Source organism: Methylosinus sp. PW1, assembly GCF_000745215.1.
GTDB lineage: Bacteria > Pseudomonadota > Alphaproteobacteria > Rhizobiales > Beijerinckiaceae > Methylosinus.
The window spans coordinates 2,823,120-2,879,276 of record NZ_JQNK01000009.1 but is presented as its reverse complement, the minus strand read 5'-3'; the positions used below and the strand labels follow the sequence as shown (position 1 = coordinate 2,879,276).

Genomic DNA, 56,157 nt, shown 5'->3' with positions numbered 1-56,157 from the left:
GGGAATGGGCCGGCGGCGCGTGCGCGTCATCAGCCGATCGATATCGGCGTCGTACCACATGTTGAGAGCGCCCGACGCGCCCGCGCCGACGGCGATGGCCAGCAGCGAGGCGAAGGCGATGAAAGGATGCGGAGCAGTCGGCGCCAGCAGAACGCCGGCGAGCGCCGTGAACACGACGAGCGACATCACGCGCGGCTTCAGCAGAGCGAAATAATCGCCCGGGGCGGCGACAGGCGCGCGCGGGGCCGAAGCTTCGTCGAGGATGAAGGAGGCGTCGCTCATGCTCTCACTCTTTTCTTGGCGATCGTTCTCGTTCTCGATTTTCGACGGTCACGCGAAGATCATTGTCTCGCGGAGATCGTCGTCGTGTCGGCGATCGTTCCGAAGGTCTCGCGGGGCGCTCGTCCCGGGAGAAGAGCCGGATCGCTCCGGCCGCGACGGGCTTGCGCCGCGGCCGGAGGGAATTGCCTCAGTGGTGGCCCGAGCCGGTGATCCGCGGGAGGGTCTCGAACTGATGGAAGGGCGGCGGCGAGGACAGCGTCCACTCGAGCGTCGTCGCGCCCACGCCCCAGGGATTATTGCCCGCCTCACGCTTGCGCAGGAAAGCCTCCGCGACCGTGTAGAAGAAGAGCAGGACGCTGACCGCGGCGATGGCGGCGCCGACCGACGACCAGTAGTTCCACAGCGCGAACGCGTCCGGGTAGTCGATGTAGCGGCGCGGCATTCCGGCGAGGCCGAGGAAGTGCTGCGGGAAGAAGACGAGGTTGATGCCGGCGAAGAGCAGCAGGAAATGCGCCTTCGACAGTGTCTCGTTGTACATGTAGCCCGTCATCTTCGGGAACCAGTAGTAGAAGCCCGCGAAGACGCCGAACACCGCGCCGAGCGACATGGTGTAGTGGAAGTGGGCGACGACGTAATAGGTCTCGTGCAGCTGGCGGTCGGCGGAGGCGTTGGCCAGCACGACGCCGGTGACGCCGCCGAGCGTGAACACGAAGATGAAGCCGATCGCCCACCACATGGGCGCGCGGAAGGAGATCGAGCCGCCCCACATGGTCGCGATCCAGGAGAAGATCTTGATGCCGGTCGGCACCGCGATGACCATTGTGGCGAAGACGAAATAGCGCTGCGCGTTGAGCGACAGGCCGACCGTATACATGTGGTGCGCCCACACGATGCAGCCGAGGAAGCCGATCGACACCATGGCGTAGGCCATGCCGAGATAACCGAACACGGGCTTGCGCGAGAAGGTGGAGACGATGTGGCTGATGATGCCGAAGGCCGGCAGGATCAGAACATAGACTTCCGGGTGGCCGAAGAACCAGAACAGATGCTGGAACAGGATCGGATCGCCGCCGCCCGACGGATCATAGAAGGTGGTGCCGAAGTTGCGGTCCGTCAGCAGCATGGTGATGGCGCCGGCGAGCACGGGCAGCGTCAGCACCAGCAGGAAGGCCGTCACCAGCATGCCCCAGGCGAACAGCGGCATCTTGTGCAGCGTCATGCCCGGCGCGCGCATGTTGAAGATGGTGGTGATGAAGTTGATCGAGCCGAGGATCGACGAGGCGCCGGCCAGATGCAGCGAAAGGATCACATAATCCATCGCCGGCCCGGGATGGCCCGTGTTGGACGACAGAGGCGGGTAGAACACCCAGCCGCCGCCGAAGCCGAGCGAGCCCGGAGCGCCCTCCGCGAAGGTCGACAGCACCACCAGCACCAGCGCCACGGCGAGCAGCCAGAAGGAGATGTTGTTGAGGCGCGGGAAGGCCATGTCCGGCGCGCCGATCATGATCGGCACGAACCAATTGGCGAAGCCGCCCATCAGCGCCGGCATGACGAAGAAGAAGATCATCAGCACGCCATGAGCGGTGATGAACACATTGTAGAGATTCTTGGCCGCGTCGATATTGGTCGGATCGGTCCCGTGCAGCAGCGCGGAAATGCCCGGAAACACCGAGATGCCCGGATGCGCGAGCTCGGCGCGAATGGCCATGGACATCAGGAAGCCGATGAGGCCGCCGACGACGGCGAGGATCAAATAGAGCGTGCCGATGTCTTTATGGTTGGTCGAGAAGAGAAAGCGGCGCAGGCCGGTAGGGTGGTCGTGGTGGGCCCCCGCCTCGGTCGAGATGGCGTCCATGGTCGTGATCCTCGAGAATGCTTGGCTTTGTTCGGTTGGCGATGCGAGAAGGTCAGCGCGCGGCGCTCTCGTCGGCGACGCGCATGCGCCCGTCGGCCTGGGCGAACTTCTTCTTCGCCTCGACCAGCCATTCTGCGTATTTCTCCTTGGAGACGACGCGGATGGCGGCCGGCATGAACGCGTGATCCTTGCCGCAGATCTTCGAGCACTGGCCGTAGTAGACGCCTTCCTTCTCGGCCTTGAACCAGGTCTCGTTCAGGCGGCCCGGCACGGCGTCGATGCGGACGGTGAAGGCCGGAATCGTGTAGGAGTGGATCACGTCGGAGGCGATCACTTGCAGCTTGACGACCTCGCCGACCGGCACGACCGCCTCATTGTCCACCGAGAGCAGACGAACGTCGCCATTCTCGGGCTTCAGCTCGGCCTCCGGCTTCAGGAACTGATCGAAGGAGAAGCCGCCGCCCTGATCCTCGGGATAGGCGTAGGACCAGTACCATTGATTGCCCGTGACCTTGATCGTCACCTTCGGCTCGGGAATCTCGACCTGATGCGCGAGCAGGCGGAAGGAGGGGATGGCGATGAACACCAGGATCAGCACCGGAACCAGCGTCCAGACGACCTCGAGGCCGGTGTGATGGGTGAGCTTGGAGGGAACCGGATTGGCGTTCTCGTTGAAGCGCCAGCAGACGTAGATGAGAAGGCCGAGAACGAAGAGACCGATAAAGCTGATAATGGGAAGCAGAATGACATTGTAGAAAAACTGCGTCTCGGCGCCGACTTCCGTCACTGTCGCCGGAAGACCGAGGCCTCCCGGAGTGGGCTGCCCGATCACCTCGGCGGATGCGACGCCGGCGAGCAGGAGCAAGGAGGATACGGCGCCGGCCATCAAGGCCGCGCGGCGGAGTGTGAGTCGTCTGCCGATGAGCATGAAGATCGCCTCTCGGACCTCAGGAACAAGGTCGTTATGATTTTGTTATCCGGTAGCTATAGATCGGCCCGAACCCGCCACAAATCCGGCCCGTCAGGTATTCCCACGCGGGTTCAACCACAAACAGCGGCGCCGCGCAATCGCTGCGGCGCCACAGTCTGCCTGACAAAAAGTCGCGCCACCTGGCTCTGCGCAAAATTGCGGCGTCGGCGCCCGGCGGCTTGACAGCGGGCGGCCATTTGCTACGCAGGACTGGACCTTCGAGATTTTTCGTAACGCCCCGATTTGGCCCGGTTTCGATCCTAAGGGCCATAGGAATCCGCATCGAAGAAAAGATGGAGCGAAAATGAGGCCGCACGCCGCCGTTCTCCGGCTCGCGAGGTTGCGACATGTGGTCGCGGGGCTGTTTTTCGCAGTCGCAGCATGGTCTATGGCCTCGCCCGCCGCGGCGCAGGGCGCCGTCAAATCGAAATATGGCGATTGGGAGATTCGCTGCGAGACGCCGGCCGGCGCGGCCGCCGAGCAATGCGCGCTGATTCAGAGCGTCGCCGCGGAGGACAAGGCCAATGTCAATCTCGTCGTCGTGGTGCTGAAGACCAGCGACGGCAAGAGCCGGCTGCTGCGCGTCATCGCGCCGCTGAATGTCTTGCTCATCAAAGGCCTCGGCCTCACCATCGACAAGACGCGCATCGGCGACACCGGCTTCGTGCGCTGCCTGCCGTCGGGCTGCGTCGCCGATGTGGTGATGGACGATGCGCTCGTCGACCAGCTCAAGAACGGCAAGACCGCGACTTTCGTCATCTATCTGACGCCGGACGAGGGCGTCGGCCTGCCCTTGTCGCTCGCCGGCTTCAAGGAGGGATTCGCCAAATTGCCGTGATGGCGGTAATGGCGTTTCGAGAAGTGGATGGGCGAGAGGGGTGAGAGGGCCGATGGACAAGAGACGGATGAAGGGACGCTTTTTCGCGATTCTCTCGATTTCCGCCGTGGCGGCCGCGCTGGCGGCGAGCGGCGCGAGCGCCTTCGACTTTCCCAATCCGCTCTCTGTCTTCGGCGGCGGCGAAAAGGAGCCGCAAAAATCCGATCGGCCCGTGCAGGCCGCGCCCGGCGCGGCGGTCGACTGCCCGGAGATTCTCGTCGACACTGGCGCGGCGACGCTGCGCGTTCCGCCGGGGGCGGATAATTCCTCCGTGCGCTATCAGCTCTCGCTGTCGCATCTGGCGCGCGAATGCACCGTGTCGGGCGATCAGATTCTCATAAAGGTGGGCGTGGAAGGCGCGGCCGTGCTCGGCCCCAATGGCCAGCCCGGCTCCTTCTCCGGCGCGCTGAAGATCTCCGCGCGCAGGCAAAAGGATGAATCGATCCTCGCCTCCAAGAGCTACCACGTCTCGGCCAACGTCCCCGCCGGCGCCGCGCGCGGCGAGTTCCGCGTGATCTCGGAGCCTTTGTCGGTCCCCTATCTCGGCGCGCAGGCGGCCGATGATTACGAGATTCTCGTCGGCTTCGAAGGCGGCGCGGCCGACAAATCCGCCCCGGCGCAAAAGCGCCGCAAGCGCCACGCGCGCACGACTACAGAAGCTTCCCCGGATTGAGGATTCCCTTCGGGTCGAGCGCGGATTTGATCGCGCGCATCAGCTCGAGCGCCACCGGGTCCTTCACTCTGCGCAGCAGATCGCGCTTCAGCACGCCGATTCCATGCTCGGCGGAGACCGAGCCCGCATATTTCGTCACCAGCCCATGGACGATCTCGTTGATCTCCGCGCGGCGGGCGAGGAAGGCGCCGCGATCGGCGCCCTCGGGCTGCGAGACATTATAGTGGATGTTGCCGTCGCCCATATGGCCGAAGGGCGTCGGCCGCGCGCCCGGCGCATGGGCGATGACGCGCGCGCTCGCCTCCTCGAGAAAGGCCGGAATCGATTCCAGCGGCACGGAGACGTCATGCTTGATCGAGCCGCCCTCGGGCTTTTGCGCTTCCGGCAGGGTCTCGCGCAGCTTCCATAGGCCGGCGCGCTGCTCCAGCGTCGCGGCGAGGGCGGCGTCCTCTGCTATGCCCTGCTCCATCGCCTCGCCGAGCAATTCGGTCAGCAGCTCCTCGACGCCGCTCTCGGCGGGCGAGGCCAGCTCCATCAGCACATACCAGCCATGCGCGCCGGCGAGCGGATCGCGCACGCCGGCGATATGGCGCGTCGTGAATTCGACGCCGATGCGCGGAATCAGCTCGAAGGCGACCAGCGCCGAGCCGGCTCGCGCCTTGGCGAGCGTCAGCAGCTCCAGCGCCGCGCGCGGATCGGGAAGGCCGACGAAAGCGGTGGCGCGCGAGCGCGGCAGGGGAAAAAGCTTCAGCGTCGCGGCGGTGATGATTCCGAGCGTCCCCTCCGAGCCGATGAACAAATGGGCGAGATCATAGCCCGTATTGTCCTTGCGCAGCTTGGAGAGGCCGTTGAGCAGCCGCCCATCGGCGAGCGCCACCTCGAGCCCGAGCGCGAGATCGCGCGTCGTTCCATAGGCGATCACATGCACGCCGCCGGCGTTGGTGGCGAGATTGCCGCCGATGGTGCAGCTGCCTTCGGCGGCGAGTGAAAGGGGGAAATAGCGGCCGGCGGCCTCCGCTGCGGCCTGGACATTGGCGAGAATGACGCCGGCTTCGACCGTCATCGTGTCGGAAGCGGGATCGACCTCGCGAATCCTGTCGAGCTTTTGCAGCGACAGCACGATCTGCGCGCCGCTGTCGTCGGGCGTCTGGCCGCCGACGAGGCCTGTATTGCCGCCCTGCGGAACGACGCCGACGCTCGCCTCGTTGCAGAGGGCGAGAACGGAAGCGACCTCGCGGGCGCTTCGCGGCCTGACGATGCAAGGAGCCCGTCCAAAAAAGGCGTCGCGCGGCTCGCGGAGATAGGCGGCCATATCGCCAGGATCGACGATGACGCCGCCACTTCCCACGATCGCGCTCAGGCGATCGAGCAGCCCCGTGTCATCGCGTCCTTTTTCGACGGCGGTCAGCGAAGATTGCCTCGATTGCGGCGGACCTTTGCGAGAAGGTCACCAGTGGCGACGGCGACGATGCGCTTCATCGGTGCGGCGGACCCGCACATAAGCGGCGGCGGCGACAGGAAGTCCGCCGAGGACGATACTGCACAATGTTGCGGCGAGAAGCGCATTCATGTGACCATCTCCTTCCAGATTTGAGCCTGGCCCCCCGAGGAGCCGGCTCCCCACGCTGGACATGGACGCAAATCCTATGCCCAACTCGGCCGGGCTGGCAAGACAAATTCCCCGCCCGGCCCGGAAACGCTTTCTGAAAACCGTCCATTGTCACATGAAATGCATCGATGACATGTAGGATTTGCGGGCCATTCCGCCATAGGCGGGCGCACGAAAAACTGCGCGCCGCCGGCGCTCGCGTCAGCGCGACAATAGCCGCCGGCGCGGCGCCGCCTCGGACGCCCGCTCGAAGAGAGCGACCAGCTCGAGATGCGGCGAATGCCGAAATTGGTCGATCGGCGTGATGAATTTTGCGGCATATCCGCCCTTGCTCAAAACAGCGGCGTCGCGCGCGAAGCTCTGGGGATCGCAGGAGACGGCGACAATTCTGCGCACGGTGGAGGCGGCCAGCGCCTCGGCCTGCGCCAGCGCGCCGGCGCGCGGCGGATCGAAGACGACCGCGTCGAAGCGGCTCAGCTCCAGAGGGTCGAGCGGGCGGCGGAAGAGGTCGCGCGCCTGGGCGATGATCGGCCGCAGCCCCCGCGCCGTGCGGGCGGCGCGGTCCAGCGCCTCCACCGCGGCCACATCCGAATCGATCGCCGTCACTTGCGCCTGCGCCGCGAGCCGCAGCGCGAAAGCGCCGACGCCGCAGAAGAGATCGGCCACGCGCTTGGCCTTCTCGCCGACGCCCTGCGCGACGAGGCGCGCGATGGCGGCCTCGCCCTCCGCCGTCGCCTGCAGAAAGGCGCCGGGCGGCGGGAGGACTTGCGTCTTGTCGATCATCACGCCGGGCGGGAGACGCAGCGTCACCAGTCGCCCGTGATTGGCGAGACGGGCGAGATCGAGGGTTTCGGCGAGCTCCAGCAGCGCCAGAGTCTCGCGCTCCTCCAGCTCGCCGGCGCCGCGAATGTCGATATCGAGGCCGCCGGTCGCCGCGGTCACGGCGAGATCGAGCGGCTTGCCGCGCCCGGCGAGCGCCTGCGCCAGAGCCCGCGCCGCGGCTGGCGCGCCGGCGAGGCGCGGCTCGAGCAATGGGCAGGCGTCGATCTCGACGAGATCATGCGAGCGGGCGCGCATGAAGCCGACGCGCGCCACGCCCTTTTCGTAGCGGGCATGAAAGGTCACGCGCCGGCGCCCTGCGCCATGGGCGTCGATCAGCGGCTCGACGGGCCAGTCGAGCCCGGCGTTGCGCAGCGCCGTCTCGGCGAGGCTGCGCTTCCATTGCGCATAGGCGGGCGCGGCCAAGCTCTGCACGGCGCAGCCGCCGCAAACGCCGTAATGCGGGCAGAAGGCCTCGATGCGATCCGGCGAGGGCTCGAGAATATCCACGACGCGGGCGCGCTCGCCCTCCACCTCGGCGAGAACCGTCTCGCCCGGCAGAGAGAAAGCCGCGAAGACCAGCCCCTCCCCGGTGCGGGCGACGCCCTCGCCCTTATGGCCGAGACGTTCGATGACCAATCTTTGCAACATCAGGCCCGCCGCGCATGGAGGAGAAATTCGCGATTGCCGTCGCCGCCCTCGATCGGCGAGGCGATGACGCCGAGCACAGGCCAGGCCAAAGCCTCGACCTCCGTGGAAATGCGCGCGCAGACCTCGGCGTGGATGGCCTCGTCGCGCACGACGCCTTTTTTGCCCGCCCTACGGCCGGCCTCGAATTGCGGCTTGACCAGAGCCAGCAGGCTCGCGCCCTCGGCCGCGAGCGGCAGCACCGGCGGCAGCACCAGCGCCAGCGAGATGAAGCTGGCGTCGATCACGATCAGCGACGGCGCCTCCGCCAGATGCTCTCGCGTCAAAGCGCGCGCATCCTGTCCCTCCAGCGAGGTGACGCGCGCATCGCGCCGCAGCCGCTCGTGCAATTGATCGTGGCCGACATCCACCGCCACGACATGGCGCGCGCCGGCGCGCAGCAGCGCGTCGGTGAAGCCGCCGGTCGAGGCGCCGACATCGAGGCAATAGCGGTCCTGCGCATCGATGGCGAAAGCCTCCAGCGCATGGGCGAGCTTGACGCCGCCGCGCGAGACGTAAGGATGCGGCGCCCGGGCGACGATCTCCGCGCCGGGCGCGACGAGCTGCGAAGGCTTGGCGATCCTGCGGCCATCCGCCTCGACGAGGCCCGCGAGTATCGCCTCGCGCGCCTTGGCCCGACTCTCGAAAAAGCCCCGCTCGCACAAAGCCACATCGGCGCGGAGCGGCCCCTGCGCGCTCACCATCTCAGCAATCGGGCGCCGAGCGCCGCTCCAGCGAGCGTGACGATGCCGATGGCCAGCGAATACCAGACGGCGACAAAGAGCGGGCTGTCGTCGGTGCAATGCGTGGCGTAGAAGCTCGCCGCCAGCGCGCCGGCGACGAGGCCGGCGACCGCCCCGGCCAGCGCTGGCCGGCTGGGCGCGCCGCGCCGCAGCGCCAGCATGAGAATGGCGAGCGGCCCCGTCGCGATCAGCGGAATGAGCAGGACGCAGGCGCGGGCGTTGTGGCCGACGAGCCGCGCGCCCCAGCTGCTCGCCGGCGCGGCGATGAGCTCGAGGCCGACCGCGAGGAGCAGCGCCAGCAGCGCCAGCAAAGGCGCGAAACGCCAATAGCCGGGCTCGACGCCCGGCGTGGCGAGCCGGCGCAGCAGGCCGGCTCCGGCGGCGAGCAGGCCGAGCGTCACCGCGAATTTGGCGAGAAAGCGCAGCGTGCCCATCGCCTCGTCGAGATCGGCCCGCACGCCGATGAAGCCGAGGAGCGCCGCTCCGGCGACGATGGCGGCGGCGACGAGCGCGCCGGCAAAAATCTGCGCGAAGCGAAAGCGTGACAGTGAATGGTCCGCGACGAGCGCGCCGATCAGCTCTTCCGTTCTCATTTCTCGCCCCTCCGATAGAGCGCCGCCAGAGCCTTGATCGCGCGATGCAGAGCGACGCGCACCGCGCCCTCGCTCATTCGATAGCGCTCGGCCGCCTCCTTCACCGAATGTCCGTCGATCGAGAGGAAGCGCACCAGATCGCGCTGACGCTCGCCGAGCCCGCCGAGCAGACGATCGACATCCTGCCGATCGACGCCATCGTCCGCCGCCTCGGGCGCCGCGAGATCGAAGGCGTCGTCGATCGGCAGCGGCGATTTGGCGCCGCGGCGACGGCGCGTGTCGATCAGCTTGTTGCGCGCTATGGTCATGATCCATGGGCCGATCGGCCGGTCCATATCCCAAGTGTCGCGCTTCAAATGAATGGCGAGCAGCGTCTCCTGCACGATATCCTCGGCCTCGCCGACATCGAGGCCGAGCCGCGCGCAATCGCGCCGCGCGACGCCGCGCAGCGTCGGCGTCAGCGACAGCAGCAGCCTCTTATAGGCGCCCGAATCGCCTGCGACGGCGGCGCGCATCAGCACGGCCCATTCCTCCTCGGCGTCTCGCGCTCCCAAATGCCCACCTTGCCATTCGTGAAAAAGCGCTCTCTCGTTACGTCATGCGCGGGGGATGCGTCGAGAGGCGCGTTTTCGGTTCTCGCATTTTCGCGGCGCGTCACAAAAACGCCGGACTATTCGCGCCTTCTTAACGAAAGAATCGCAAATCTATCGACGCGCCGCGTGACAGCGGCCTCGCCCGCTGCGGGCGCAGTCGGATTGGAGCTTCCCCTTGCGTAGGTTTTCGAAGTCCGTCTTTTCGTTGAGCGTTCTCGCTCTCGCCGGCGCCGGGACGCAGGCGGCGATCGCCGCGGGCGACGCCTATGACGGCCAGGCCGAATGGGCGCAGCGCTATGACGCCGACCCGAGACTGACCGTCTCGCGCTCGACGACGCCCATCCTCTCCACGCAGACCGTGGCCGCGACCGAAGCGGCCATGGCGCAGCTGCAGGAAATCGTCGCGCGCGGCGGCTGGCCCATGGTGCCGGCCGGCCAGCAGCTGCGGCTCGGCTCCAACGGCCCCGCCGTCTCGGCGCTGCGCCGCCGGCTCATCGTCTCGGGCGACATCGGCGCCGAGGCCGGCGTGAGCCCCGTCTTCGACTCTTACGTGGAAGCCGCGGTGCGCCGCTTCCAGGCGCGCCACGGCGTCAACGCCACGGGCGTCGTCTCGACGCAGACCTTCGCCGCGCTCAATGTCTCCGCCGAGCTGCGCCTGCGCCAGCTCGAGACCAATCTCGTGCGCCTGCGCAGCTTCTCGCGCGATCTCGGCAATCGCTATGTCACGGCCAACATCCCCGCCGCCACTGTGGAGACGGTGGAGAACGGCGCCGTCGTCACCCATCACACGGCCGGCGTCGGCAAGATCGACCGCCAGTCTCCGGTGATGCAGACCAAGGCGATCCAGGTCAATTTCAACCCGTTCTGGACCGTGCCCGCCTCCGTCATCCGCAAGGATCTGATCCCCAAGATGCAGGCGGACTCCAACTATCTCTCGGACAATCACATCCGCGTCTACAATAAGGAGGGCGTCGAGCTCTCCCCGCAGCAGATCAACTGGAACTCGCTCGAGGCGCTGAACTACAAGTTCCGCCAGGACACGGGCGGCGATTTCAACTCGCTCGGCGTGGTGCGCATCGACATCGCCAATCCTTACGGCGTCTATATGCACGACACGCCGGCCAAGGGCATTTTCGGCGACGACTTCCGCTTCGTGTCCTCCGGCTGCATCCGCCTGCAGAATGTGCGCGACTATGTCGCCTGGCTGCTGAAGGAGACGCCCGGCTGGGACCGCGATCATATCGACGAGGCGATCCGCTCCGGCGAGCGCATCGATGTGAAGATTTCCCCCGCCGTGCCGGTCTATTGGGTCTATGTCACCGCCTGGGCGACGCCCGACGGGGTGATGCAGTTCCGCGAGGACATTTATCAGCGCGACGGCCTCGGCCTCACCGCCTCCATCCCGCAGCAATCGGCCCCCGCCCCGACGCCCGTGGCGTCCCGGCAGGCCTCCCGCTCGCCGCAGCTGCTGCCGGTGTTCGGCGAGGAAGAGAACTGAGCGGACAATTGCTCTCTCTCATCAGCCGCGGGCGCGACTGATGAGAGGAGTTGGTGTCAATAAAGATCGATCCGATCCCCGCTCTTTATCACGTAGCCACGTTGACGAGATCAAATACGTCGAATTCCGTTTTCGAAACCGCATTGAGTTGCGTGAGCGCATCATGCGCGTTCGCGGGCAAACGCTTCACCTCACCGGTCAGCGGCTCAACAATCCCGAGGGGGCCGAGCAATTCAAACGCCCGCTGCAGAAATAGCTCGGGCTTTGACCGATTGTTATTGACAATCGCAAAGTGGTTGTACTCCAGGAAGAAGATCGGCCGATGTTTGAAAATGGTCTCGACTGCGCCCTCTAGGACGTCGATCTCGAAACCTTCGACGTCGACTTTAATGAAGTCCACCGAAGGAAGGTGTACAGCGAAATCATCAACCGTCGTCACCGCGACCTCGGTACCTTCGCCATTGAGTGTCAGGTGGTTGGCTGCTGAGGCAGTCTGATCGTCGGCGAACCGCGCGGTCCCCGTTTTACGCCCGACCGCGCTACAGTGAGTCAGGACCTCAGGGCTGTGCAGTTCTTAACGAGCCCCTGCCATTTCGAGGGCAGCTCGGATATTGAGAGCGGCGCGCCATCTGGCGTTCTTGATGTTGTCGCAACCATCGGCGCGCAGGAGATTATAGGCGAAGGAGCGGAGCCGCGCGACGATGTCCGGGTTCTTGCGAATGCGCGAAGCGTCCTCCGCGAACGCCACGTCGCGCACATAGTGGCTGCCGTTCTCGATGCGCCAATGGCCTCTGATCCATTCGTTCCAACGCTCGGGCGTCGGGCCGGTCGCCGAGGACACCCAATAGACGGTCTCGATCGTCTGCTTCAAAAGACCGGTCGCCGGATCGCGGCGGTAGATTGTGCGCTCCAGCCGCAGCACGGTCTTTATGAGCGGCTCCCACGCCGTATGGCGGAACCACGCCTTCGCTGGAAAGACAGAAAGCTTTCGCGTCTCCCAGCGGTTGCGGCCTTTCGACTGGCTCGTCGCAGAGCCGCTCGGCTTGCGGCCCGCCGCGCCGAGTTCGAGCCGGCGACGCAGGCCCGGTTGATTGTCCTTCACCTGCGTCAGCAGGTGATTGCCGGACGCGATCACGCGTTCGAACAGTTTTTTTGGCAGTGTTCTGCGTCGAGCGTGAACAGGCAGCGCTTCAATCCCAGCGCTTCGATCAGCTCCGGAGCGGTGGGAATCTCATTGCTCTTTTCGGCGACCATCACATGCGCGAGCACGATCCGATCGGCGTGTCGCAGCGCCGACATCATGTGCGCGGCCTTCCGGTCGCTGAACGCATCGAAGCTGCCGCGCAGAGTCTTCCCGTCGACGGCGATCGCCGTCAGCCCCTGCACGGCGGGCGGCGCCGGCATGCTCGCGGCATGACGTCGAAACGCCGCCTCCAACGCTGCCGGATCGACGCCTTGCAGGATCAGCCGCAGACCGGTGTAGGATGGCGTGTAGGGCAGCTTCAGGCCGAAGGCGTCGTTCAATCGCAGACGATGCGCGCGAATGAACTCATGCATCTGCCGATAAGAATTGGCGCCGCCGACCATGGCGATGATCGCGTAGAGCAGCACCGTCGAAAGATCGAACCGCTTGCCTTCTCGGCGACGATGATCCGGAATGTCCCGCAAAATCTCCAGAAGCGACACCTGCATGCGACAACCTCCGATTCGGGTTGTCGCCTATAGATTCACACATCCGTCGCGACGGGAATCGCCCGTCCGCTATAAAGTATAGAGAACTGAACGGCCCTGGTCAGGACCTGCCGATCTGCATTCGCTCGCCGGACGTTCTCTACAAGAAAATTAAAGGTCGTGGCCGAAGGCTCAAACGAGTAGATAGTTGCCGTGGGTGCGAGCTCGGACATCAAAAGATCGGACAGGCCGATGTTTGAACCGATATCAAAACAAACGCGAATCTGTCGCTTTGATGCGATCCGAAAAAAGAAGTTGCTCAGCCCACCAAGGTCATGTTCGGGCAGGTTCTTGAAATATCCATCACCATCGTTTCCGCTGATGGCGTAGGTATTTTTAAAGCCTTTGAACGTTTTCATTTACGTTTCCTGCCTAGGGTTATGTCGCGAATTCTCGTCGTAGACGCGATAAAGCGTGGATGGCTATGCAGGTCAAGCCGCAAGGATGCCAAACACAACGTAGTCCCGGATTGCAGATGCGCCCTATCGAATCATCTGCGGGAACTCGATTGCCGCTTGCTTGGTAGCAGCCGATCGTTAGATCCCAATCCATCATCGCTCTCAATCACTCGCCTCACCCTTCATGATCCTGTCCGTTCGATTTATTCGACGCGGCAGGTTTCGACAAGGACATCTCACTATCTCATGTGGATGCGAGCACTGTCCAGCAGAAGGCGAAGCGCAGCATATAGCGGCGCTAAATTCGAGTGTCGCTTACAATATAAATGATGCGCGCCAGCGTCATCGCAATCGTAACGTGCGCAGTGCCTTGTCGATCGTGACCTGCCCCCGAAGTTTCATCCCGCGGCGAAGACTCGGCGGTTGATCGGCCCGCAGCCATGGGACGAGCACAGGCGATCGGCGGAGCTGGTCCGCGCTGCGCAGCCGATCGCTTGTGACGTGGCGTCTGCTTGGATTCTGGATTATAAGCGTTGGCCAAACGCTAGGTAGGAGAAAAATTGCATGCCGCGCAGTTCGAAAGAGTTCGAGGCCGTCGTCAGTCTTGGCGGCCTCTGCCAAGTTGCTTATCAGATCGAGCAAAGATATGGGTTTAGAGTAAGCAGCCCGTTCGATTGGCTTGTTACACCTCTTGAATCCATCGCAAAAATACTTTCCGATGACGGCGCTTTATTTGGCAAGAGTGTCAGAGTCGAAGACAGCGGCCGTTTGACGATATGCAACGGCTACAATATCGCGTACCATCACGACTACCCGAAAGGGGACAAAAATTTCGTCCACCTTACCCCAGAGGCTATGAAAGCCTCTCGTGATAAGATGCTTCACAAGTACGCTAAATTTGCCCGGCTTCTCGAGCAAGGCAAGAGGACTCTATTTGTCCGCCTCGCCGGTCATCACGAAAGCGCCTTCCCCCTCCCCTATGTCATCGATCCTAGGCCGACCACGACAAATGATCTCAATGCGCTTTGCGCCGCATTAAGCGCTCGTTTCCCTGACCTGCCGTTCGCTATCGCATTCGTCACTTTCAAAGGAATTACAAAGGTCGATGTTGATCACTCTGACCTAGACGCTCGTGTCCAACTGTTTCAAATCAGCGATTTCGACTCCAATGATTGGGCTGGGGATACCTCCGCTTGGGCTCCAATATTCGACTCGTTCGAGGTCAACGTGTCGGAGGATGTGGAGCAGTCCAGACAATTCGTTGGCGATAAGCGCGACGAAGAAGCGCTTTTATAGTTCACAAAGAGAACATAACCTGTGCGAGCGGTGAGGCTTGCGCTTAGGTCACGACGATGGTCCGGTGAGAAGCTAAACCATCCCACCGGCCCCGTCGCGCTAAACATAAAACGACAGATGCTCTAGTCGGACAACTTGCGGGCAAGATATCCGCCTCACGTCATTGCGGGGGTCACGATAGCAACGGCCGCGAAAGATCAATTCCCCGCGCGCTGGGCTCCGCCACGATGGGCGCGCCATGTGCCGCCACATTTGTCGGTGGAGGAGGACCAGGCGCCCTGCCCCGCACTGCCGCGCAGATTGCCATGCGCGCGCACGATATGTCCGCCCTGCGAGGTGAAGCGCGTCATGATGGCGCCGTCGCCCTCCACATAGCCCCAATGCGCCATGCGGCCGGCGGCGAGCGCCGCAGCGCCGGCCTGCGTGCCGACGAGGAGATCGCCGCGAATCTCGATCGAGTCGGGCAGAAGCCCCGGACAGGAGCCGACCGTCGTGCGCGCCTCGAGCACCCAGCCGCCGTCATAGCGGCCGGCCTCCGGCGCAGCGCTCGCCGATTCGCGTGGAGCCGCCTGCGCGGCGCCGATCGCCATCATCGAACCAAAAACGAAAATCCCCAGCCCCCGCATCACCCGGCCTCCTCGAACGCACGCTGCAGCGTGTCGAACATATCGCCGCCAGCGTAAATAAACTCTGCAACGCCAGCCGCTCTGAGCGCCGCCTCGAGCTCTCCCGGCCGGCCGGCGAGATAGACCCGCGCCCCGGCGGCGGTGAGATCGCGCGCCGCCTCGACCGCTTTTTCCGCATAAATCGCGTCGGACGAGCAAATGCATGCGAGCTTCGCGCCGCTCGCGCGGAAGGCCGCCGCGACATCCGCGCCCTCCTCGCCGAACACCGCCTCTATGCCGCCCGCCTCGAAAAAATTCTTGGCGAAATTGGCGCGCGCCGTGAACACGGCCACCGCGCCGAGATTGGCGAGGAAGATGCGCGGCCGCGCGCCCTTCGCCGCTGCGACGTCGGAACGATCGCGCAGCGTCTCGAAAGGCTCGGCGAGACGACGCGGCCGCAGAGGCGGCGATTTCAGCGCGCCGGCCGGCGCGGGCGCCTCGGCGAGCGAGCCGTCGAAAGGCGCCAGCGTCGCCACCGGCGCTTCGCCGATATCGGGAAAAGCGTTGGAGCCGGTGATCTTGTCGCGCGAGCGCGCGACATTCTGCGCGCGCTTGCCGGCGACCTCGGCGATGCGGCCCTGGAAGGAGCCTTTCTCCAGAGCCGCGGCGAGACCGCCCTCGGCCTCGAGGCTCTGGAACTCGGCCCAGCCGCGCTCGCACAGCGCCTCGGTCAGCGCCTCCATGCCGCCGGAGCCGCTCGCCGGATCGTCCACCGCATAGATGTGCGATTCGTCCTGCAGCACCAGCTGCGTGTCACGCGCGAGGCGACGGGCGAAATCATCCGGGGCGCCGAGCGCCTGGGTGAAGGGCAGAACGGTCACGGCATCGGCGCCGCCGACCGCCGCGCCGAAAGAGGCGAGCGTGGCGCGCAAGAGATTGGTCCAGGGATCGCGCCGCGTCATCATGCGCCACGCGGTCTCGGCATGGACGAAGATCGGCGCCGGCGCGAGGCCGCAAGCCTCCTCCATGCGGGCGAACAGGCGCCGCAGCGCGCGGAACTTGGCGATGGTGACGAATTCATCGGCGTCCGCCGCGAGACGGAAGGCGAGCAGCGCGCGCGCTTCGTCGAGCGCGACGCCGCCCGCCTCGAGGGCGCGCAAATAGGCGAGCGCGGCGGCGAGCGCGAAGCCGAGCTCCTGCGCCTCCGTGCCGCCGGCGGCATGGATCACGCGGGCGTCGGCGGCGACGGTCCCGAAACGATAGCCGGCGGCCGCGAGGCTCTTGGCGCGCGCCGCGAAGGATTTGCTCTCCTCGCCCCAAGGCGCGGGGGAAAAGCCGTGCAGCGCCTTGGCGCCGAGCGGATCGAGCCCGAAGGAGAGGCGCGTGATGCTCGGCTCTATATGGGCGCGGTCGAGGATGCGCAGCAGCGTGTCCGCCGCTTTCGGCGCGGCTGGGGAAAACTCCACCAGCGCGGGAATTCCGTAGTCGAAGCGGATCTTGTCGAAGACATGGGCGAGCGCCTCCTCGCCGTCGTCGGCGAGGCCCGTCCCATAGGCGCCCTGGGCGCCGGCGAAGACGATGTGCAAGCCGTCGGCGCCGCCCTCGAGATCGCCGAGCGCGAGGGCGTTGGCGGCGTCGGGGCCGGAAACGTCGACCCGCGCCAAAATGGACCAGCGGCCGGCCGCAGCGCGCAGCGCGCGCGGGCCTGGCGCGGTCGCGCGCGGATAGAGCGGGGATATCTCCACCCCGTCATAGGTCTTGGATATCAGCCGGTCGAAGGACGCGCCCTTGAGCGCCCGGTCGACGATTTTGCGCCAGCCCTCCTCGTTTCCCGGTGGAAAAACGCCGGCCAGCGGCGCGTCTTGCAAACTCATGAGCGAGCCTCGAACAATGACGGGGTTGCGGGCGTCTTCTTGCATGAAGCGCCGCGCGCCGCCACCCATATCCGCAGCCTTCTCCCGCGCCGGGCTTTATTTTCGCTTCCGGGCGCCTTAACGAGAACGCGACGCCGCCCGCCGCGACGAGGCGGCCCGACTGGCTGAGAAACCCTGAACGGAGGTGGACGTGGCTGAAGATCCGCAGGATAAGGCCAAGCTCGTCGAAGAGATCATCGAGGTCATCGCCAAGGAAGGCATGATCGACCGCACGAAGGTCACGCCCGATGCGACGATCGAGAGCCTCGGCCTCAAATCGGTCGATATCGTCATGATTCTCACGGCGCTCGAGGAAAAGTTCAACGTCTATATCCCGATGGATGGCGCGCTTCAGGACGCCAAGAATGTCGAGGGATTGATCGACGCCATCGCCGAATATGTGTCGAAAGAGAGAGAGAAACAATAATATGGCCGCTTCGTCCGGGGGCGTCGGCGAGCGTCGGGTGGTGATTTCGGGCATGGGCGCCGTCTCGGCGGCGGGCGTCGGCGCCGCGGCGCTGTGGACGGCGGCCCGAGACGGCGTCTCGCAAATCCGGCCGCTCGTGACCGAATATCCCTATGACGGCCGCATCAGGATCGCGGCGCAGGTTCCCGGCTTCGATCCGTCGCAATATCTCGAGAAGGCGCTTCTCACCTTCTGCGATCCTTTCACGCAATTCACGCTGGTCGCCGCCGATGAGGCGGTCGCTCAGGCCGGCTTTGCGCGCGAGGAGCTCTCCGGCCCGCGCGTCGGCGTCATCGTCGGCTCCGGCATCGGCGGGATGACGACGATCGACAATGGCCTGCGCCATTACTATCAGGAGCGCATCAGGCCCGATCCGTTCAGCGTCCCGCGCCTCATTCCGAGCGCTGCGCCGACGACGCTCGGCATGCGCTATTCCGCCAATGGACCGACTTTCGCGCTCGGCAGCGCCTGCTCCTCGGCGAGCCAGGCGGTGGGGCTCGGCGCGCAGATGATCCGCTTCGGCCTCATGGACCGCGCCATTGTCGGCGGCGCCGAGGCCTGCGTCATCAACGGCACCATCCGCGCCTGGGAAGGGCTGCGCGTGATGACGCCGGATTTCTGCCGGCCCTTCTCCATGGGCCGCAATGGCATGAGCCTCGGCGAAGGCGCCGCGGTCTTCGTGCTGGAGACGCTGGAATCGGCGCAAAAGCGCGGCCATGCGCCGCTCTGCGAGCTCGCCGGCTATGGCACGACGAGCGACGCCAAGGATTTCGTGCGTCCCGATCTCGACGGAATGATCGGCGCGATGCAGGCGGCCCTCGCCGACGCCGGGCTCGGCCCGGAGGCGATCGACTATCTCAACGCCCATGGCACGGCGACCCACGCCAATGACGTCACCGAGGCGGCCGCCATCGGCCGCGTGTTCGGCGAGCGCGCGGCGCATCTGCCGGTCTCCTCCACCAAGCCGATCCACGGCCACGCTCTGGGCGCTAGCGCCGGGCTCGAGCTGGCGCTGACGATCCGCGCGCTGCAGGAGCAGATCGCGCCGCCGACCATCAATTTCCTCGGCTTCGATCCGCGCTGCCCGATCGACGCCGTGCCCAATGAGGCGCGCCGCGTCGAGATTCGCACCGCAATGTCCAACTCCTTCGCCTTCGGCGGGATCAACGCGGCGCTGATCGTGCGCGCGCTCGCGGGAGAGGCCTAGATGGTCGAAGCGCCGGAACGCGGCGAGACGCGGATCGGCCCGTTGCGCGTCGTGGCGGATGAACAGCGCATCGCGCGCTATCGCCGCGAGACCGGCTTTCCCGACACGCTGGAGAAGATCGTGCCGGTCGCCTTTCCCGCCGTGTGGATGACGGCCGAGGAGATCGAGACCGCGATCCGCGATTTTTTGGCGGGCGACGATGTGGTTGCGGTGCACGAGTCGCAGAGCTTCCATTATTTCGCTCCGCTGCGCGTCGGCGAGAGCTATGATCTGACCGTCTCCATGCGCCGCGAGGCGGAGCCGCCGCGCCTTTCCGTCAACGCCAACCTCACGACGATCGCCGGCGAGCCGCGCCTGCACGCCGAGACGCTTCTGCGCATCGTGCCGCGCCCGGCGGGCGTCGGGGGCGCCCCGTGAGCGGCGCCTATCTGCCCGCGGTCGGCGAACGCCTGCCGGACTGGCGGATCGGCCCCTTCGACGCCGCCGCGCTCGCCGCCTATGCGGAGGCCTCCGGCGACGCGAATCCGCTGCATCTCGACGATGATCTCGCGCGCGCCATCGGCTTTCCCGCGCCGCCGGTCCATGGCATGAAGCTTCTCGCCGCCTTCGAGCCGCTGCTCAGCGCTTGGCGGCGCGATTTGTTTCTGGCCCGGCTCTCCGGCAAATTCGTGCAGCCGGTGCTGCGCGGCGAGGCGGTGACGCTCACCGCCCGCGTGCTGCGCTCATCCCCCGAGGAGGGAGTGTTCTTGCGACTTCTGGCCTATGGCGAAACACGGGCGCCGGCGATCGTCGGCGAGGCGCTGATGACCCTGCCGCGAAAGCTCCGCCGGTGAAGCGCGGGGCGCGGCGCATTCTCGTCACCGGCGCGTCCAGCGGCATCGGCCGCGCGCTGGCGCTGCGCTATGCGCAGGAGGGGCGCAGCCTCGCGCTGTTCGGCCGCGACGCCGCGCGGCTGGAGGCAGTCGCCGCCGACTGCCGAGCCAAGGGGGCCGAGGCGGACGTCTCCATAGCGGACGTGCGCGACCGCGCCGCAATGGCGGAGCGCATCGCCGCGGCGGACGCGCATGAGCCGCTCGATCTCGTCATCGCTAACGCCGGCGTCTCCACCGGCCTCTCCCGCGGCCAGATCGCCGAGGATCCCGAGGCGGTTCGCGGCACGCTGTCGATCAATGTGCTCGGCGTGTTCAACACGGTGGAGCCGGCCATTGAGGCGATGACGGCCCGCAGGCGCGGGCAGATCGCCGTCGTCGGCTCCATGGCCGGGCTGCGCGGCCTGCCCTATTCGCCGGCCTATTGCGCCAGCAAGGCGGCGGTTCACCTCTATGCGGATTCTCTGCGCGGCGCGCTCGCCCCGCATGGCGTGCATGTGAGCCTCATCGTCCCCGGCTTCGTGGCGACGCCGATGACCGACAAGCTGCAAGCGTGGCAGGCCGGCAAGGTCAGCGATGAGAAAGCGGCGGAGATCATCATGCGCGGTCTGGACAGACGTGCGGCGGTGATCGCCTTTCCGCTCTTCGTCTATTATGCGATGAAGCTGTTTGCGATGCTGCCGCCCCGCACTGTCGATTCGGTCATGCGGCTCTTCGAAGTGTCCGTGCCTCAGACCCATGAACGGGAGAAGCCGTGATCGACAGCATCTTGTCTTCGCTCGTCGTTCTGTCGGCTGTGTTCTGGGCCTGCTCCGCCTTGCTGCTGCTTCTCTCGGTGACGGCGGCGCTCATCCATCCCTGGCTCGTCGCCATGCGCGGAACCAGCCGGGAGCAGCCGCCCGTCTCGCTCGTCCTGCCGGTGAAAATGCTGGACCAGGGCTTCGAGCGCGCTCAAGAATCGGCTCTCGCGCAGACTTATCCACAATTGGAGGCGCTGGCCTCGGCGACGGAGGCGGACTCCCCCGCCATTGCGGCGATGCGCGACATTTTCGCGCGTCATCCGCAGATCGAGTCGCGCATTCTCCATTCCACGGCGCGTTTCGCCGCGAGTCCCAAGGTCGACAATCTCTTCGCGCCCGTCAACGCGGCGCGCAATGATGTGATCTTCATGAAGGACTCCAACATCGTGCTGGAGCCGGACGACCTTTCCGAGACGATGCGCCATTTGAAGCCCGGCGTCGGCATGGTCTGCGCCATTCCCTATGCGGCGCGGCCGGAGAATTTCGCCGCGCTGGTCGAGGCCGGCATAATGAACGGCCCGCATCAGCGCATGCTGTTCGCGGCCTCCGCGCTCGGCGGCGGCTTCGGCGTCGGCAAGATCATGCTGTTTCGCCGCAGCGACTTTCTGCGCGCCGGCGGCTTTGCGGCCATCGCTCATACGGTGGGCGAGGACAACGCCACCGCCAAGGCGCTGGGCCGCATCAAGCTTCGCACCGTCTTCTCGCATCGGCTGGTGCGCCAGGAATTGGGTGAGCGCGATCTCCGCGACGTCTATAATCGGCAATTGCGCTGGAGCGTGGTGCGCCGCGACGACGAGATTCTCTCCTTCCTGGCGGAGCCCTTCTGCCAGGCGCTGCCGGCCTTCGCGGCGGCGGCGATCGGCTCGCCGCTCGCCGGCGTGACGCCGATGACGGCCTTGACCGTCACTTTTGGTCTGTGGCTAAGCTCGGAGACGCTGCTTTCCATCGCCAAGGGGTGGAAGGTATCTTGGTCCGCGCCGATGATTTTTCTGACGCGCGAGGCGTTGATGTTCGCAGTGTGGCTGCACGCTTGGACAGCCACCAAGGTCGTCTGGGCCAGGACGACGATCGACACGCGCTCCAGCGGCGAGGCGGCCGCCGTGACGGAGCCGCAAGTCGCGAAGGAAGAAGGATAAAACCGCTTGATCCTCGCTCTTCTGCAGTTTCTCGTCGATAGCGTCTGGCTCGTCGCGGCGCTGATCATGATCCTGATCGGCGCCGGCTTCGTCGCGATCATCGCCCGCTTCCTCTTCGATCAATTGCGCGGCGCGCGCGATCCCGAGGCGATCGTCCTGCCCGAGGAGGAGCTGCCGCATGTGCTGCTGCAGATTCCCGTCTTCAACGAGGCCGAGGTGACGGAGCAGGCGCTGCGCTGCGTCGCCGAGCTCGATTGGCCCAAGGACCGGCTGCACATTCAGCTGCTCGACGATTCGACCGACGAGACGCCCGTGCGCGCCGAGGCGGTGGCGATCGAGCTGCGCGCCAGAGGCGTCGACATTCATCATGTGCGCCGCGCCGATCGCTCCGGCTTCAAGGCCGGCGCCTGCGCCGAGGGGCTGAAGCTCTTCGACGCACCCTATATCGCCATGCTGGACGCCGATTTCCGCCCGCCGACCGACTGGCTGCGCCGCACCGTGCCGCTGCTGGTGAAGGACGATCGCGCCGGCTTCGTGCAGTCGCGCTGCGAATTCTCCAATTATCGCAAGAATTGGCTGACGCGGGCGCAAGGTCTCGTGCAGGACGGCCATTTCCTCGTCGAGCAGCGCACGCGCGCGCTCGCCGGCTGGCTGTTCCAATTCAACGGCACCGGCGGCATCTGGCGCCGCCAGACGATCGAAGCCGCCGGCGGCTGGTCCGATTACTCGCTCTGCGAGGATTTGGACCTCACCGTGCGCGCGGCGCTCGGCGGCTGGCATGGCATCTTCGTTTCCGAGCCGCCCATTCCCGGCCAGGTGCCGGAGGGGCTGCGCGACTATCGCCGCCAGCAGCGCCGCTGGTCCAACGGCTTCGTGCAAGTGGCGCAGAAGACCGTGCTGCCGCTGTGGAACGCGCCCTGGTCGCTGACCCGCCGCGTCGCCGCCATTGTGCTCATCGTGCATCAGATCTTCTTCCCGACGGCGGCGATCGGCCTCATCTGCCTGCTGCTCGGCGTGATCCTGCGCGGCTCGCTGACGCCCTATCTGCCGGTGCTGGAATTCATCGGCGCCGAGACGCTGGTCGTCGTGCTCGGCTTCACGCTTCTGCCCTATCTGGCGCTGAAGCGCGGCTCGCTGACCGATTATGTGAAGACAATGGTCTCGGTGCCGCCGCTGATGATCTATCTCGCCTTCTCCAATGGCGCGAAGATTTTGCAGACGATGCGCGGCCGCAAATCCACCTTCAAGCGCACGCCGAAGACCGAAGTGACGGCGGCGACGATTCAGGAAGCGGAGTGAGATGGAGCGAGCAACGAGTAGAAAACCTTACTACTCGCTGCTCGCTGATTTTCACGCATGTCCCGCGGCGGACGACAGCCGCGCGAGATCGATGCCGATGAGGCGCAGGGCGCGCGCATATTTCGACTCGAGATCGGTGTCGAACAAAATGGACGGATCGGCCGGGCAATTGAGCCAGCCATTGTGCTGGATCTCGTTCTCGAGCTGGCCGGGGTCCCAGCCGGCGTAGCCCAGCGCCAGCAGCGCCTGATTCGGCCCCTCGCCGGAGGCGATGGCGCGCAGAATGTCGATCGTGGCGGTCAAGGACACGCCATCGTCGATCGGCAGCGTCGAATTGTCGATGAAGAAATCCGAGGAATGCAGCACGAAGCCGCGGTCGGTCTGCACCGGGCCGCCCTGCAGCACTTGGATCGTCTCGGTCTCCTTGGGCAGGCTGATGCGCTCCTGCGGCGCGATGATCTGCAACTGCACCAGAAGATCGGGGAAATTGCGGACCTGCGAGGGCTGATTGACGACAATGCCCATGGCGCCGTCTTCCGAATGGGCGCAGAGATAGATGACCGAGCGCGCGAAACGCTCGTCGACCATGCCGGGCATCGCCACCAGCATCTGCCCGTCGAGATAGCGCCTGCCGGAAGATTTGGAGCCCGCGCCCGTCTCGCGCCCCGCCTCGGGACCGCGAATGATCGGAACGGAGGAGCCGGCGACGCGCGCGCCCGCGGACCGCCGGGCTGCGCGGGCGGCCGATTTCTCGAGGCCTTGTTTCTTGCCGACCGGGCTCATAGGGTCATACTACGCGCGGCGCAAACGCATAACAAGCGCCGTTCGACGACGTAAAAACCGGCGCGGGGGGCGCCCCGAGGACCTCGAAATGCATTCACGAAATCTGGCGGCGGCGCTCGCCGCGACCTCGCTCGCGCTGGCCTCGCTCGCCGGGCCGGCGGCGGCGCAGGACGCCGACTTCGCCACCCCCTTCGCCCGCGCGGCGCATTCGGCGGCGCGTCTCCTCTCGGCCGGCGCGCCGAGCGGCGGCGTCTATCGGCTCGGCGTCGAGATCGCGCTCGATCCGGGAACCGTCACCTATTGGCGCAGCCCCGGCGACGCCGGCGCGCCGCCCGTCCTCGATTTCTCCGGCTCGGAAAATGTCGCCGCCGTGGAGACGCTGTATCCGGCGCCCAAGCATATCGCCGAGGCCGGAATGACGGTCGCCGGCTATGACGAGAGCCTGGTTTTTCCGCTGCGCGTCACCGCGAAAAAGGCGAGCGCGCCCGTCGTGCTGAAGCTGGCGCTGGACTATGCCGCCTGCGCGCAAATCTGTCTGCCCGCCAAGGCGAAGCTCTCCCTGGCGCTGCCGCAGGCCGGGGCCTCGCCCTTCGCCGAGCGGCTGGCGGCGGCGGAGACTTTGGTTCCCCGGCCGATCGGAGCCGGCGAGGCGCAGAAAATCGTGGAGGTCGCGAGGGCCGGCGCCGGCGCGTGGCAGCTGCGCTATTTCGGACCGGGCAAGGCCGCGGATGTCTTCATCGAGGCGCCGGAGCCCTACATCATCGACAGCGCAGCCGACGGGCAAGGCGGCTTCGCGCTGAAGCTCGGCGAAGGAAAGCAGCAGGGCGCGATCGAAGCCCGCGCGACGATCCGCACCGAAAAGGGCGGGGTGGAGCTGCCGCTGAAGCTGGATTGAGGCTCTCGATTGCCTTGTTCTGAAAGCACTCCAAAACAATAAGAAGGGCGCGGCCCGAGGGCCGCGCCCAGTAAGAAGAAGAGCTCTGCATTCTTCGATATGGTATTTAGAGTCTCATTCGACAAGGGGCGATCGGCGTGCTCGCCCGATCAGCGCGCTTTCGTCTGAAACGGCGCCATGCCCTTGCGGGCGAGAGCGTCGGCGCGCTCGTTCATCTCGTCGCCGGCGTGGCCGCGCACCCAATGCCAGGCGATCTCGTGACGCTCGGCCGCAGCGTCGAGGCGCGTCCACAGATCGACATTCTTGACCGGCTTGCGGTCGGCCGTCTTCCAGCCGCGCGCCTTCCAGCCCTTGAGCCAGGAGGTGATGCCGTCGCGCAAATATTGCGAATCCGTGTGCAGATCGACATTGCAGGGCCGCGTCAGCGCCTCCAGCGCCTCGATCGCGGCGGTCAGCTCCATGCGGTTGTTGGTGGTCCCCGTCTCGCCGCCGCAAATCTCCTTCTCGCGCTCGCCGAAGCGCAGAATCGCGCCCCAGCCGCCGGGACCGGGATTGCCGGAGCAGGCGCCGTCCGTCCAAATGGCGACGCGCCCGCTCATGGGCTCAGGCCATAGTCGCGCGCGGAGCGGATCGTCCGGTGGAAGCGCAGACGAGCGAGATATTCGCGCGGGTCCTTGGGCCTCACCAGCGCGCCCGGCGGCACATTCAGCCAATCGACGAAGCGCGTCAGCAGAAAGCGCAGGGCCGCGCCGCGCGCGAGCAGCGGAAACGCCTCCGCCTCCGCCGCCGTCAGCGGCCGCGCGCGCGCGTAAGACGCCAGCAGCGCGGCGCCCTTCTCGGCGTCATAGGTTCCGGCGGCGTCGAAGCACCAGGCGTTGAGGCAGATGGCGAGATCATAGGCCAGCGAATCGACGCAGGCGAAATAGAAATCGATGAGGCCGGAGACGCGATCGCCGAGGAAGAACACATTGTCCGGAAAGAGATCGGCGTGGATCACCCCCTCCGGCAGGCCGTGGGGCCAATCACGCTCCAGCGCCTCCAGCTCCGTGGCGACGATCGCGCCCAAATCCTCCGCCACCTCGCCGGCGCGGGCGGAAAAAGGCGCATAGAGCGGCCGCCAGCCGCCGACCGACAGAGCATTGGCGCGGCGCAGCGGAAAATCCGCGCCCGCCAGATGCAGCTGCGCCAGCGCCTCGCCCAGCCGCGCGCAATGGGCGGGCTCGGGATGATGGATGGAATAGCCGTCGAGAAAGGTGACGATCGCCGCCGGCCGCCCGGCGAGCCGCCCCAGCGCCGCGCCGGCGCGGTCGCGCACCGGCTGCGGACAGCCGAGGCCCTTGGCGGAGAGATGCTCCATCAGCCCCAGGAAAAAGGGCAGATCGGCCTCGGCGACGCGCTTCTCATAGAGGGTGAGGATGAAGCTGCCGGCGCTCGTATGCAGGTAGTAGTTGGAGTTCTCGACCCCTTCGGCGATGCCCTTGCAGGACAAGAGCGCGCCGAGGTCATAGCCGGCGAGAAAGCCGATCAGCTCCTCGTCGTCGACATCCGTATAGACGGCCATGAGTTCCGCGCGGTTGGAGAAAAGCCGGGCGCGTCAAGCGTGCGCGCGCAGCTCCTTGGGAAGCGGGAAGGCGACATCCTCCAGCGCGGCGGAGACGGTCTCGACCGAGATCTCATAGCGCTCGGCGAAAGCCTCCATGATCTCCTCGACCAGAACCTCCGGCGCCGAGGCGCCGGCGCTGATGCCGAGCGAGCCGATGCCGGTGAACATGCTCCAATCGATCTCGCTGCGGCCCTGGACGAGCTGGGCGGGCGCGCCGGCGCGCTCGGCCACCTCGCGCAGGCGCTGCGAGTTGGAGGAATTGGGCGAGCCGACGACGATCACCGCATCGACCTGCGGCGCGACCTGCTTGACCGCGCCCTGGCGATTGGTGGTCGCGTAGCAGATGTCCTCCTTGTGCGGACCGACGATCTGCGGAAAACGCCGCGTCAGCGCGCTGACGATCTCCTGCGAATCGTCCAGCGACAGAGTGGTCTGCGTCACATAGGCGAGATCGGCCACATCCTCGAGACGCAGCTCGGCCACCGCCTGGACCGATTCGACCAGCACGACCGCGCCCGGCGGCAGCTGGCCCATGGTGCCCACCACCTCTGGATGGCCGGAATGGCCGACGAGCAGCACTTTTCGCCCGCGCTTGTGATGAATCTCCGCCTCGCGATGCACCTTGGTCACCAGCGGGCAGGTGGCGTCGATCGCCAGAAGATTGCGCGCGGCGGCCTCGGCGGAAACCGATTTGGCGACGCCATGGGCGGAGAAGATCACCGGCGCCTTGGTGTCCGGCACCTCCTCCAGCTCCTCGACGAAGATCGCGCCCTTGGCTTTCAGCGCCTCGACCACATAGCGATTATGGACGATCTCGTGCCGCACATAGACGGGCGGGCCGAATTTGGCGAGCGCCCGCTCCACCGCGTCGATCGCGCGCACGACGCCGGCGCAAAAGCCCCGCGGCGAGCACAGCAGAATCTTCAACGGCGGCTTTGACGACGGGCGATGCTGAATATTCATCCTCTAGCGCCTCTCGATCGAAAAGGGGGCGGCCGAAGCGCGCCGCTTTGTGTGTCCCGCATAGGGAAAGGTGTCAAGCCGAGCGCCCACCAAACAACAGGGAGAGGCGAACGCCGACAGGGGCGCGTTCACCCTCCCCTTTAGGGGGAGGGTCGGATGGCGAAGCCATCCGGGGTGGGGTTCAACGCGAAAGACTCGGGCGTTCACCCCCTCCCGATCGCCTTCGGCGCTCGACCTCCCCCCTCGAGGGGGAGGTGGAAACGCCTCCCCAGACGTCACTCTCGTTCACCCGATCGCCCTGCACGCTCCCTCGCGGCCTGCCGAAAAATCTGCTACACAGGCGATCGACGAAGACTGGCCGCGCCAATGCCGGAGTGTCTCGCGGCCCATTGAGGGGACGGAGGCGAATATGTCGAATATCGTCGATATAATACAGTCCGCCCAGGGCGGCCAGATCATCGAAAATCTCTCCGAGCGCTTCGGCCTCGCGTCCTGGCAGACGCGATCGGCGGTCGAATCGCTGCTGCCGGCGCTGGTCGCGGCGCTGAGCAAGGCGGCCGAAGAGCCCGATTCGCTGCGCCCCGTCCTCGACGCCGCGAATGATTCCGCCCATCGCGCCGCTTTCGAGAGCGCCGAGGAGGCCCATTCGCAGGCGAGCGTCGAGGGCGGCGACGCCATTGTCGCGCATCTCTTCGGCTCCGCCTCGGCCGCCGGCGAGGTCTCGCAATTCGTCGCGCGCGACAGCGGCCTGCGCGCCGATGTGCTGCAGCGCCTGCTGCCGATTCTGGTCTCCGTCGCCGCCGGCGGCCTCGGCTCGACGCTGGAGCGCCAAAGCGCCGCAGAGCCCCTTGCTCCCTCGCCGGCGCCCACGCCTGCCCCTGCGCCTTCGGGCGGCTGGCTGAGCGCGCTTCTTGGAACTTTTTTCGGGACCAAGCCGGCCCCGCAGCCGCAGGCCGCGCCCGCCGCCGAGCCCGTGGACGCGCTGGAGGCAGCTCGAGCAAAAATTCGCGAGACGCTCGCGCCCGCGGCCGAGCGGCAGGCCGGTCTCGACGAATTGCTGGGACGGATCTTCGCCTCGGCGAAGGTCTGAGAGCTCAGGTCAGATTATTGGCGACGGGCAGATAATAGGCCGCCGAGAGCTTGGTGCCGATGATGCGCGTCGCCGCCAGGATCACGATCGAGAGAAAAAAGCCGATCATCGCATATTCGAGCGTGGTCGCTCCGCTCTCGTCGGCCAGAAATCGTCGCAGGCAATTCGTCATGGATCAAATTCCTCGAGCGGTCTGGCCGGGTGGCGAGCGTCGCGCCTCATAGGACGAAAACGCGGCCGTCTCGGTAACAGAAACATAAGCTTAATTCGTCTCGAAAGCGTTAAGCCATGCGCCGCCCGGGCGCCGGGCGCAGCGGGGCGGTCTTGCGCGCGGGCGGCTTTTCCGCCAATTCAGCAGCCGGAACGCATATTGCTTCGGCGCCCAGGCCGGAAGCGCTGTGGTTCGCGCCCGCCCTTTCGCGCCCGCCGAAAGGGAAGTCGACCTATATGGACCGCTGCGCCGGTCCTCACTGAAAGTTGCTGATGGCTCGCGACGTAAACGATACGACGCCGATCACGTCGCGCAATGCGCTCGTGGAGTGGTTCGAGGCTGGCGTTAAGACGCCCGATGATCTCAATGTCGGGACGGAGCATGAGAAAATCGCGTTTTTCGACGCGAGCCGCGCGCCGGTCCCCTATACGTCGCCCGCCGGCGGCATTAAGGATCTGCTGGAAGGGCTGGGCGCCGCGCTCGGCTGGGAGCCGATCACCGACCGCGATGCGATCATCGGCCTCTTCGATCCTCATGGCATAGGGGCCGTGTCGCTGGAGCCGGGCGGACAGTTCGAGCTCTCCGGCGCGCCGCTGCCCACCGTCCATGCGACAAAGGCCGAGCTCGACGCCCATTTCGCGGCGCTCGAGCCGGTGGCGCGCCGTTTCGGCGTCTCCTTCCTCGATCTCGGCGCGAGCCCGAAGTGGCGGCGCAGCGAGACCCCGGCGATGCCCAAGCAGCGCTACGGGATCATGGCCTCCTATATGCCGAAGGTCGGCTCGCTCGGCCTCGACATGATGTTCCGCACGGCGACCATACAGGTCAATCTCGACTACACGTCCGAGAAGGACATGGTCGACAAGCTGCGCGTCGGCCTGGCGCTGCAGCCGATGGTCACAGCGCTCTTCGCCAACTCGCCCTTCATCGACGGCGAGCCGAGCGGCTTCCTGTCGCAACGCTCACAGATCTGGCGCGACACCGACGGCGACCGCACAGGAATGCTGCCCTTCGCTTTCGAGCCCGGCATGGGCTTCGAGCGCTATGTGGATTACGCGCTGGACGTGCCGCTCTATTTCGTGAAGCGCGGCGAGGTCTATCACGACGTCGCCGGCGCGAGCTTCCGCGACCTCTTGGACGGCAAGCTCGCCGCTTTGCCCGGCGAGCGCGCGACTATGTCGGACTGGGCCAATCACCTCGGCGCCATTTTCCCGGAGGCGCGGCTGAAGCGCTATCTAGAGATGCGCGGCGCCGATGGCGGGCCGCGCTCCCATATGACCGCCCTGCCGGCGCTCTTCGTCGGCCTCTTCTACGATCGCGCGGCGCTGGACGGCGCTCTGGCGCTGATCGAGGGCTGGAGCGCCGAGGAGCGTGAGGCGCTGCGCGCCGATGTTCCGCGCCTCGCCCTGGAGGCGCGCATCGGCGGACGGCGGGCGCTCGACATTGCGCGCGATATGCTGGCTCTGGCGCGCGGCGGCCTCGCCCGTCGGGCGAGGCTGGACGCGCAAGGCCGCGACGAGACCATCTATCTCGCGCCGCTGGAGGAGATCGCCGAGACGGGCCGCACCTTGGCCCAGCAGCGGCTCGAGGCCTATCACGGAAGCTGGGGCCGCTCTGTCGATCCGGCCTTCACGGATTGCCTGCTGTAAGAGGAGCGACGCGCTGCGCCCCTCCCCAGCCCTACCCCCGCTTCGTGCACGGCTGTCCGGGGAAAAATATCGCGCAACGCATGCGAGTCTTTGGAGGCAGTGTTGTAATCCACGATGGGCGCTTTCCGCGTGCTTTTCAACGTCCGCTGCTTGCGAACGTCCGAGAAAGAGAGCGGAGAGGCGCTTCGAACGCAGAAAATACAACCTGCGCGAATCCTCCAACACGTTGGCTACAACCGAAAAACTTTCCCCGGACAGCCGTGCGCGATAGCGGGGGAGGGAGGGGGCGTTTCCGACTCCAGGGCTCGAATGACGCGCGCGTTCAGCGCGCGTAGAGGCCGGGCGCCCCCGGCGCGCGCACATAGGAATGGCCGATCGGCCGCACGCCCGCCTGCCCCCAGCCGGGGCCGAGATCGCCGGCGCGCACATGGCCGCCGAGACGCACGCAATTATCCGAGCCGGCAACCGGGACGAACCCCTCGCCGAAGCGGGCGCAGCGCCCGCCGGCGGGAATCGTGCCGGTCGTCTGCGCCTCCGCGGCCGGCGCGCCGACAACGGCGCAAAGGCACAGGCAGGCGAAAAGACGGCGGACGTCGAGCCCGCGAGCTTCGGCGGTGAAAACGGTCATTCGCAGATCAGCCTCGAAAATGTCTCGCATCGCAACAACCGAGTCGACGCGCCTTGCGCGCCCCTCGATGTTGCCGCCGGATGTTTACCAACTCGTTACTTCGCACGCTTCGACGCGAGGGGTCACGCGACGGCGACCACTTAGGTCCAATAAGGTCGAATAATCGTGGCAGGATCGTGTCGCTCGGCAAGGTCATCAGCGCCAATCGCCGAGAACCGCCTGCACGACCGTCAGCGCCGCGACGGCGGCCGTGTCCGCCCGCAAGATGCGCGGGCCGAGCGAAAGGCGCGCGACGAGCGGCGCGGCGAGGATCGCCTCCCGCTCGGCGGGATCGAAGCCCCCCTCCGGGCCGACCAGAACATCGACGCCCGCATGCGCCGGCGCCGCGCGCAGGGCCGCGACGGGATCGGCGCCCTCGGCGTCCTCGTCGCAGAAGACGAGCAGCCGCCCCGCCTCGCGCGCGGCGAGATAGGCTTCCAGCTCGACCTCCTCCGCCACCTCCGGCACGCTCAGCACGCCGCATTGCTCGGCCGCCTCCACCACATTGGCGGCGAGACGCTCCAGATTGACGCGGCGCGCCTGGGTGCGGCGGGTGATGATCGGGGCGAGGCGCGCGGCGCCCATCTCGGTCGCCTTTTGGGCCATATAGTCGAGCCGCGCGTGCTTGAGCGGCGCGAAGCAATAATGGAGATCGGCGCCGAGGGTCTGCTCGCGCAGGCGCTCTTGCACGACGAGAATCGCCTTGCGCTTCGCCACTTCCTCGAGGCTCGCCCGCCATTCGCCGTCGCGGCCGTTGAACAGCAAGATCGCGTCGCCCTCGCGCAGGCGCAGCACATTCAACAGATAATTGAGCCGGTCGGCGTCCGGAATGATACGCGCGCCGGCCTCGAGGGGCGCCTCGACGAAGAGCCTCTGCGCGGAGAAATCATAACGTGACACGAGCTTTCCCGGAGGGTGAGAGGGGAGCGCCATCAAGCCGCCGCTTTATCCGCGAAACTGCCGGATGCTTGCAAGAGGCGCAAGTCTCTTGCTAAGACCGCATAAACCATAACAAGGGGATCGCCGCCATGAGGGCCAAGGGTGCAATCACGGCCAGGAGCGGACAGCGGAATGCGCGAAAAGTCGCGGGCATGATCGCCGGCGCGCCGATTTTGGGACTTCTTCTCGCGACGGCGGGAGCGCCGACCGCTCTGGCCCAGTCCTGCCAGGAGGATTTTCAGAAGCTCTCGCAGCGGCGCATGTCGCAGATTCAGACGCTCAACAATATCGGCAAGGCGTCCAAGGGCAAGATGGACCCGGTCGCGGCCTGTCCGGTGGCGCGCAAGCTCGTCTCCATAGAGACCGAGATGGCCGCCTATATCGATAAGAACAAGGAATGGTGCAACATTCCCGACGCTATGGTCGACGGCTTCAAGCAGGCGCGAGGCAAGACGCAGACTTTCGCCGCCCAGGCCTGCGCGGTCGCCGCCAAGGCGAAGAAAATGCAGGAAGAGGCTGCCGCCGGCATCGGCCCGCAGGCGCAGAAGCTGCCCGCCGGCCCGCTGTGAGCGCTGCGGAACGGCCTCAGGACGAGCCGCGGCTGCCCGACGCCGTCGCCGACCATCCGCTGTGGCGCCTCGCGCCGGACCCGCTCCGCCCCTATGTGCAGCTCGCCCGCCTCGATCGGCCGATCGGCTGGTGGCTGCTGCTGCTGCCCTGCTGGCAAGGCAGCGCGCTCGCCGCCGCGGCGCTCGGCGCGCCGCTCAATGTCTGGCATCTGCTGCTCTTCTTCATCGGCGCGGTCTCCATGCGCGGCGCCGGCTCCACCTATAACGACATCGTCGACCGCAAGATCGACGCGAAGGTGGAGCGCACGCGGCTGCGTCCGCTCGCCAGCGGCCGCGTCTCCCTGCGCGCCGCGATCGCCTTTCTCGTGGCGCAATGCCTCGTCGGACTCGGCGTTCTTCTGTCCTTCAACGGCTTCACCATCGCGCTCGGCTTCGCCTCGCCGCTGATCGTGCTGATCTATCCTTTCGCCAAGCGCGTCACCTCCTGGCCGCAGGCGGTGCTGGGGCTGGCTTTCGCCTATGGCGCGCTGCTCGGCTGGACGGCGCTCGCCGGCGGGCTCGGCCTGCCGGCCGTCCTGCTCTACGCCTCGGCGATTTTGTGGACGATCGGCTTCGACACGATCTATGCGCTGCAGGACAAGCGCGACGACGCCATTGCGGGCGTGCGCTCGACGGCGCTGCTGTTCGGCGCGCGCGTGCGGCTCGCGGTCGGCGCGCTCTATCTCGGCTCCGCCGTCTTCGCGGAATTGGCGCTGCTGTCCGCCGATGTCGGCGGCTTCGCGCAGATCGGCCTCGCCGCCTATGCGGCGCATTTTTGCTGGCAGGTCTATCGAACCAGCGACTCCGCCGCGCCGGAGACGGCGCTCATGCTGTTCCGCTCCAATCGCGACGCCGGCCTGCTGCTCTTCGCCGGCCTCGCGGCGCAGAGCGCCATCCTCGCTTACTCATAGCAGACGATCTCGCGCTCGCCCTCATAGACCGTCGCCATGCGCTCGCCTTCGCCCTGCTTGCGGCGCGCGCAAAAGCGCGGACGGCGCTTGATGACCGTGGCGTTCTTGCGGCGCGCGATCGTCTCGCGCAGCGCGACGCCGCCGAGGCGCGGATCGATCGTCTCCAGCTCGCCGCCGCGCGCCGCGAGGCGCGGCAGATCGAGATAGGACGCCCAATATTTCCAATCCGCCGAGATCGCGCCGCCATCGGCCGTCTCGGTGAGAACGACGTCGAGATCAGGGTCCTGATGGGCGAGCGACAGGCGATAGGAGGTGCCGCCGTCCAGCCTCGGCTCGACGTCGAGAGCGACGCCGCGATAGGCCTGCACGGGCACGCTGATCATCATGGACATTCCGGCGAAGCGCCGGGAAATCAGAATGTCGCGACGGCCGACGCGCACTTGGCGCTGGCCGCCGTCGGCGCGCCGATCGCGCTGAACGGCGAATTGAAGCTGCGTCTCCGCCATGACTTTGGTCTCGAACATGCGCTCGCTCCCCGAGATGTGACCTTCGCGACTGATCTCGCGTTTCATGGGTCGCATGTTGGGCGACGGTTGCGGCAAAGCTCGCTAACAAGGCTGGTGAATCGCCCGTAAACCATTGCGTTTTCGACCGATTCGCGAGCTTTGGGTTAGCGCCCGGCAAACGAGATCGTCGAAATTCGCGGCAATTCGCCGAAAAGACCGCCTTGCGGGAGGGGCTCCGCTCGCTTAACGACTATAGCAATGGCCGACAATGCAACCGACTTCGCGGCTCAGCTGCCGCAGCTCGAGGCCGTCGCGCGGCGAGCGGGCGAGATCGCCATGGGCTTCTTCCGCCCGGGCGAGAAGACCAGCGCGGCCGTCTCCTATAAGGACGGCGGCTCGCCCGTGACCGAGGCGGATATGGCGGTCGACCGCTTCCTGCAGGAGGCGGCGCTGGCGCTGTTCCCGGACGCCGGCTGGCTCTCCGAGGAGACAGCCGACAATAAGGAGCGCTTGGCTCGCCCCCGGCTGCTGGTGGTCGATCCGATCGACGGAACGCAGGCTTTTCTGCGCGGCGACAGGCGCTGGGCGGTCTCCATCGCGCTGATCGACCGAGGGCGGCCCAAGCTCGGCGTCATTCATGCGCCGGCGCTGGAATGGACCTTCGCCGCCGCCGCCGGCCATGGCGCGGCGCTGAATGGCGCGCCGATCCGCGTCGCTACGCGCGTCGTTCTGGCGGGCGCGCGGCTGGAGGCGCCCCGCGGCCTTTCCGCGCGCTTCGCCGGCTCGCAATATAAATTCGCGATTCAGGACCGCACGCCCTCGCTGGCTCTGCGCGTCGCCGACGTCGCCTCCGGCCGCAATGATCTCACCATCGCTTCCGCGGATTCGAAAGACTGGGACATTGCCGCGGCCGATGTGATACTCACCGAGGCGGGCGGCGTCTTGTCCGAGCTCGAGGGGCTTCCCTTGCGCTATAATCGTCCGCAGCTGCGGCGCGATATGCTGGTGGCGGCGCCGCAATCGATCTTTCCCGAGAGTCTCGCGCTGGCGCGAGCCGTTTCCAAGGGCGTGATATGAGCGAAACGACGACACTGAACGGCGGCGCGCCACAGGCGCTTCATCTCGTTTTCGGAGGCGAACTGATCGACCTCCAGGGCGTCGCCTTCCGCGACCCGACGAAGCTCGACATCGTCGGCATTTATTCGGACAACGCCTCGGCGCTCGCCGCCTGGAAGGCGAAAGCGCACGCCACCGTCGACAACGCCCATATGCGCTATTTCGTCGTGCAGCTGCACAGCCTCCTCGATCCCCAGACGAATTGAGCCTCCTTCCGCGCGGCCGATCGACGGCGCGCCCGACGGCCCCGCTGGGCCGGGGCGTCGCGACCGGCCCTTTCATTCGAGGACGGCGCGGCGAGAGTTCGGCCGTCGCAATATTGGCGAGTTCACCGGGGCGTCGATGCCGGTCTTGACGATTTATCGGTTGCTGACCATCGGTTTGACGCCGCTCGCCGGCGTGGCGCTGGGCTGGCGCGCGAGACAAGGCAAGGAAGATCCCGCGCGGCTCGGCGAGCGCATGGGCGCGCCGAGCCTCGAGCGTCCCGCCGGACGGCTCGTTTGGCTGCATGGCGCGAGTCTCGGCGAGAGCCTCGCTCTGTTGCCGCTGGTGGAGCGCTTCATTCAGCGCGGCGTCGAGGTTCTCGTCACCACGGGCACGGTCTCCTCCGCCAAAGTGCTGCGGGCGCGGCTCCCCGCCGGCGCGGTGCATCAATTCCTGCCGCTGGACGCGCCGCAATTCGTCGAGCGATTCCTCGAGCATTGGCGGCCCGACATCGTGCTCTTCGCCGAGTCGGAGCTGTGGCCCAATATGATCCGCGCCATTCATGCGCGGCGGCTGCCGCTCGTGCTCGTCAACGCCACCATCTCGCGCCGCTCCGCCGCGCGCTGGCGGCGACTGCCCGGCGGCGCGCGAAGCTTGTTCGGCGAGATCGATCTCTGCCTCGCGCAAAACGCCGAGAGCGCCGCGCGCTATCTCGGCCTCGGCGCGCCGCGCGTGCGCGTCTGCGGCAATCTGAAATTCGATGTGCCGCCGCCGCCCGTCGGCGCCGGCCGGCTCGCCGAATTCAACGGCGCCATCGGTCCGCGTCCCGTCTGGGCGGCGATCTCCACCCATGCGGGCGAGGAGGAGATCGCGATCGACGCGCATCTCGCGCTCTCCGCGGAAGTTCCCTCGCTGCTGACCATCATCGTGCCGCGCAAGCCCGAGCGCGGCGCCGAGATCGCCGCTCTCGCCAGCGCCAAAGGTCTCGCTGTTGGCCTGCGCTCGCGCGACGGCGAGCCGCGCCGCGGCGTGCAGATCTATGTCGCCGACACAGTGGGCGAGCTCGGCCTGTTCCTGCGCGCCGTCAGCGTCGTGTTCACGGGAAAATCGCTGACCGCCGAGGGCGGGCACAATCCGATAGAGCCGGCCAAGCTCGGCTGCGCGATCCTGCACGGGCCGCATGTCGAGAATTTCGCCGATATTTATGGCGAGCTGGCCGCCGCCCGCGCCGCCGCCCGCGTGAGCGACGCGGAATCGCTGGCGCGCGCGCTGCAATTTCTGCTCTCCGACCCCTCTCGCATGCGCGCGATGGGCCGCGCCGGGGCCGAGGTGGTGCGAAAGCTCGGCGGCGCCTCACAGAGCATTATGGCGGCGATCGAACCCTATCTCGCGCAATCGGCGCTGGAGCAGAAATGAGCCGGCGGCGCCGCATCGCAAATGCGCGCGCCTGACTTTTGGCGACGCGCGCCGGCCTCGCCGCTGGCGCGGGCTCTGGCGCCATTGGGCGCGCTCTACGGCGCGATCGCTTCAGCGCGCTTGAGACGGAAGGGCGGGCGCGCCGATCTTCCGACGATTGTGATCGGCGGGCCGACGCTGGGCGGCGACGGCAAGACGCCGGCCGCGCTCGCCGTCGCCGCTCTGCTCACGGAAATGGGCGAGCGGCCGTTCTTCCTCACCCGCGGATATGGCCGCCACAATGCGCGGCGCGCGCCTTTTCGCGTCGATCCGAGCATTCATGACGCGCGCGAGACGGGCGATGAAGCGCTGCTGCTGGCGCGCTGCGCCGCAACCATCGTCGGCGTCGATCGCGCGGCCGGGGCGCAGCTCGCGCGCGATCTCGGCGCGACGGCGCTGGTGCTGGACGATGGTTTGCAGAGCCGGCGGCTCGAGCCCGATCTCGCGCTGATGGTCGTCGATGGCGCCTATGGCGCCGGCAATGGCCTGTGCCCGCCCGCCGGCCCGCTGCGCGCGCCTTTGCCGCGCCAGCTCGCCGCTGTGGATGCGTTCGTGCTGATCGGCGAGGGCGCCGCAGGAGACGCGGTCGCCGAACATGCGAAAGCGGCGGGAAAGCCCGTATTGCGCGCCAGCGTCGCGCCCCTACCCGCGCGCCTCCCGCAGCGCGCGCTCGCCTTTGCAGGGATCGCGCGGCCCGAGAAATTTTTCGCGACGCTGGAGGCTTCAGGGATCGAGATCATCGGCAGAAAAAGCTTCGCCGATCATCATGCCTATACGGCGCGCGAGATGGCGGCGCTCGAGCGCGAGGCCGCGCGTCTCGGCGCGACGCTGGTCACGACGGCAAAGGACGCGGCCCGCCTGTCTCCCGACATGGCCGCGCGCGTCGACGTTCTGCCGATCGGCCTGCTCTTGGAAAAGGAAGAAACGCTCTGCGAGCTTCTGCGCCGCGCGCTGACGCGGAATTGAGAAGGCTCAAGGCTTCTTCGGGAAGCTCACGCCGATGCGGATGAGCTTGGCGTCGGTGCTCGAATAGGCCTCTTGCAGGTCGACGTTCCAATAGCGGAGCTCTTCCAGCGGTATGGGCTCTCCGGTCACGGCGCAGCGCACAAAGGCGCCTGGACGGCGAATGCGGAAGTCGCCATCGCGATATTCGACCTCGGCCTCGACCGCGGCCTGCGGCTGTCGTTCGAACCGGTTCATGCGGATCCTGCGTCTCGCCCGCTCGGTAAAGCGGCGCACCGACGAAATAAACGAGGTCATGCCGAATTTTCAATAGGAGAGACGCGATTGGCAAGGCCGAATTGCAAATTGGCGGCCAAGCCTGCGCATGCGCTCCCCAAAAAACCTGCGCCCGCGCCAGAAGCCGCCTCGGACGAGCGCCCTTGGGAAAGAAATCGCTCCGAAACGCGAATGGCCGCCCCGGAGGGGCGGCCATGACGATCGATTCGATTATTTTTTCGACGCGCTCTCACCAGAAGACGTTGGCGCGGGCGAGGAAGAAGCTCGGATGGTCTCCGTTGAGATAGGGGCGGTCGGAAGGCGCGACCAGCGTCAGCGCCTTCGTCCAATTGGCCTGCAGGCGGAAGCCGTTGACCGGATACCAGTTCAAGCCGATCGTCAGATTTTCCTGACGGCCGCCGAGCGTCGCCGTGCTGGCCAGCGCCTTCTGCGCGGCGTTGCCGGCCACGGTCGCCGCATAGACATAGTTACCGTCCACGAGGCCGCCATTGTTGAGATTGAGCTCGCTGAAGCGCGCCGCGACTTCCCAGGCGCCCCAGCCGCCCTTGTTGACGGGATCCTTGATCTGGACCGGGCCGATCGTGCCGGGCGTGAAGTAGTTCTTGTCGTAGCCATTGTAGGAGGCGGCGCGCGACTCGCCGGTCAGGAACACCGAACCCTGGACGTAGTAGCCGCTGTATTGGAGGCTGGAGCCGCCGCCATTGCCGAGCAGGAGCCCGTTGACCGGATCGCGCTCATATCGCGTGGCGATATATTCGCCTTGCAGCGAGACCGGGCCATAGGCCGCGGAGGCTTCGAAACCGTAGCTATAGGCGTATTTCAAGCAGCCGTTCTTCAGGATGAAGGGCGCGGACAGGAGACCGAGGCCGGTCGCGGTCGTTGCCAGGCTGCCGGAGGCGGCGCAACTCAAATCCTGAGCCGCGGACACGCGCGTCCAGGTTCCGCTGCCGCCAAGAATATCCGCCTCCTCGCGCTCCGTGCCGGCGCCCGGCCGCAGGAAGGCGGCATTGGTGACGGCCGTCGTATCGTTCGGCTTGTGGTAGCGGAAGGACGAGCCGATGTGCAGCAGCTTGTCCTCTTCCTGAATGGGCGCATAAGTGGCGCGCACCGCCGCGTCCCAATATTGCGCGCCGCCGGTGGGCGGAGCGACCGCAGTGTCCTGCGGCGAGGTGGAGAAGATGCCGGTCTTCACTGTCCAAGTCTTGTCGCCGATCGTGACCGCCGCGCCCGTATGGCGGCTCGGCGCCAGCACGGTCGGCAGCGCGCGCTCGAGGAAGGTGATGTTGCTCGACGAGCTGTTCGTCTCCATGCTGAACGGCTCGAAGAAATTGCCGATCTGGAAGGTGACGGGCTGCTTGGTGATCGCTTCCGGCAGCAGCTTGGCGCGATAGGCCAGATAGGCGTCGCGAATGCCGGTCACGCCCGTGTTGGTGAAGTCGTATTGGAAGCGGTAGTACCAATCCTTATAGGCCTTGCCTTCGATCCAGATCTGCGCGCGGCGGAAGCCGACATTGCTGCGCGACATGGTGTCGGCCGAGCTCGAGAAGCCGCCGTCGATCTGCATGCGGCCGCCGAGCTTGAAGCTGAACGCCTTGTCCTCGGTCTCGACGAAGAGGCCGTTGCGGAAGCTGACGAACACGGGCGGCGGGGCGACGAGCCCGGGCAGAGTCCTGGCGGAGTTCAGCGCATTCTTGACCTGGACATTGGTCTTGGCCTGATCGGCGACCTTGGCCTCGAGACGCTTGAGCTGCTCCTTCAGCGCCTTGATCTCGCCTGCCGTATCGGCCAGCGCGGCAGCCGGAACGCCCAGCAGCCCGCAAAAGGCGGCGAGCGCCACGCCGCCCGAGAGCCGCGCCATTTTCGACCCGATTTTCTGTTCTTTCATCAAAGCCCCCTGCGCTCGGCGTTTTGCGTGAGCGGCTCGGATTTCTGTTCGCCGGACGAGATACTCACGCGATCGAATGAATATCTCGGGACGCCGACAAGTCTCCGGGTCCGAAGCACACACGCAAGGCGCACGACGATTGCACCGTTTGCCTACTCATTGTCAGATGATGCCCAATTTCTCACCGGCCACGCCCATATGACGAGCTTCGATAAGCGATATGTTATTTGGATACATCATATGTAATTGTCTTACATTTCGATCGGCCGTTTGCGCAAGGCCGAAATCGGCTTCTCTTAGGGATTTTCGCGTATATGTTGCCTATTCGACACAATCTGGATGGCCAGCGCTATGAGGTGCAACGACATTGCGGCGCGCGGCAAAGCTGCGGAGGCCTTGGCCCCGACCGCCGAACAAACCGCGACGATTCGACAATCCGGCAAATCGTAGGGCCTTATCGCGAACTTGCGGTTTCGGCCTCACGCCTATCGACGTGGCATTTGGGCAACACCCTAGGTAGAAACCATTGTCACAATTCGGCGCCGCCACCTTTTGTGATGATTGTGTCACATAACGCCTCTAGCGCTGCCATAGCGGTAAGCAATTCAAGGCAGAGGCTGACATGACACAGGTACCGAACGTCCAGACGATCGCGAAAGGCGCGACGCCTTCGAAGCTGCTGGGAGGCGTGGCCGCCGTCGCCCTCCTCGGCGCGTTCGGCGCGCCCACGGCGGCTCTCGCCGACACGGCGAGCGAGATCAAGGCGCTCAAGGCCGAGCTGAAGCGGCTCGAGCACAAGCTCGAAGACCAGGCCAAGACGACGCATCAGGTCAAGAACGCGCTGAACTCGGCCAAGAGCGCCCCGGGCGGCAATGCCCCGCCGCCGGTGTTCGTCAGCTTCAAGAACGGCCTCTATGTCGAGACCGAGGACAAGGCTTTCGACTTCAAGATCGGCGGCCGCATTCAGGTCGACGGCGGCTTCGGCGGTCGCGCCGACACCTTCTCCGCGAGCAATGTCGGCTTCCGCCGCGCCCGCCTCGAGGTGGAGGGCAAGGCCTATAAGAACTGGTATTACAAGTTCCAATACGACTTCACCGGGACCGGCGTCGCCGGCATTCGCGACGCCTTCCTGGCGTATCGCACGTCGCTGCTGCCCGAGCAGATCACCAAGCAGCCGGTCACCTTCCAGGTCGGCAATCAATACGAGCCGTTCGGCCTGGAGACGCTCAACTCGTCGAAGCACATCGTGTTCATCGAGCGCGCCATGACCGAGGCGCTGACCCCCGCCCGCCATATCGGCGCGTCGGTCGGCGTCGGCGACAAGAACTGGGCCGTCAAGACCGGCCTCTTCTCCACCAGCCCGCAGGACGCCACGACCGCGCCGCCCACCGGCGAGGCGCAATATTGGGACGCCTCGGTGCGCGCGATCTATGCGCCGATCCTCGAGGAGGACAAGCTGCTGCATGTCGGCGCGTCCTTCCTCTATCATAAGCCGAACAACACCACTGCGGCGACGGACGCCAACTTCCTGCGTCCGGGCAATGCGAGCCGCGACGAGCTCGGCATTCTGGGCGGCGGCGGCGCTCTGATCCGCGTTCCCACCGCTCAGGACCTCTCCTGCGCCGCCGGCGCCGGAACCCTCAATTCGACCGTCCCGGCCGCGGCGCTCGCCTTCGCGCCTTTCTTCCGCCGCAGCAGCTGCTTGAAATACAGCTATAACTACGGCTTCGAGGCCGCCGCGGTCTACGGCCCCTTCTCGCTGCAGGGCGAATATGTGGCCGCCCAATATGAACGCGATCCCACCAATGCGCTGCTGCTCGGCAATGCCGGCGGCTCCAGCCTTTCCTACAGCAGCTACTATGTCTTCGGCTCGGTGTTCCTGACCGGCGAGACGCGCGCCGCCTCCTATCGCGGCTATGACAAGGATTGGAACACCCCCGGCACGTTCAGCGATGTCGCGATCAAGAATCCGCTCAGCAAGGGCGGCCTCGGCGCCTGGGAGTTCGCCGTTCGCTTCAGCGAGCTCAATCTGAACAACGGCGGCCTCACCGGCGACAATTATTCGGCCACGCTCGGCGTCGGCTCGGCGCTCCAGCAGGCGCTCAGCAAGACCGGAACCATCGGCGGCCGCGAGGAGAATCTGACGATCGGCCTGAACTGGTATCCGGACAAGGGCGTTCGCTTCCAGGCGAACTGGACCCGCGCCCTGACGCTCGTCGCGCCGTCCGATCGTCCCTATCTCAACGGCCAGCACCCGAACGCCTTCATCGCCCGCGCGCAGGTCTTCTGGTGAGCGAAGTCTCCGGCGTTCGAGGCCGCGAGACGAGGTCATGAAAAACAGAAAAGGCCGCCCTCCGGGCGGCCTTTTCGCGTCCAGGGAAGCGTGACATTTGCGCAACAGCGACCGAGAAAGCGATCCGCCCGTCCGAGGCCAGACTAGTCATATTATTTTGTCTATGGATAGTATGCGCTACGTAGGGAGATTCCACGGGGAGACAAATGAACCGGCATAGCCATCTGCGCGGCAAAACCATGCGGCGCCTCTCGAGCAGCGTCGCTCTCATCGCTTTCGCTTCGGCCCTCGCCGTTCCCGCGTCCGCGCTGGCTGACACGGCGAGCGAGATCAAAGCGCTGAAAGCCGAGCTCAAGCGGCTCGAGGCCAAGGTCGCCCAGCAGGGCAAGGATCATGCTCAGGTCAAGAACGCGCTCAACGCGGCCAAGGCCGCGCCGGGAACGAGCGCGCCGCCGCCGGTCTTCGTCTCCTTCCGCAACGGCCTCTTCGTCGAGACCGAGGATCAGGACTTCAATTTCAAGGTCGGCGGGCACATTCAGGCCGACGGCGGCTTCGCCTCCTCCGCCGACACCATCTCTCGCTCCAATGTCGGCTTCCGCCGCGCCCGTCTCGAGGTCGAGGGCAAAGCCTTCAAGAATTGGTACTACAAGCTCCAATATGATTTCACCGGCTCGGGCGCGGCCGGCATTCGCGACTTCTATTTCGCCTATCGCAACAGGTTCCTGCCCGAAGAGATCACCAAGCAGCCAGTCACGATCCAGATCGGCAACTTCAAGGAGCCCTTCAGCCTCGAGGCCATCGAATCGTCGAAGCATTTCGTCTTTGTCGAGCGCTCGCTGCCCTCCGTCCTTTCGCCGAGCCGCCACATCGGCGCGGCGATCGCGGCCGGCGACAAGCAGTGGTCGATCAAGACCGGCATCTTCTCGACCAGCCCGCAGGACACGGCGACCTCTCCGCCCACGGGCGAATCGCAATATTGGGACGCCGCCGTCCGCGCCACCTATGCGCCCATCCAGGAAGAGGACAAGCTCCTCCACCTCGGCGGCTCGTTCAAATATCACAAGCCCAACAACACCACCGCCGCGACCGACGCCGCCGATCTGCGCCCCGGCCAGTCGAGCGAGCGCGAGGAGACCGACGTGCTCGGCGGCGGCGGCGCGCTGACCCGCGTCTCCGCGGCCCAGGACCTCTCCTGCGGCGCCTCCGCGGCGAGCCTCAACATAGCGACCACCGGCGTCGGCCTGCTGAGCGCGCCCTTCGCGCGGCGCTCGAGCTGCCTGAAATACTCCTATAATTACGGCTTCGAAGCCGCCGCCGCCTATGGCCCGGTCTCATTGCAGGCGGAATATATCGCCGCCCAATATGAGCGCGACGCCACCAATGTGCTCATCTACGGCAATGGCGGCGGAACCAGCCTGCGCTACAGCGGCTATTACGTCTTCGGCTCCGTATTTCTGACCGGCGAGTCCCGCGCCGCCTCCTATCGCGGCTACGACAAGGACTTCAACACGCCCGGCAGTTTCACCGACATTCAGATCAAGAATCCGGTGAACAAGGGCGGTCTGGGCGCCTGGGAGTTCGCGGCCCGCTTCAGCGAGCTCAATCTCAACAATGGCGGCCTCGTCGACGGCGGCTTCGTCTATGCGGCGACCGTGGCCGGCAACGCCGCGCAAAAGGCCCTGGCCAGCACGGCGACGCTCGGCGGGCGCCAGGAGAATCTGACGCTGGCGCTCAACTGGTATCCGGTCAAAGGCGTGCGCTTCCAGGCCAATTGGACCAAGACGCTGACGCTGATCGCGCCCTCCGATCGTCCCTTCCTCAATGGCGACCACCCCAGCCTCTTCCTCGCCAGAGCGCAGATCTTCTGGTGAGCGAGACCTTCGAGGTCTGAACGATCTACAGAACGCTCTCTAACGTCGCGGCCGCCCTTCATCGGGCGGCCGTCGTCGTTTCACGCATCATCGTCCAGCTGCGCCCTTTTCAAACATGCAGAAACAATCGTAATCATTTAAGATATTCATGCTGCCGATTCGGCGAATAGTCGGTAATCGAGTCGTTTACCTAAGTGTAAATACGCAATTCGATTTATCGCTGCTTCGACGGATCTGCAAACATGCCATTTATGAAGCGATTTCTTGTCGGAATGGCCATAGCAACGTCTTGCGTCGCCGCCGTGCGCGCCGAAGAGCTTCCGAAACGACAGGCCGCGCCAGTCGAATATGTTCGTATCTGCGATCAATATGGCTCGGCCTTCTTCTACATCCCCGGCAACAACACCTGCCTGCGCATCGGCGGCGCCGTCGTCGCCGAATGGCGCTCGTGGAGCACCTCCTACCGCATGTCGCGCAACATCATCGCGACCGACAATCCTTTCGCCTTCGGCCCGAGCATCAACTCCAATCCGCTCGGCATACCGGGCCATGTTCCCCTCCTCGGCTATTCCAATCCGCGCAGCGGCGACAATAGCGGCTTCGTCGGCATCGGCCGGGTCGAGATGGACGCCCGCGCGCCGACCGACTACGGCACGATGCGCGCCTTCATTCGGCTCGAATCGCAATTCGGCTCGGACAGCAGCGCGGCGACCGGCTCGATCAGCGGCTCGCAATATTTCGGCGCCGCAAATTTCTCCAACGGCAATGTGTTCCGCACCACGGCGCGCGAGACGACGATCCTCAACAAGGCCTTTGTGCAATTTGGCGGCATTACCGCCGGCCGCGTGCAGTCTTTCTTCGATTTCTACACCGACAATATCGATTGGGAGGCGCTGCGCGGCTCCAACTCCACCGTCGGCGCGCTGGCCTATACCTATAGTTTCCGCGACGGAGCCTCGCTCAGCTTCTCGCTCGAGGACAATGTCTCGCGACGCGGCTTCATCGGCTCGACGATCGGCGCCTTCAATTACGTCGCCGCGGTTTATGGCCTCTCGGGCGCTGCGGCGGACGCCGCGGCGGCGGCCTGGGGAACGCGCTTCACCGGCGTGCCGGACGGCGTGCAAATTCCAGAGATCGTCGGCGCATTCCGCATCGACCAGCCCTGGGGCGCCGTGCAGCTGTCCGGCGCGGCGCATCAGCTGCGCACATCCACCTACACACGCAACGCCACGGTGGCGACGCCCGTCACCGGACTGCCGCTCGGCACAGCCATCCCCGTCGTTTCGCAGGAGGATTACGGCTATGCGTTCCAGCTCGGCTGGCAGTTCAATCTCGACAAATTCGCCCCCGATATTTTTTCCGAGGGCGACAAGCTATGGGTGCAGGGGACCTACGCCCGCGGCGCCGTCGGCTATCTGATGGGCAATAATCTCAGCTTCAACGGCGGCCCGGTGAATGGCAACGCCTTCTACGGCTATGGCAATGGCGGCATCAAAGCCAGCAATGGCTGGGAGTTTCTGAGCTTCGACTGCATTTGGACCGCCGCCGCCCATTGCGACAAATCGATCGGCTGGGTGGGACTGGCCGCCTTCAAGCATTATTGGACGCCGACGCTCTCCTCCGGCGTCTACGGCTCGCTGATGGAGCTCTATTACAGCCCGAGCGCCATAGCGGATTTCGGCGGCGGCGTCGGCGCGGTGAACACGACCGAATATCGGGTCGGCTCCAATCTCGTCTGGACGCCGATCAAGAATTTCGATCTCGGCGGCGAGCTGATGTATCTGCGCGACAATCACCACAACCGGCCGGTGGGGCTCGCGCCGGACATTGCGTTGTGGTCGGTGGGCCTGCCGTCCTGGAAGGGCGCGAATGCGACAGTGGAGGGACGCGTGCGCCTGCAGCGCTCGTTCTGACGCCGAGAGCTCCTCGCTCAGTCGTGTCGTCTTCACGCGACCGGTTCCCGCTTCGCTCGAAAGCACTCTAGCTCTCGCGCGTGAAGACGCCGTCCGCCTCCATCATCTCGAGCAGCATGCCCTCGCGCAGGCCGCGATCGGCGATGCGCGTGCGGGAGGCCGGGAAGACGCGGCGAATCGCCTCGAAGATCGCGCAGCCGGCGAGCACGAGATCGGCGCGCTGCGGGCCGATGCAGCCATTGGCGGCGCGCTGGTCGAAATCCATGGCGCGCAGCGAATCGATGGCGCGCGTGGCGTCCTCGTCCGAGAGCCAGAGCCCGTCGACGCGCCAGCGATCATAGCGCTCGAGGCCCAGATGCACGCCGGCGAGCGTCGTCACCGTGCCGGAGGTGCCGAGCAGATGGAAACGCTCGCAGCGCCGCTCCGCCGCCGTGCGCTCGGCGAAGGCGGCGAGCCCCTCGAGCGCGCGCGCCGTCATCGCTTCGTAAATTGCCGGCGTCACGCTCTTGCCGCCGAATCGCTCCGCCAGCGAGACGACGCCGAGCTCGAGCGAGGTCCAATGGCGCAATTCGCAGCCCTGCGCGTCGCGCGTCAGCCACACCAGCTCGGTGGAGCCGCCGCCGATGTCGAAGAGCAGAATGCTCTCCGCGCGCGGGTCGGCGAGCGAGCCGCAGCCGCGCGCGGCGAGGCGCGCCTCGGTCTCGCGATCGATTACCTCGAGCAGCAGGCCGGTCCGCTCATGCACGCGCTCGACGAATTCGGCGCCATTCTCGGCCGCGCGGCAGGCCTGGGTGGCGATGAGCCGGGCGCGGGAGACGCCGCGGGCGCTCATTTTCTCGCGGCAGACGTCCAGCGCCTCCAGCGTGCGCTCGATCGCCTGCTCGCAGATGCGGCTCGAGGAGCCCATGCCCTCGCCGAGCCGCACGATGCGGGAGAAAGCGTCGACGATGCGCAGCAGGTCGGTCTTGCGCCGTGAGCGCTGCTCCGGCCGGGCGATCAGCAGCCGGCAATTATTGGTGCCGAGATCGAGCGCCGCATAGACATGATCGTCGCGCCGCTCGCCCGGAAGGCGAGCGCTCCGCGCGGAGACGTCCGCAGCGCAAGAGGGGTCAGACGGGCGGACAGGATCGCCCGCGCCGTCCACGGATGCGCGCGCCCCCGCTCCAGCGCGCGACGCCTCGCCTCCGCCCAGGCCCCCGCCCCAATGTTCCGGCTTTTTCAACCCGCCTCCCGATCGGCCTTTTTTCCTTCGCGCCGCCGCGCCGCCGATCCCCGTCTCGACGAACTCTCATGGCCGATCGCGGGAAGTGTAGCAAGGCCGGCGCGAATGCCAAGGAGCGCGTTTACGGGCCGCGCCGGCGGGCGGGCCGACGGGCGCGAGCGAGGCCATTGTGAAAACCGGCGAAGGTCGCGCCACATACCGCGCTGATCAAACCGCGCCGATCATGTTGACAGAGGCGCATCCTCTCTTTAGATCACCGCGACGCGCCGCTTCGCCGCGCGACCGTTGGGGGATAGTTCAACGGTAGAACAGCGGACTCTGACTCCGTTAATCTTGGTTCGAATCCAGGTCCCCCAGCCATACTCGATAAAATCCCTAGAGTTCCAGGCTCTTGAAAAAGAGCCCCGGTTTCGCGCGCCCCGAGGTCCAAAGCATTGGTCCAAAATGGGGTCCAAAATCCATGAAGAGCGGCTGCAATCTGCGCCGGCGCGCCTCCGCCTATCAGTTCCGTTTCGCCCTGCCGCAGCGGCTTGCGTCTTTCTGCGGCCGGAGAGAGATTGTCGTGGGGCTGCGCACGACCGCTTATCGGCTCGCCATCAAGCGGGCGCGCGTGCTGCGGACGTGCGTGGAGAGGCTGATGGAGGAGCTCGATCTCGTTACGGTCAAGGCCGAGGCCGAAAGGCTCGTGCGCGCCTGGATCGACAGGCAGGTGGTCGCGGTCGAGAACAATCTCGCCAGCCACGGCGCCTCCTATTTCGACGCCGAGGAGGCCGCGCGACTCGGGCCGGAATTCCTCCAAGAGACCCAAAATCTGTTCCACACGGTGGCGCGAATCAATCACGAGGATGACCTCCGTCCAGCGATCGCCGCCCTTCTCGCGGGCCAGATGGCGGAGGCGCGCCCGTTTCTGCGAGAGGCCATGAAGATGGCCTGCGCCGAGATCGGCATCGCGGAGGAGAAATTGGACGGGCCGGCGGGACCCATGATCGAGCGCGCGGTGCTGCGCGGCTTCATGACTCTGCTCGACGAGACGTTCGCCATCGAGGGCGGCGAGGTCGAGCCCGTGCCGCGCAGCGCAGCCGCGCCGGCGCCGCCCGCGCCGCAGCCCGCGGCGGCGCCCGCCCCCGCGCCGGAAAAGCCGTTCTTCGCCGCCTGGGACGATTTCGTCGAGAGCAAGACGACGCTGAAGGAGTGGAAGGCGGACATGCCGAACAATGCGCGCTCGGCCCGCAACACATTCGAGGCGCTGGTCGGCGATCCGCCGCCGACGCGAATCACGAAGGCGGTCGTCTCCGACTACAAAGCCGACCTTCTCCGTCTGCCGCGCTACTACGACAAGTCGCGCCAGTGGCGCGATCTGCCGCTGACCAAGGTCGGCGCCGCCGTCGTGAAATTCCGCGAAGAGAATCCGAAGGAGACGGTTCCGATGCTCGCGCCGACGACGGCCAATAAGCATCTGACCAATCTCTCCACCTATTGGAATTGGCTCGAGCAGAACGGCCGCCTGCCGGACGGGCTGAAAAACCCTTTCGCCGGACTCAAATCCAAGCGCCGCCGAGGCCGCGCCGCTCGCGAGGAACGGCGGATGTGGCCGGCGTCGCTGGAGCGCAAGCTCTTCGAATCGGCGGTGTGGACCGGCTGCCTTTCGATCCACCGCCGCAGCAAGCCCGGACCGACCATCTACCGCGACGCCTTGTTCTGGGTTCCGCTCCTCGGGCGGCTGCTCGGCGCCCGCGAGGACGAATTGTGCTGCCGCAAGGTCGGCGACATCAAATTCCTCGACGGCATCGCCTATCTCGAAATCCGCGGCTCGAAGACCGACTCCTCGGATCGCGACCTGCCGCTGCCGACCCTCATCTTGGATTTCGGATTTCTGGAATACCGTTTTTACGGCCGCGCTGCGGACGAGCCGCTGTTTCCGGAGCTGATCGCCCAGGGGTCGGGAAATCGGCATTCGGACGCCTTCAGCGGGCGGTTCACCCATTATCGCCACAAGATCGGCGTGAAAGAGCCGCTCGTCGACTTCCATTCCTTCCGGCACAATGTCACGACGGCGCTCAAGAACCGGGCGGACATCAACCCCGGCTGGGTCGACGAGATCACCGGGCACGCGAGCGACGAGCGCACGAGCGAGAGCACGCGCTATACGAAGGTGATCTTACTCACCAATTTGAAGACGGCGATCGACGGGGTGACCATCGCCGCCGATCTGTCGCATCTGCGCTATGCCGGCCCCAAGGGCGTGCAGGCGCCGGGCGCGCGCGAAGAGATCGACATGTTCCGCAAGCTCGCCGAGCAGGAGATGCGCAAGAAGGAGGGACAGAACCAAGTGAAGGTGAAGACAAAGGAAAAGGTAAAGGCGTGAGGGAGCGTCGAATAGACGCGCCGGCCCTGTCCCAAATTTTTGCATACGAAGCGACAAGCGTCGGAGCGGCGATCACGTCCTCGGCGCCCATCTGCTTCGGACACTTCGCAACGTTCGATCATCCAACGGCTCGCCGGTCCCTGGGGATCGGACGCCCGATAGACGGTGGACATAGGCAAGGCGAACCCGCCGTGGCGCGTGAAGGTGTGCTGGAGCCGTTCGTAGATCGCGTCCTGCCGTTCGACATGAATGCGACGCGCTGCTATTCCGATTTGGCGGTAAATGAAGGAGGTGTCGCCATCGACAACCCGACACTGCACGGGCTTCCGTTGCACGTGCCAGCCCTCCCCCTCAGGGCTGTGCAGTTCTTAACGAGCCCCTGCCATTTCGAGGGCAGCTCGGATATTGAGAGCGGCGCGCCATCTGGCGTTCTTGATGTTGTCGCAACCATCGGCGCGCAGGAGATTATAGGCGAAGGAGCGGAGCCGCGCGACGATGTCCGGGTTCTTGCGAATGCGCGAAGCGTCCTCCGCGAACGCCACGTCGCGCACATAGTGGCTGCCGTTCTCGATGCGCCAATGGCCTCTGATCCATTCGTTCCAACGCTCGGGCGTCGGGCCGGTCGCCGAGGACACCCAATAGACGGTCTCGATCGTCTGCTTCAAAAGACCGGTCGCCGGATCGCGGCGGTAGATTGTGCGCTCCAGCCGCAGCACGGTCTTTATGAGCGGCTCCCACGCCGTATGGCGGAACCACGCCTTCGCTGGAAAGACAGAAAGCTTTCGCGTCTCCCAGCGGTTGCGGCCTTTCGACTGGCTCGTCGCAGAGCCGCTCGGCTTGCGGCCCGCCGCGCCGAGTTCGAGCCGGCGACGCAGGCCCGGTTGATTGTCCTTCACCTGCGTCAGCAGGTGATTGCCGGACGCGATCACGCGTTCGAACAGTTTTTTTGGCAGTGTTCTGCGTCGAGCGTGAACAGGCAGCGCTTCAATCCCAGCGCTTCGATCAGCTCCGGAGCGGTGGGAATCTCATTGCTCTTTTCGGCGACCATCACATGCGCGAGCACGATCCGATCGGCGTGTCGCAGCGCCGACATCATGTGCGCGGCCTTCCGGTCGCTGAACGCATCGAAGCTGCCGCGCAGAGTCTTCCCGTCGACGGCGATCGCCGTCAGCCCCTGCACGGCGGGCGGCGCCGGCATGCTCGCGGCATGACGTCGAAACGCCGCCTCCAACGCTGCCGGATCGACGCCTTGCAGGATCAGCCGCAGACCGGTGTAGGATGGCGTGTAGGGCAGCTTCAGGCCGAAGGCGTCGTTCAATCGCAGACGATGCGCGCGAATGAACTCATGCATCTGCCGATAAGAATTGGCGCCGCCGACCATGGCGATGATCGCGTAGAGCAGCACCGTCGAAAGATCGAACCGCTTGCCTTCTCGGCGACGATGATCCGGAATGTCCCGCAAAATCTCCAGAAGCGACACCTGCATGCGACAACCTCCGATTCGGGTTGTCGCCTATAGATTCACACATCCGTCGCGACGGGAATCGCCCGTCCGCTATAAAGTATAGAGAACTGAACGGCCCTGCCCTCCCCCTCCACCCACGCCTGCTTCAACCTCTCAACATTTCAATCGTGCCAGTACAACGCATTATTGCTTCCGATCAGGAGGTCGACACGGAGAGAGCTCACAGGGCCTGCGTCAGAAAAATGGTGCGTTGACGCCTCCGCCTACCGCCTACATAGCTAGCCAGGCAAGCCAGGAACCCAATCGCATGGAATGGTCGCGGCAAGACGCCAAGAACCAGTTCTCCAAAGTGGTGCAGAAGGCGCGCGAGGACGGCCCGCAGACCGTAACTTTGCGCGGCGGTCGTGCTGTCTGCGCAAGACTATGACCTGTTGCGCGCCAAGCCCTCGCTGGTCGACGATCTGCTCGCCGGCCCGAGCTGGGACGACGAGTTCGCCGAGGCGATTGTCCGGCGCGCCAAGGCGCCCAGCCGCGGCTCGCCCTTCTGATGTATCTGGTCGACACCAATGTCGTCGCTATGCTCGGCGGGGCTCTACAAGGGTGATCGCGTGGCTGCGCTCCGTCGATCCGCTCGGGATCCATCTCAGCGTGCTCACGCTGGGAGAAATCATGCGTGGAATCGCGCTGAAGCAGAAGTCTGACCCCAAAGCCGCCGGCCATCTCGCCGAATGGCTTCGTAAGCTGCGGAGCGACCATTCCGACCGCATCCTGCCGATCACCGATCAGATCGCCGTCGAATGGGGACGGATCGCCGCGATCCGGCCGCGCGGCGATGTGGACGGACTGATCGCGGCGACCGCGATCGTTCACGATCTCATCGTGGTCACGCGCAATACCGCGGTCTTCGACGACACCGGGGCGTCGGTAATCGATCCGTGGGATTTCGTTTGATCCGCCAGCCGATTGCCAGAACGCGCAGAATATTCGACGCGCGTGCTCAGGTCAGCTGTCGTCCGCATTGCCCGCCACCCATCGAAACCGTTCGTTAACGAACGGTTTCGCGAGCCGCCGCGGCGAAAATGGGTCTATCCTAAAGATGAGGGGGAGTCATGAGCGTTCAGCCAGAAGTCGGCGCGGTTGCCGAATAGACGCGCGGAATGAGCGCAACCAATTTCGAAACAGAGTAACAGCAAACTCGCCGCTCCGTGACGCGCCGAGGCCCTTCTCCACACAACTCCGAAAGCGTCAGCATTTATCCTCGGCGCCGCAAGCGCATCATGCCGCGCGAGGCTCGATCGCGTCGAGTTCCTGGCTGATCTGTCGGCGCCGCTCCATGAGATCGTGATCGGCCTGCAAGCCGAGAAAGAAGCCCTCCGAGACGCCGAAATATCGCGCGAGCCGCAGATCCGTATCCGCAGTGATCGCCCGCTTGCCGAGGACGATCTCGTTGATCCGGCGCGGCGGCACTCGAATGGCTCGAGCGAGCGCCGTTTGGCTCAACCTCATTGGAATTATGAACTCCTCGGCAAGGATTTCGCCGGGGGTCGGGTTCGGCAGGAGATCAGTCATGGTAGTCGACGATGGTGACATGGGATGGCCCTCCTTCGATCCAGAAAAAACAGATGCGCCATTGATCGTTGATCCTGACCGAATGCTGGCCCGCGCGATCGCCCACGAGCGCCTCGAGACGATTGCCCGGCGGAACGCGCAGATCGTTCAGCACACGCGCTTGGTTCAGTAGGCGCAGTTTGCGCAGCGCCACTGTCTGAATGTCCGGCGGCAAGCGCCGGCTGCGGTGACCCGACCATATGAGTTCCGTTTCATGGTCGGCAAAGCTCTTGATCGTGAAATGATATAACGCCTAACGTTATAGGGATCAATACCAAACTCCCGTCGACAGGCGGTCTCCTCGCTCGCGGTCTTCGACGACACTGGGACGTCGGTGATCGATCCTGTCAGCCGATTGCCTAGAGGCGCTCGGAATGTCGAGCGAGCGGCAAGTGACGCCCACCCGACGAACTCCGCTTCGGCGATCGGTAAAGCTTTGGATCATTGTCGCCCGTCGAAAGCCGCTTCCGTTGCTGCTGCTCGAAGGGTGAGAAGCTCACACTGAATGTCTCACCCGTCGATGATCGAAATGTTCCGCAAATCCTCGCCGCGCTGCACGACGCGGCGCTCGTAGCTGGCGCGGTTCTTCGTGCAGACGAGGCTGTAGGGCCTCCCCTGGCGCAAGGTCTTGGCGTCGACGTCCGCCTTCGCCGAGCGAATGGTCTGCTCGAGATGCGATCGAGCCGCTTCGGCGGCGCGCAGGACGAACTCCTTGCGCGTCGGATCGTCGAGGAAACGCGACAAGTCGGCGCAATCGCCGCATTTGCAGTCGAGCGCCGAGGCGCGGCGCCAATCGGCGGGCGGCTCGAGCGGCTCCGCTGCGCGAGCGCGCAGGTGATCGAGGCAGGCGGCGCGTAGCCGCTCGATCGCCGTATCGGCGTCCGAAAGAACGCCCTGCTCCGCCAGCAGACGCAGCGCCGGCACGAGAATGGCGTCGAGGCGATAGGTTTTTCGCTCAGTCAGAAGCCGTTCCGCCGCGCGCGCATTCGCGCTTTCGTCGATCCAGCGCAGAGCCGCAAGCATATCGGCGATTTCTTCAGCCTTGGGCGAATGCCTGCGCCAATCATGCTCCTCATCGGCATGAGGGGGCATTGCGGAAAGAAGATGCGCCGCGGCCGGGCGAAGCTCGGGCGCCAGCGACGAGACGGCGAGCCGACGCAAGAGCTTCGCGCAGGCAGGAAAGGACGCGCGTGCGGCGCCGGCCGAGAGACGCTCGACGAGAACGGCGCGCCGCGCCTCTGCGACCAGCGACAAGGCGTCCGCCAAGGACTCGACGTCCTGCGGCTCGAAACCGCGTATCGGCAATAGGCGCTCGAAGCAATTCTCGACGCCGGCGACATGGCAGAGACGGCGATAGGCGGCGAGCAGCCGCGCCGTCGGCGTCGGCCCTACACAAAGAGGAAGCCAGCTCGCTTCGACGAGGCGCGCCCCGATCGCGTCGGCGAGCCCGACGGCGCGCGCTCGGTCCTCCGGGCTCGCGGCGCGCTCGACAGAGGCTTCGAGATAGGCCAGAGCGTCATCCAGCTCGGCGCTTGCGAGGATGGAGAGAACATTCTCGCGCGGCCATAGCACCAGAGCGGCGCGCCGATAGGTGCGCTCGAATGACGCGCCCTCATTGCCGGTCGCCTCGCCGAAATATTCCTCGTCCGGCGCGAGCCCCTCGAAGACCTCGGGCGGCGCCAATTCGCAATCATCGAAGGGAATGGCCGGGAGATCGCTGATCGCGTCCGAGGCGTCCCTCCAAGAGCCGAGCGTCGCATCGCGAGAGCACACTTCACCCGCCTCGAATTCAGGCTCTTGCGCGCGCCACCGGCTGTGACGCGACGAATAGCCCGTGTGCTCGGCGGCCCCGTTCTCCTCGATGGTGAGCAGCGCGAGATGAATATCGCAATCTGCGTCGAGCGCCGCCTCTCTGAGTGTCTTCGCGGCGGCCTGATCGGCGCCTTTCAGCGACGCGAAGGAGATTTCGGCCGGGCTGTATGCGTGCTCGAGCGGGAGCACGATCTTCTCTGGAGCCGATCCATCCTTGCGCCAAGCGGCGAGCAGCGCGGCGATGTCGCGCCTCTGACGATCATAGATCGGCGCCGCCGGCGCGCGCCCCTTGCCCACCCTGCGCAGAGTATAGACGAGCGCCAGCCGATAGCCGCCCTCGACCGGCAGAACCTCGTGACGACAATCCGCGTAGAAAGCGGCAAAGCATGCTTCCGCCGGGTCCGGCGCGCGCAAGTCGATGCGCGCCTCGTGCTCGCGATGGCGAATGACGAGCTCGCCGCCCGAGTAGAGGCCAGGCGGCGCGACGATCAGCGTGCCGAACATTCCAGGGCATTTTTCCGTGTCGCGATGGTCGACGAAGAAGCCGCCCGGCTCATAGATCAAAAGCTTGTAGAAGATCGCCTCGACCGAGCCCTCGACGCCGAGTCCGTCGGCAGCGCGGGCCACGATCTCAGCGAGCGCCGCGCTCCATCGCCCCCCACTCAGTTTGACGCGCTCGGCGTCGATCTGCCAGCAATCACGCACGGACCGATCGACGACCGTTTCCGCACGACGTCCGAAAGGCGCGCGCTCGGCGACCTCGATCAGCAGCCTCGCCTGCGCCTCGAGCAGCGGCAGCGCAACCGGCCCGGCGCCCTCGACGGACAGAGCCGGCGCGCGCCAGTCGAAGACGCCATTCGTGTAGAAATCGCCGGGGCGCCGAACTTCGGCGAGCGCGGCGGGAAGCTTCGAGGTGAGAGACATGCGGCAAGGTCCTGACGATTCCCCGAATATACGCCGGCTCCGCCCGAGGCGAGAGCGGGACAGGAGCGAAAGCTGGGGAGAAAATCGCGTCGTCTCGCCCGCGCGCGGGTCGACGCTCGCCCATAGAATGCCTGCATCTCGCACGAATGCCGCGGAAGATCGGGCGCGAGAAGCCCGCGCATCTCGACGCGCTGGACCTCGGCTCCGTCAGCGTCACGGATTGAAGATCGGGACGCCCATTGGCGCAAAGTCGGCAATATTGCGCGTCGCGACCATCATGCCGTGGACAAGCGCCCGTCGCGGCGATCAGCGCATCACGCTCGGAGCGTGGATCAGGTCCATGCAACCGCGCGCATCGTCGAGCGATAGCGGAGTCGACGAGGAACTCGTCATCGGGGTCGGCGCCATTCGCCGTCGCGTCTTCGCCAGCGCCCGCCGCCCTCGCCCGGCGGCGACGCGTCTCGCCGGCGCCGCGTCGTTCCCCGCGCGCAAAATCCCGGTGGAAAGCGCCCTGCGATCCCGCGCCCGCCCGTGCGACTTGTGTAAGCTCGAAAACTCGAGCGGAAGGGAGTGGCGGCATGGCCGGACATCGGGGCGCAACGGCGCGCAAAACCGAAAAGCAATCTCGAAAGAGGATCGACAGCGACGACGCCAGCATAGCCACGCTCGTCGAGGAAATGTGCGTCGACGCGCTCTCCGGTCTGCCGCCCGCCAAGATCGAGGAAATCCTTCGGCCATGGCTCGCCAAGGCGGCGCCGCTCGATCCGAATGATCCGAGCGCCGCGTCGTTTCTGATCGAGGCGCTGACCCTCGCCGGCTGTCTCGCGCTCTTCACGCCGACGCTGATGGGCGCAGCGCCGATCGAGCGCTATGCGAAACAGCGCCGCGCGGACGCGGATGCCGAGACGCGCGCGGCGCTCGACATTCTGGTCCAAACGGAATTCCATTTGGTGCAATATAAATCCCGCGTGGGCGAGCGCCGCCTCCTCGCACAGGATCGGGCGAGCGGCGCTTCCATCTCCCTCCTCGACGACACGGCGCCGG

The 56,157-nt window shown here is 65.8% G+C and carries 52 protein-coding genes, 1 tRNA gene and 4 pseudogenes (2 of these 57 running past the window's edge); 28 read left to right on the top strand and 29 right to left on the bottom strand.

What is annotated here, in order from left to right:
• The 3 genes from K369_RS23200 to coxB form a co-directional block, all read right to left on the bottom strand.
• Positions 1–282: the 5' portion of a heme o synthase gene (locus K369_RS23200; protein ID WP_036294652.1), read on the bottom strand. 657 nt of this gene lie to the left of the window's left edge; only the first 282 of its 939 coding nucleotides appear in the window; its start codon is at positions 280–282; its stop codon lies off the left edge, out of view.
• Positions 283–469: 187 nt separating this feature from the next.
• Positions 470–2,137 carry a cytochrome c oxidase subunit I gene (ctaD, locus tag K369_RS23195; RefSeq protein WP_036294648.1) on the bottom strand — a complete coding sequence of 556 codons (1,668 nt, stop codon included), beginning with the start codon at positions 2,135–2,137 and terminating at the stop codon, positions 470–472.
• A gap of 52 nt (positions 2,138–2,189) precedes the next feature.
• Positions 2,190–3,065 carry a cytochrome c oxidase subunit II gene (coxB, locus tag K369_RS23190; protein WP_036294645.1) on the bottom strand — a complete coding sequence of 292 codons (876 nt, stop codon included), beginning with the start codon at positions 3,063–3,065 and terminating at the stop codon, positions 2,190–2,192.
• Positions 3,066–3,411: 346 nt separating this feature from the next.
• On the opposite strand from coxB, the gene K369_RS23185 reads away from it, so the two are divergent.
• Together K369_RS23185 and K369_RS23180 are read left to right on the top strand one after the other, a co-directional pair.
• On the top strand, positions 3,412–3,945 hold the full coding sequence (locus K369_RS23185; RefSeq protein WP_036294642.1) for an invasion associated locus B family protein: 534 nt from the start codon (positions 3,412–3,414) through the stop codon (positions 3,943–3,945).
• A 52-nt stretch (positions 3,946–3,997) separates the two neighbouring features.
• Positions 3,998–4,657 carry a hypothetical protein gene (locus K369_RS23180; protein WP_036294639.1) on the top strand — a complete coding sequence of 220 codons (660 nt, stop codon included), beginning with the start codon at positions 3,998–4,000 and terminating at the stop codon, positions 4,655–4,657.
• Here the strand turns inward: K369_RS23180 and K369_RS23175 are convergent.
• The 6 genes from K369_RS23175 to K369_RS23155 form a co-directional block, all read right to left on the bottom strand.
• Positions 4,635–5,969, bottom strand: a complete 1,335-nt coding sequence (locus K369_RS23175; RefSeq protein WP_245278277.1) for an FAD-binding oxidoreductase — start codon at positions 5,967–5,969, stop codon at positions 4,635–4,637. The two genes, K369_RS23180 and K369_RS23175, sit on opposite strands and share 23 nt — an antisense overlap.
• A gap of 135 nt (positions 5,970–6,104) precedes the next feature.
• A complete protein-coding gene (locus K369_RS28025) occupies positions 6,105–6,227 on the bottom strand; it encodes a hypothetical protein (protein ID WP_256367021.1) in 123 nt (40 codons plus the stop codon).
• 240 nt (positions 6,228–6,467) lie between these two features.
• Positions 6,468–7,736: a class I SAM-dependent RNA methyltransferase gene (locus K369_RS23170; RefSeq protein WP_198033187.1), complete on the bottom strand. Its 1,269-nt coding sequence runs from the start codon at positions 7,734–7,736 to the stop codon at positions 6,468–6,470.
• The gene (locus K369_RS23165; RefSeq protein WP_036294632.1) at positions 7,736–8,476 is read right to left on the bottom strand and encodes a TlyA family RNA methyltransferase; all 741 of its coding nucleotides are present in this window, start codon (positions 8,474–8,476) and stop codon (positions 7,736–7,738) included. The genes K369_RS23170 and K369_RS23165 overlap by 1 nt, the downstream gene beginning before the upstream one ends.
• Positions 8,470–9,108 (bottom strand): NrsF family protein, encoded by a 639-nt coding sequence (locus tag K369_RS23160; protein WP_036294630.1) that lies wholly within the window; start codon positions 9,106–9,108, stop codon positions 8,470–8,472. The genes K369_RS23165 and K369_RS23160 overlap by 7 nt, the downstream gene beginning before the upstream one ends.
• Entirely contained in the window at positions 9,105–9,623 is a 519-nt protein-coding gene (locus K369_RS23155; protein ID WP_051949575.1) for a sigma-70 family RNA polymerase sigma factor, read from the bottom strand. The genes K369_RS23160 and K369_RS23155 overlap by 4 nt, the downstream gene beginning before the upstream one ends.
• Positions 9,624–9,906: 283 nt before the next feature.
• On the opposite strand from K369_RS23155, the gene K369_RS23150 reads away from it, so the two are divergent.
• A complete protein-coding gene (locus tag K369_RS23150; protein WP_036294624.1) occupies positions 9,907–11,199 on the top strand; it encodes a L,D-transpeptidase family protein in 1,293 nt (430 codons plus the stop codon).
• Positions 11,200–11,287: 88 nt separating this feature from the next.
• Here K369_RS23150 and K369_RS25835 read toward each other — a convergent pair whose 3' ends face one another.
• The 3 genes and pseudogenes from K369_RS25835 to K369_RS23130 form a co-directional block, all read right to left on the bottom strand.
• Entirely contained in the window at positions 11,288–11,752 is a 465-nt protein-coding gene (locus tag K369_RS25835) for an FkbM family methyltransferase (RefSeq protein WP_245278304.1), read from the bottom strand.
• 21 nt (positions 11,753–11,773) lie between these two features.
• Positions 11,774–12,891, bottom strand: a pseudogene (locus tag K369_RS27860) (ISAs1 family transposase).
• A 35-nt stretch (positions 12,892–12,926) separates the two neighbouring features.
• Positions 12,927–13,289, bottom strand: a complete 363-nt coding sequence (locus K369_RS23130; protein ID WP_036294620.1) for a hypothetical protein — start codon at positions 13,287–13,289, stop codon at positions 12,927–12,929.
• Between the two features lie 603 nt (positions 13,290–13,892).
• Here K369_RS23130 and K369_RS23125 point away from each other — a divergent pair.
• A complete protein-coding gene (locus tag K369_RS23125; RefSeq protein WP_084570793.1) occupies positions 13,893–14,624 on the top strand; it encodes a DUF1796 family putative cysteine peptidase in 732 nt (243 codons plus the stop codon).
• Between the two features lie 197 nt (positions 14,625–14,821).
• Here the strand turns inward: K369_RS23125 and K369_RS23120 are convergent, their stop codons facing one another.
• Together K369_RS23120 and K369_RS23115 are read right to left on the bottom strand one after the other, a co-directional pair.
• Complete coding sequence (locus K369_RS23120; RefSeq protein ID WP_036294614.1) at positions 14,822–15,250, bottom strand: hypothetical protein; 429 nt, start codon at positions 15,248–15,250, stop codon at positions 14,822–14,824.
• Entirely contained in the window at positions 15,250–17,103 is a 1,854-nt protein-coding gene (locus tag K369_RS23115) for a methylmalonyl-CoA mutase family protein (protein WP_036296393.1), read from the bottom strand. Before K369_RS23115 ends, K369_RS23120 begins: the two co-directional genes overlap by 1 nt.
• A 190-nt stretch (positions 17,104–17,293) precedes the next feature.
• On the opposite strand from K369_RS23115, the gene K369_RS23110 reads away from it, so the two are divergent.
• From K369_RS23110 to K369_RS23080, 7 genes are read left to right on the top strand one after another with little or no spacing between them, the layout of a single operon-like run.
• Positions 17,294–17,569 (top strand): acyl carrier protein, encoded by a 276-nt coding sequence (locus K369_RS23110; RefSeq protein WP_026191495.1) that lies wholly within the window; start codon positions 17,294–17,296, stop codon positions 17,567–17,569.
• Position 17,570: 1 nt separating this feature from the next.
• The gene (locus K369_RS23105; protein WP_036294611.1) at positions 17,571–18,815 is read left to right on the top strand and encodes a beta-ketoacyl synthase; all 1,245 of its coding nucleotides are present in this window, start codon (positions 17,571–17,573) and stop codon (positions 18,813–18,815) included.
• A complete protein-coding gene (locus K369_RS23100; RefSeq protein ID WP_036294608.1) occupies positions 18,816–19,232 on the top strand; it encodes a hypothetical protein in 417 nt (138 codons plus the stop codon). It abuts the gene before it with no gap.
• Positions 19,229–19,648, top strand: a complete 420-nt coding sequence (locus K369_RS23095; protein ID WP_036294606.1) for a MaoC family dehydratase — start codon at positions 19,229–19,231, stop codon at positions 19,646–19,648. Before K369_RS23100 ends, K369_RS23095 begins: the two co-directional genes overlap by 4 nt.
• Entirely contained in the window at positions 19,645–20,442 is a 798-nt protein-coding gene (locus tag K369_RS23090) for an SDR family oxidoreductase (RefSeq protein ID WP_036294603.1), read from the top strand. Before K369_RS23095 ends, K369_RS23090 begins: the two co-directional genes overlap by 4 nt.
• On the top strand, positions 20,439–21,620 hold the full coding sequence (locus K369_RS23085; protein ID WP_198033186.1) for a glycosyltransferase: 1,182 nt from the start codon (positions 20,439–20,441) through the stop codon (positions 21,618–21,620). Before K369_RS23090 ends, K369_RS23085 begins: the two co-directional genes overlap by 4 nt.
• Before the next feature lie 6 nt (positions 21,621–21,626).
• On the top strand, positions 21,627–22,919 hold the full coding sequence (locus tag K369_RS23080; protein ID WP_198033185.1) for a glycosyltransferase family 2 protein: 1,293 nt from the start codon (positions 21,627–21,629) through the stop codon (positions 22,917–22,919).
• A 51-nt stretch (positions 22,920–22,970) separates the two neighbouring features.
• Here K369_RS23080 and K369_RS23075 read toward each other — a convergent pair whose 3' ends face one another.
• Positions 22,971–23,702, bottom strand: a complete 732-nt coding sequence (locus K369_RS23075) for a YqgE/AlgH family protein (protein ID WP_036294600.1) — start codon at positions 23,700–23,702, stop codon at positions 22,971–22,973.
• 88 nt (positions 23,703–23,790) lie between these two features.
• Here K369_RS23075 and K369_RS23070 point away from each other — a divergent pair, with 88 nt between their 5' ends.
• Positions 23,791–24,597 carry a protein-disulfide reductase DsbD domain-containing protein gene (locus K369_RS23070; RefSeq protein ID WP_036294598.1) on the top strand — a complete coding sequence of 269 codons (807 nt, stop codon included), beginning with the start codon at positions 23,791–23,793 and terminating at the stop codon, positions 24,595–24,597.
• Positions 24,598–24,746: 149 nt separating this feature from the next.
• Here K369_RS23070 and rnhA read toward each other — a convergent pair whose 3' ends face one another.
• From rnhA to ispH, 3 genes are read right to left on the bottom strand one after another with little or no spacing between them, the layout of a single operon-like run.
• On the bottom strand, positions 24,747–25,196 hold the full coding sequence (gene rnhA / locus K369_RS23065) for a ribonuclease HI (protein ID WP_036294595.1): 450 nt from the start codon (positions 25,194–25,196) through the stop codon (positions 24,747–24,749).
• Complete coding sequence (gene thrB / locus K369_RS23060; RefSeq protein WP_036294592.1) at positions 25,193–26,158, bottom strand: homoserine kinase; 966 nt, start codon at positions 26,156–26,158, stop codon at positions 25,193–25,195. Before thrB ends, rnhA begins: the two co-directional genes overlap by 4 nt.
• Before the next feature lie 33 nt (positions 26,159–26,191).
• Entirely contained in the window at positions 26,192–27,163 is a 972-nt protein-coding gene (ispH, locus tag K369_RS23055; protein ID WP_036294589.1) for a 4-hydroxy-3-methylbut-2-enyl diphosphate reductase, read from the bottom strand.
• Between the two features lie 409 nt (positions 27,164–27,572).
• Here ispH and K369_RS25000 point away from each other — a divergent pair, with 409 nt between their 5' ends.
• Entirely contained in the window at positions 27,573–28,253 is a 681-nt protein-coding gene (locus K369_RS25000) for a DUF937 domain-containing protein (RefSeq protein ID WP_051949502.1), read from the top strand.
• A gap of 4 nt (positions 28,254–28,257) precedes the next feature.
• Here the strand turns inward: K369_RS25000 and K369_RS23045 are convergent, their stop codons facing one another.
• The gene (locus tag K369_RS23045; protein ID WP_036294587.1) at positions 28,258–28,425 is read right to left on the bottom strand and encodes a Flp family type IVb pilin; all 168 of its coding nucleotides are present in this window, start codon (positions 28,423–28,425) and stop codon (positions 28,258–28,260) included.
• Positions 28,426–28,736: 311 nt separating this feature from the next.
• On the opposite strand from K369_RS23045, the gene K369_RS23040 reads away from it, so the two are divergent.
• Entirely contained in the window at positions 28,737–30,110 is a 1,374-nt protein-coding gene (locus K369_RS23040) for a glutamate--cysteine ligase (protein WP_036294585.1), read from the top strand.
• A 322-nt stretch (positions 30,111–30,432) separates the two neighbouring features.
• Here the strand turns inward: K369_RS23040 and K369_RS23035 are convergent, their stop codons facing one another.
• Together K369_RS23035 and K369_RS23030 are read right to left on the bottom strand one after the other, a co-directional pair.
• Complete coding sequence (locus K369_RS23035; protein ID WP_156968027.1) at positions 30,433–30,738, bottom strand: hypothetical protein; 306 nt, start codon at positions 30,736–30,738, stop codon at positions 30,433–30,435.
• Positions 30,739–30,933: 195 nt separating this feature from the next.
• Positions 30,934–31,677, bottom strand: a complete 744-nt coding sequence (locus K369_RS23030) for a 16S rRNA (uracil(1498)-N(3))-methyltransferase (RefSeq protein WP_036296382.1) — start codon at positions 31,675–31,677, stop codon at positions 30,934–30,936.
• 191 nt (positions 31,678–31,868) lie between these two features.
• Here K369_RS23030 and K369_RS23025 point away from each other — a divergent pair, with 191 nt between their 5' ends.
• The gene (locus K369_RS23025; RefSeq protein WP_036294581.1) at positions 31,869–32,285 is read left to right on the top strand and encodes a hypothetical protein; all 417 of its coding nucleotides are present in this window, start codon (positions 31,869–31,871) and stop codon (positions 32,283–32,285) included.
• Entirely contained in the window at positions 32,282–33,235 is a 954-nt protein-coding gene (gene ubiA / locus K369_RS23020) for a 4-hydroxybenzoate octaprenyltransferase (RefSeq protein ID WP_036294578.1), read from the top strand. The genes K369_RS23025 and ubiA overlap by 4 nt, the downstream gene beginning before the upstream one ends.
• Here the strand turns inward: ubiA and K369_RS23015 are convergent.
• Entirely contained in the window at positions 33,226–33,759 is a 534-nt protein-coding gene (locus K369_RS23015) for a DUF6101 family protein (protein WP_051949573.1), read from the bottom strand. The genes ubiA and K369_RS23015 overlap by 10 nt on opposite strands.
• Before the next feature lie 240 nt (positions 33,760–33,999).
• Here K369_RS23015 and K369_RS23010 point away from each other — a divergent pair, with 240 nt between their 5' ends.
• The 4 genes from K369_RS23010 to lpxK all read left to right on the top strand — a co-directional run bounded on the left by K369_RS23010 (position 34,000) and on the right by lpxK (position 37,482).
• Positions 34,000–34,818 (top strand): 3'(2'),5'-bisphosphate nucleotidase CysQ, encoded by an 819-nt coding sequence (locus K369_RS23010; RefSeq protein ID WP_036294574.1) that lies wholly within the window; start codon positions 34,000–34,002, stop codon positions 34,816–34,818.
• On the top strand, positions 34,815–35,063 hold the full coding sequence (locus K369_RS23005; RefSeq protein WP_036294571.1) for a DUF4170 domain-containing protein: 249 nt from the start codon (positions 34,815–34,817) through the stop codon (positions 35,061–35,063). Before K369_RS23010 ends, K369_RS23005 begins: the two co-directional genes overlap by 4 nt.
• Positions 35,064–35,199: 136 nt before the next feature.
• Positions 35,200–36,477, top strand: a complete 1,278-nt coding sequence (locus K369_RS23000) for a 3-deoxy-D-manno-octulosonic acid transferase (protein WP_036294568.1) — start codon at positions 35,200–35,202, stop codon at positions 36,475–36,477.
• A gap of 21 nt (positions 36,478–36,498) precedes the next feature.
• Positions 36,499–37,482: a tetraacyldisaccharide 4'-kinase gene (gene lpxK, locus K369_RS22995; protein ID WP_036294566.1), complete on the top strand. Its 984-nt coding sequence runs from the start codon at positions 36,499–36,501 to the stop codon at positions 37,480–37,482.
• Positions 37,483–37,488: 6 nt separating this feature from the next.
• Here lpxK and K369_RS22990 read toward each other — a convergent pair whose 3' ends face one another.
• Positions 37,489–37,716 carry a DUF2093 domain-containing protein gene (locus K369_RS22990; protein WP_036294563.1) on the bottom strand — a complete coding sequence of 76 codons (228 nt, stop codon included), beginning with the start codon at positions 37,714–37,716 and terminating at the stop codon, positions 37,489–37,491.
• Positions 37,717–37,984: 268 nt separating this feature from the next.
• Positions 37,985–39,640 (bottom strand): OprO/OprP family phosphate-selective porin, encoded by a 1,656-nt coding sequence (locus K369_RS22985; RefSeq protein WP_245278276.1) that lies wholly within the window; start codon positions 39,638–39,640, stop codon positions 37,985–37,987.
• A gap of 622 nt (positions 39,641–40,262) precedes the next feature.
• Between K369_RS22985 and K369_RS22980 the strand changes: the two genes are divergently transcribed.
• From K369_RS22980 to K369_RS22970, 3 genes are all read left to right on the top strand, one after another.
• Positions 40,263–41,933 carry an OprO/OprP family phosphate-selective porin gene (locus tag K369_RS22980; RefSeq protein ID WP_051949500.1) on the top strand — a complete coding sequence of 557 codons (1,671 nt, stop codon included), beginning with the start codon at positions 40,263–40,265 and terminating at the stop codon, positions 41,931–41,933.
• A 206-nt stretch (positions 41,934–42,139) separates the two neighbouring features.
• Positions 42,140–43,804 (top strand): OprO/OprP family phosphate-selective porin, encoded by a 1,665-nt coding sequence (locus K369_RS22975; protein ID WP_051949499.1) that lies wholly within the window; start codon positions 42,140–42,142, stop codon positions 43,802–43,804.
• A 251-nt stretch (positions 43,805–44,055) separates the two neighbouring features.
• The gene (locus tag K369_RS22970; RefSeq protein ID WP_051949498.1) at positions 44,056–45,717 is read left to right on the top strand and encodes a porin; all 1,662 of its coding nucleotides are present in this window, start codon (positions 44,056–44,058) and stop codon (positions 45,715–45,717) included.
• A 67-nt stretch (positions 45,718–45,784) separates the two neighbouring features.
• On the opposite strand, the gene K369_RS22965 is transcribed toward K369_RS22970, so the two are convergent.
• On the bottom strand, positions 45,785–46,861 hold the full coding sequence (locus tag K369_RS22965) for a Ppx/GppA phosphatase family protein (RefSeq protein WP_036294558.1): 1,077 nt from the start codon (positions 46,859–46,861) through the stop codon (positions 45,785–45,787).
• A 364-nt stretch (positions 46,862–47,225) separates the two neighbouring features.
• On the opposite strand from K369_RS22965, the gene K369_RS22960 reads away from it, so the two are divergent.
• A tRNA-Gln gene (locus tag K369_RS22960) sits at positions 47,226–47,299 on the top strand.
• A 100-nt stretch (positions 47,300–47,399) separates the two neighbouring features.
• Positions 47,400–49,304 carry a DUF6538 domain-containing protein gene (locus K369_RS22955; RefSeq protein ID WP_036294555.1) on the top strand — a complete coding sequence of 635 codons (1,905 nt, stop codon included), beginning with the start codon at positions 47,400–47,402 and terminating at the stop codon, positions 49,302–49,304.
• Positions 49,305–49,672: 368 nt separating this feature from the next.
• Here the strand turns inward: K369_RS22955 and K369_RS27855 are convergent.
• A pseudogene (locus tag K369_RS27855) lies at positions 49,673–50,790 on the bottom strand (ISAs1 family transposase).
• Between the two features lie 286 nt (positions 50,791–51,076).
• Between K369_RS27855 and K369_RS22940 the strand changes: the two are divergent.
• Together K369_RS22940 and K369_RS22935 are read left to right on the top strand one after the other, a co-directional pair.
• A pseudogene (locus tag K369_RS22940) lies at positions 51,077–51,317 on the top strand (type II toxin-antitoxin system prevent-host-death family antitoxin).
• Positions 51,317–51,720, top strand: a pseudogene (locus K369_RS22935) (type II toxin-antitoxin system VapC family toxin). The pseudogenes K369_RS22940 and K369_RS22935 overlap by 1 nt, the downstream one beginning before the upstream one ends.
• A gap of 324 nt (positions 51,721–52,044) precedes the next feature.
• Here the strand turns inward: K369_RS22935 and K369_RS22930 are convergent.
• From K369_RS22930 to K369_RS22920, 3 genes are all read right to left on the bottom strand, one after another.
• Positions 52,045–52,359 (bottom strand): HigA family addiction module antitoxin, encoded by a 315-nt coding sequence (locus K369_RS22930; RefSeq protein ID WP_036294553.1) that lies wholly within the window; start codon positions 52,357–52,359, stop codon positions 52,045–52,047.
• A complete protein-coding gene (locus tag K369_RS22925) occupies positions 52,331–52,612 on the bottom strand; it encodes a type II toxin-antitoxin system RelE/ParE family toxin (protein WP_036296370.1) in 282 nt (93 codons plus the stop codon). Before K369_RS22925 ends, K369_RS22930 begins: the two co-directional genes overlap by 29 nt.
• A 275-nt stretch (positions 52,613–52,887) precedes the next feature.
• Positions 52,888–55,113 carry a 2OG-Fe(II) oxygenase gene (locus tag K369_RS22920; RefSeq protein WP_036294550.1) on the bottom strand — a complete coding sequence of 742 codons (2,226 nt, stop codon included), beginning with the start codon at positions 55,111–55,113 and terminating at the stop codon, positions 52,888–52,890.
• A gap of 578 nt (positions 55,114–55,691) precedes the next feature.
• On the opposite strand from K369_RS22920, the gene K369_RS24995 reads away from it, so the two are divergent.
• Positions 55,692–56,157, top strand: partial view of a DUF2786 domain-containing protein gene (locus K369_RS24995; RefSeq protein WP_051949497.1) — the 5' end (the start) only. The gene runs 1,319 nt beyond the window's last position; the window shows 466 of its 1,785 coding nt (coding positions 1–466); the start codon lies at positions 55,692–55,694; its stop codon lies off the right edge, out of view.

Excerpts from the sequence above, each read along its gene's own strand:
- ctaD (WP_036294648.1), bottom strand. The coding sequence starts at position 2,137 with ATGGACGCCATCTCGACCGAGGCGGGGGCCCACCACGACCACCCTACC.
- coxB (WP_036294645.1), bottom strand. The coding sequence starts at position 3,065 with ATGCTCATCGGCAGACGACTCACACTCCGCCGCGCGGCCTTGATGGCC.
- K369_RS23185 (WP_036294642.1), top strand. The coding sequence starts at position 3,412 with ATGAGGCCGCACGCCGCCGTTCTCCGGCTCGCGAGGTTGCGACATGTG.
- K369_RS23180 (WP_036294639.1), top strand. The coding sequence starts at position 3,998 with ATGGACAAGAGACGGATGAAGGGACGCTTTTTCGCGATTCTCTCGATT.
- K369_RS23175 (WP_245278277.1), bottom strand. The coding sequence starts at position 5,969 with ATGGCCGCCTATCTCCGCGAGCCGCGCGACGCCTTTTTTGGACGGGCT.
- K369_RS28025 (WP_256367021.1), bottom strand. The coding sequence starts at position 6,227 with ATGAATGCGCTTCTCGCCGCAACATTGTGCAGTATCGTCCTCGGCGGA.
- K369_RS23170 (WP_198033187.1), bottom strand. The coding sequence starts at position 7,736 with ATGTTGCAAAGATTGGTCATCGAACGTCTCGGCCATAAGGGCGAGGGC.
- K369_RS23165 (WP_036294632.1), bottom strand. The coding sequence starts at position 8,476 with ATGGTGAGCGCGCAGGGGCCGCTCCGCGCCGATGTGGCTTTGTGCGAG.
- K369_RS23160 (WP_036294630.1), bottom strand. The coding sequence starts at position 9,108 with ATGAGAACGGAAGAGCTGATCGGCGCGCTCGTCGCGGACCATTCACTG.
- K369_RS23155 (WP_051949575.1), bottom strand. The coding sequence starts at position 9,623 with ATGCGCGCCGCCGTCGCAGGCGATTCGGGCGCCTATAAGAGGCTGCTG.
- K369_RS23130 (WP_036294620.1), bottom strand. The coding sequence starts at position 13,289 with ATGAAAACGTTCAAAGGCTTTAAAAATACCTACGCCATCAGCGGAAAC.
- K369_RS23125 (WP_084570793.1), top strand. The coding sequence starts at position 13,893 with ATGCCGCGCAGTTCGAAAGAGTTCGAGGCCGTCGTCAGTCTTGGCGGC.
- K369_RS23120 (WP_036294614.1), bottom strand. The coding sequence starts at position 15,250 with ATGCGGGGGCTGGGGATTTTCGTTTTTGGTTCGATGATGGCGATCGGC.
- K369_RS23115 (WP_036296393.1), bottom strand. The coding sequence starts at position 17,103 with ATGAGTTTGCAAGACGCGCCGCTGGCCGGCGTTTTTCCACCGGGAAAC.
- K369_RS23105 (WP_036294611.1), top strand. The coding sequence starts at position 17,571 with ATGGCCGCTTCGTCCGGGGGCGTCGGCGAGCGTCGGGTGGTGATTTCG.
- K369_RS23100 (WP_036294608.1), top strand. The coding sequence starts at position 18,816 with ATGGTCGAAGCGCCGGAACGCGGCGAGACGCGGATCGGCCCGTTGCGC.
- K369_RS23075 (WP_036294600.1), bottom strand. The coding sequence starts at position 23,702 with ATGAGCCCGGTCGGCAAGAAACAAGGCCTCGAGAAATCGGCCGCCCGC.
- K369_RS23070 (WP_036294598.1), top strand. The coding sequence starts at position 23,791 with ATGCATTCACGAAATCTGGCGGCGGCGCTCGCCGCGACCTCGCTCGCG.
- rnhA (WP_036294595.1), bottom strand. The coding sequence starts at position 25,196 with ATGAGCGGGCGCGTCGCCATTTGGACGGACGGCGCCTGCTCCGGCAAT.
- thrB (WP_036294592.1), bottom strand. The coding sequence starts at position 26,158 with ATGGCCGTCTATACGGATGTCGACGACGAGGAGCTGATCGGCTTTCTC.
- ispH (WP_036294589.1), bottom strand. The coding sequence starts at position 27,163 with ATGAATATTCAGCATCGCCCGTCGTCAAAGCCGCCGTTGAAGATTCTG.
- K369_RS25000 (WP_051949502.1), top strand. The coding sequence starts at position 27,573 with ATGTCGAATATCGTCGATATAATACAGTCCGCCCAGGGCGGCCAGATC.
- K369_RS23045 (WP_036294587.1), bottom strand. The coding sequence starts at position 28,425 with ATGACGAATTGCCTGCGACGATTTCTGGCCGACGAGAGCGGAGCGACC.
- K369_RS23040 (WP_036294585.1), top strand. The coding sequence starts at position 28,737 with ATGGCTCGCGACGTAAACGATACGACGCCGATCACGTCGCGCAATGCG.
- K369_RS23035 (WP_156968027.1), bottom strand. The coding sequence starts at position 30,738 with ATGACCGTTTTCACCGCCGAAGCTCGCGGGCTCGACGTCCGCCGTCTT.
- K369_RS23025 (WP_036294581.1), top strand. The coding sequence starts at position 31,869 with ATGATCGCCGGCGCGCCGATTTTGGGACTTCTTCTCGCGACGGCGGGA.
- K369_RS23015 (WP_051949573.1), bottom strand. The coding sequence starts at position 33,759 with ATGTTCGAGACCAAAGTCATGGCGGAGACGCAGCTTCAATTCGCCGTT.
- K369_RS23010 (WP_036294574.1), top strand. The coding sequence starts at position 34,000 with ATGGCCGACAATGCAACCGACTTCGCGGCTCAGCTGCCGCAGCTCGAG.
- K369_RS23005 (WP_036294571.1), top strand. The coding sequence starts at position 34,815 with ATGAGCGAAACGACGACACTGAACGGCGGCGCGCCACAGGCGCTTCAT.
- K369_RS23000 (WP_036294568.1), top strand. The coding sequence starts at position 35,200 with ATGCCGGTCTTGACGATTTATCGGTTGCTGACCATCGGTTTGACGCCG.
- lpxK (WP_036294566.1), top strand. The coding sequence starts at position 36,499 with ATGCGCGCGCCTGACTTTTGGCGACGCGCGCCGGCCTCGCCGCTGGCG.
- K369_RS22990 (WP_036294563.1), bottom strand. The coding sequence starts at position 37,716 with ATGAACCGGTTCGAACGACAGCCGCAGGCCGCGGTCGAGGCCGAGGTC.
- K369_RS22985 (WP_245278276.1), bottom strand. The coding sequence starts at position 39,640 with ATGAAAGAACAGAAAATCGGGTCGAAAATGGCGCGGCTCTCGGGCGGC.
- K369_RS22980 (WP_051949500.1), top strand. The coding sequence starts at position 40,263 with ATGACACAGGTACCGAACGTCCAGACGATCGCGAAAGGCGCGACGCCT.
- K369_RS22975 (WP_051949499.1), top strand. The coding sequence starts at position 42,140 with ATGAACCGGCATAGCCATCTGCGCGGCAAAACCATGCGGCGCCTCTCG.
- K369_RS22970 (WP_051949498.1), top strand. The coding sequence starts at position 44,056 with ATGAAGCGATTTCTTGTCGGAATGGCCATAGCAACGTCTTGCGTCGCC.
- K369_RS22955 (WP_036294555.1), top strand. The coding sequence starts at position 47,400 with ATGAAGAGCGGCTGCAATCTGCGCCGGCGCGCCTCCGCCTATCAGTTC.
- K369_RS22930 (WP_036294553.1), bottom strand. The coding sequence starts at position 52,359 with ATGTCACCATCGTCGACTACCATGACTGATCTCCTGCCGAACCCGACC.
- K369_RS22920 (WP_036294550.1), bottom strand. The coding sequence starts at position 55,113 with ATGTCTCTCACCTCGAAGCTTCCCGCCGCGCTCGCCGAAGTTCGGCGC.